Here is a 40,948-nt window from a genome sequence, read left to right on the forward strand (position 1 = left end):
CAGTAAACCTAAGATAAATCTATTTCTCATCTTTTCTATGTTTTAGCAAATAAATTTTCCAGGTTTTATTGGTTGTGTACGATGGATCGGTTTAATCCACCTGCCTGCGCCACCATCCCATTAAATTTTTGGAGTTGAAGCGGCCGACTGAATATTTGCACCGGTCTTGACAATGATGCTTTGTTTTTTTATAGCCACTTGCTCTGGCAATGAATGCAATCCAAATGGGAGATATCCATGATTCAAGTCGAAAACCTTACCAAGTATTATCACACGCTTTGCGCTGTGGATCAGATTAATTTCGAGATTCAAAAAGGTGAAATCCTTGGGTTATTGGGCCCTAATGGGGCAGGGAAAACCACCACACTGCGAATGCTCACCGGATACTTGCACCCCAGCTCGGGAGATATCCATGTCAAAGGATACCGTATTGATAAACACACTTTAGAAATAAAAAAAATATTGGGCTATCTGCCGGAATCTGCCCCGTTATATCATGATATGTTGGTCTTCGATTATCTGAATTACGTGGCAGCGATCCGGCAAATTGATGGTTCCAAAAAATCTGAGCGCATCCGTCACTTGGCGGACCTGTGCGGTATCAATGAGGTTATGCACCAGCCGATCGGTGAGCTTTCCAAAGGATACAAACAACGCGTGGGGTTGGCTCATGCCATGATGAATGACCCGGAAGTTTTGGTCCTGGATGAACCGACCTCAGGCCTTGATCCCAACCAGATTGTTGAAATTCGAAAAATCATCAAGGCAATCGGCAAAGAAAAAACGATCATCCTGTCAACACACATTCTCAGTGAGGCAGAAGCTACCTGCGACCGTATTGTCATCATCAGCCAGGGCAAAATTGTAGCAGATGGCAGTGCTGAAAACCTGAAACAATCCACACGAGGCAAAAACATTATGAATCTGAGTGTTCAAAACACAGATTTCAAAACCGTGCAGCAAAAACTTGCAAGTATCAAAGGGCTGGATGAGATCACGTGGTTATCTGAAACCGACGGCATCCTGAACGTCAGCCTCAGTTACCCCTCCACAAAGGATTTGCGGCCACAGGTCTATGGCCGGATAAAAGAAACCGATTGGATTCTCTTGGCGTTTCATCAGGAAACCCAGTCATTGGAAAACATTTTTCGCGAACTCACCAAGGAGAACTAACATGCATCAGGTGGTTCATATTTTTCGCAGGGAGTTTAACGCTTATTTTATCTCCCCGATTGCCTATATCGTTATTTCAATTTTTCTGCTGGTAACCGGTTGGTTCTTTTTTGCGACCTTTTTCCTGTTCAACCAGGCGAATTTAAGAACATTTTATGCGCTATTACCGGTTATTTTTGCTTTTGTCATTCCGGCCATTACCATGCGCCTCATATCTGAAGAATTAAATGTGGGATCTGATGAAATTTTATTGACGATGCCGGTGACCGCTCGGGATGTCATCCTCGGCAAATTCTTTGCCAGTGTAGCGATGATCATTGCGATGTTGGTGCCCACCTTTGCCTATCCGCTGACCGTCTCTTTGATGGGCCCGTTGGACTGGGGACCTGTGATCGGTGGATATATGGGTGCTATTTTATTGGGCGCTGCATTCTCAGCCGTCGGGTTGTTTGCATCGGCACTGACGCGCAATCAGATCATTGCCTTCATTATTGGTTTGGCCATCTGCTTTGCATTGACGTTGATTGACAAATTACTCCACTTCATTCCCCAGTCATTATTAGGTTTTTTTGCCTATCTGGGGGCTGATTTCCATTTTCAAAATATCGCCAAAGGCATCATCGATAGCCGTGACATTCTCTATTTTGTTAGCGTTTGCTTTATCGGCCTATATGCGGCCTATCTGGCTTTACGTGCAAAGCAGTAAGGAGATCATTATGCCGTTAAAAAAAGGTTCGGAAACATACATTAAGTTTTTAATCTATTTGATTGTCATCGTATTGGTTAACATCGCCGGTACTACCCTATTTTTCAGACTCGACCTGAGTGCCAATAAAATGTACTCGATCTCCGATGCCAGCAAGAAGGTGGTATCAACTCTGAGCGAACCGCTGACCGTAAAAGTCTTTTTTACAAAAAACCTGCCTGCTCCGCATAACAATACCGAACGCTATTTGCACGATCTGCTCGAAGAATATGCCATTAATGCCAATCACTACTTTAACTACAGCTTTCATGACGTCAGCGCCGAGGAAGGTGAATTGTCCGAGGAAAGCCAGGAAAACCAGAAGCTGGCAAACAATTATGGCATTCATCCTGTTCAGATTCAGGCCATTGAAAAAGATGAGGTTAAATTTCAACGCGCCTATATGGGGCTAGTGGTCATCCACGGCGATCTCATTGAGCGCATTCCGACAATAGCGACAACAGAAGGTCTCGAATACAATCTGACAACCGCCATCCAAAAGTTGAATAATAAGATCAGTGCGCTGTTGAGGATAGAAGACAATATTCAGATTAAACTGTTTTTATCTTCCTCGCTGAATCAAATCGCATCTTATATCGGCCTGAAAAACCTTGCGAAGTTTCCTGAAGATATCAAGGAGATGGTCGCCCAGTTAAATCAAAAAAACTACAATAAACTTGATTTCGAATTTTTCGATCCCAGCGCTGATGAAAGCCTAGCCGCAGCAGTTAAACAACACAATATCATGACCGTTAAATGGCCAGCTCTGGACGACGGGCGCATTCTGCCCGGCAACGGCGCCATCGGTATGGTAATGGATTATATTGGACGGACCACAGTGGTGCCCTTACTGCAAGTGATCAAAATTCCCATTATCGGCACCCAATATAAACTCATGACCATCGCGGAAGTCGAAGAGCTCATTGGCCGCAATATCGAAGCCCTGATTGATATCAATCAGGACCTGGGGTTTGTCGCCGGCAATGGGACACTGGACATTGGTGGTGTATCACCACTGGGCCCCAACATCCGTCAGAATCCGGATGCCGTCCTGAATTTTCGAACCCTGATCTCCCAAAATTACACTTTAAAGCCAGTTAATGTAGAAACAGAATCCATACCCGACGATCTCCATTCGATTGTTATCGCGCGCCCGACAGAGCCTTTTTCAGATTATGGCCTGTTTCAAATTGACCAATTTTTAATGAAGGGTAAGAATTTGATCCTGTTCCTGGATCGCTTCCAGGAAGTTCAGCCTGGCAATCAACAGGCCAGAAGTCTGGGAGGGCAGCAGACGGTCTTTGTTCCATTGGACACCGGGCTTGAGAAACTCCTGAGCCATTACGGGATTCGCGTTAAACAGTCTTATGTTCTGGACGAAAATTGCTTTCATCAGGAAGTGCCGGCCCAACTTGGCGGTGGGGAACGGGCCATATATTATGCGCCGATCATTAAAAACCGGTTCATCAATAAAGAACTGAGCTTTATGAAAAACATCAAAGGGATGGTGACCTTAAAAATCTCTCCTCTGGAGATTGATACAGAGCGTCTGACAGCCAGTAACATCGAAGCCACCCGTCTGATATCCTCCTCAGAAAAATCTTGGGAAATGAGTGGTCGGATTACCTTGAACCCGATGTTTCTGCAGCCACCCAAATCCGATGAGGAAATGCAGAGCAAAGCGCTGGCGTATTTTCTGTCCGGAGAATTTCCGAGTTACTTTGCCGACAAACCCATACCGGAAAAGAATATGGATGAGCAGCAGGAAAATAATCAGACATCCGATCAGGCGTCTGCGATTGATCTTTCCAAAATCACCGCCGAGGGTCAATTTTTGGCCAAAGGCAAACCCGGAAAAATCTTTCTGATGGCTTCAAGTGATATGCTCAGAGACAATATACTGGATGCCGGCGGCAGGGGGCCGAATGCAACTTATATCCTGAATGTCATCGATTATTTGAACGGCCGCGAGGACATCGCCGTTATGCGCGGCAAACAGCAGCGGTTTAATCCCCTGGATGATGCAGCGGCCTCAACCCGAACATTCGTTAAAACGTTGAATATTGTCGGTCTGCCAGCGCTCGTTGTGGTTTTTGGCATCGCGGTATGGTTTCGCCGGCATGCCCGTAAGAAGAATATTCAGGTGATGTTCCAAAAGTCATAAGTTCCGCCTGAGGCGGTTCAGGTGTCAGGTGTCAGGTTTCAGATATTTCAATTTCACTGACACCCGAAACCTGACACTTTGGTAATAGAATCCAAAATGATGAAACTTAGAGTACAGAAAGCTAAAATATGAAAGTCAAGAAAGAGTATATCATTCTTATCCTGATCATCATCGCATTATGCGTCTATCTTTTTACGCGCAGCGGCGATCGCACCCATTATCAGCTACCGACACTCGCTAAACTCGACCCCGGCAATATTACCAAAATTGAAATATCAAAAGAAAACGATACGATTATTTTAAAAAAGAAAGACAATCAATGGCACCTTGAGCCTAAAGGATATTTGGCTGACATCAACAAGGTCAATAGCATTTTAGCAGTTTTTGAAACCCTTTCCCTGGCTGCCTTGGTGTCGGAATCAAAGGATTACCAGCGCTATGACTTGAATCCGGAAAGACGCCTCATTGCTAAAGCCTGGCAGGACGATGCGCTTGTACGAAATTTGGATATCGGCAAAGCCGCCCCTTCATTTCGGCATACCTTTGTCAAACTCGCTGATGACACTCGCGTTTTTCATGCCAACGACAATTTTCGCAGCAAATTTGATCAGACACTGGACAACCTGCGCGACCGCAGTGTTTTGTCTTTTAAACCCACTGATATTCAGCTGGTTCACATTACAAAAGAGCAGACAGCGGTCGAATTGGTTCGCAATGAGGTGCCGGTGCAACCGGCGGCATCCCAGCTCGAAAAAACAGACGCATCCTCACCGGTTGCCGTCAAATTTGAATGGCAGGACCGCAACGGAAAAAGCATCAACGAGCAGAACCTCAGTCGCCTGCTAACCACACTGAGCAGCCTTAATTGCACCGGGTATATCGATGATCGCAAAAAGGATTCATTTTCAGAGCCAATCTATATGGTGAGGCTAAATGGAATACAGGAACACCAGCTGGATATTTTTGCCAAGCTTGAAAATGATGCTGATAACTATCCGGCAGTCTCTTCCGGCAGCGACTACCCGTTTCTGCTTTCCGACAGTCAGATAAAGCAAATTATGAAAGACCCTGCAGAGATGCTCAAAAAGGCAGAAGAGGATAAGAAAACATCAGAATAAGCAAAACGACCTTAGTCGCCGTCACCTTGTAGCCTGAATGCAACCTTTAGAGGATTGTGATCCGAGGAAGTGACTTCGACCACCACCGCCTCTTCAAGCGTCAATCCACGATAGTATATACGATCCACCGTGTAGCCGAATACCTTACGGGCCGCATCGGTTTTGAAGTTTGCAGGCACAAGCGCCAGACGTCCGGCTTCTGTTTCAATAATCGATATGCGTTCTTCACTCCAGGTGTTAAAATCACCCGCTACAATCATGGGGCCCTCATGATCGCTCAAAACTTCTGTCATCTGGCGCACCTGTTTACGAAATGCGGTAAGATCCGGCGCAAAATTGATCATATGAACATTGGCGATCATCAGAGAGTGATGGCTATGTGCCAGCGGATAGCGCGTGATCAATATGGTTTTAGGAAAACGGATCAGAGGCTCCGCCGCCCTTTGGGGGCAGATAAAATCAGGTTCACTGTTCGCAGCCGTCAAGACCCCTGTCTTTATATCATGGTATTCAAAGGCCGTCACCAAATGCCAATAATAGGGCTTGCGATTCAACCAGGTTTTGAGTTCATCAGTTAGATGAGCCTCTTGAATTAAGAGGATATCTGCATTTTGCGAAAGGCGCTCAAGATCCTTTTCCCAGCCTGCTCGGTTTTCTTTTTGGATATTCCAGCTCAACAAACGGAAAATAGAGGCCTTGGTGCCCATGCTCCTTACCGGCGTTGACAGCTGAGGAAAGTAGGCAGATTCAGGCTGACACAGGTCTTCAGCGGGTATCAGATCGAATTTGTGCGGCTGGTTTTCCACCGTCAGGTTATCCGGTATACTCACGCAGCCGGAAACGGATAGGTAAAGAGCAAAAAAAAGAACAACCAAGTGTTTCATTCACTAGCATTCCACTTAAGATTTTTGGGTCGGATCAATGATTTTCATGCAAAAACCAGGTAGACGCAAATTTTGCACGAGTCGGAAACTTTCATATGCAAGGCATTTAAGGACGAGGCTAGCCGCCTCAGGCGGATGCCTCGTCCTTAATAATCCGCCTGAGGCGGACCGATGGAAGCCTGCGACGCGCCCACCGGGTGAAAATAGATGAGAAATAAAAAAGATACCAATCAATTTTAGCATAATGAAAAATTCTCATCTATTTTCATGCAAATCCCAGGTTATAGCTGGTCATCAAGATCAAATAACCCAAAAAACCAGGCCTGAATACGCTGCCAAGAATTACGTGCCGGCTCCCTGCGAAGGATCGTGTCCCCCGCTTTCCAGTACAGACGGCCTTTCTCATCGAGCAGAACCTGCCAGGAATTTTCCGGCTTCAATTCTTCTTCGAATTCCAAAGCAATGGCTTCGGCCAGCTTTGTGCTATCGATGATAATACCCATTTCGGTATTAATATAAATGGAACGCGGGTCCAGATTCAGTGACCCCACAAAAGAGACCTGGCGATCGATGACCATGTATTTGGCATGCAGACCGAATGCTCTTGATTTCACCGGAGGCGTGTCAAACTTTCCTCTGGCAGAGGCATCATGCCGCATTTCAAAAAGCTCAACGCCCATTTCGATCACATTTTTGCGGTGTTTTTTGTACCCGCTGTGAACGATGGGATGATTGGTCGAACCCAGTGAATTGGTGAGCACTACAACGCGAACACCTTTTGATATCAAAATCGGCACATCATTATAAAAATCTTCATGGGGAATAAAATAAGGCGTTGAGATCAACAACTCATGTTTGGCGTTGACCGTCAGCTCTCCTAAGGTTTCGATCAACTGCATCGGTGGTATTTTTTCACCGACCAATGGTTCGTCATATATAACGCTGGCCGTGCCGCCTTTCATTCTCTGTTCCAGCCTGGCCAGCAGCGTTTTTGTGTCAGGATTATTTTGCTGAAATTCAACCAGCTTCCACTCCTTTTTATCCAGCTCCTCCTGCAATTCTTCGCGCAGTTGCGGTAAAAGTTCTCGGTTCTTATAATTCTGTAGCAGAGCCTCACCCGGATAGGCCCACTGGTTGTTCCAGTAAATATCGAAAGAGTGGGATACTTTTTGGGCAACCGCTCCAAAGGCCACAACATCGAAATCCGTAAAATTTTGTTTTGGGTTTAGACCAAAATATTCGTTGCCAATATTGCGGCCGCCCACTAAGGCAAAGCGATTGTCGGCCACAATCAGTTTGTTGTGCATGCGATGATTCAGTTGCTGGATATTTCCCAGGTATTCCAACACAAACAGCAGCATTGAGGAGGTGCGCTGTTGCATTGGATTAAAAAGGCGGATTTCAATATTGGGATGTTGACTGAGCGCGGCCACAGACTTGTCGGCGCCGATGATATAAATATCGTCCACCAGTATGCGCACCCGCACGCCGCGGTCTGCCGCTTTGACCACCCGATCCAGAAGCAGGTCGCCGCTGGCATCGGCTTTCCAGATAAAATACTGCATATCCAGGGTTTCTTCGGCCATATCCGCCAACAACAATCGCCAGTGCATGGCATCATCATTGCGGAACAATTTAAAAAATCCCGAGCGACCCTGATCCACATCCTCTACCCATTCACGGGTCATAACCGCCAGACGATTATCGGGAGGCGGGTCATACGCGTATGAGGGTGTTTTGCCTTCAGGTGTTGGCAAAGTAGCACAGGCCGCCAAGATCAATAGGGTCAGAACCAGCCAGATAGGTTTAAAAGACTTAACGAAGCCTACCATTATTCGATGACCTGCTAAATCATATGCGGTTAAATAAGATTTAGATCTAACCATTTAAAATGATCTCCTAATGCAGTTTAGGATTGTTTAGCCGAATCGGTCAGTGGAATGAAATGAAAAGGTAACTGGCTTATAAACACTCAGATGTTGTCTGAGGGCTTCCGCAAATTGCGGGATGTCGCATCTCATCCTATTACACTAAGGTGCTCAAAAGGCCGACGAAAAAACACCACAATTATAATAAAAAGTAAACTGAGTTCGAAATTCTCAGCTTTTGTTCGAGACCAAGGCGCAAGCCGGCTCAAAAGTGGAGCGTACACGATAGTACGTGAGCATTTTGAGCCGGCTTGTAACACAGGTATCGGGCAAAAGATGGGGATTTGGGACTCAGTTTTAGCCGCCGAGATAGGCCTTTTTTACCTCCGGATCCTCCAGCAACTGCTCTGAAGAGCCCTCCAAAACCAGATTGCCGTTTTCCAGCACGTAGCCGCGCTGCGCAAATTGCAGGGCCAGACGAGCATTTTGCTCGACCAGCAATATGGTGGTGCCCTCCTTATTAATCTCCTTGAGGGCATCAAACATGCTCATCATCAACAGCGGTGCCAAACCCATGGAGGGCTCATCCAGCAGCATGACCTTGCGACCGCTCATATAGGCTCGACCGACCGCCAGCATTTGCTGCTCACCACCACTAAGCGTGCCGGCTTTTTGTACCTGCCGTTCATCCAGACGCGGAAAAATGGAAAAGACCCGCTCAATGTCTTTGTTGATCTGGTCATTGTCTCTGCGGGCAAAGCAGGCCAGTTTTAAATTTTCCATCACCGTTAAATTATCGAACAGACGCCGCCCCTCGGGGACATGCGAAATACCCAGTTGGCTGACCACTTTATCGGCAGCGTAATCAAGCAAGTCCTTTCCCTGAAAGGTCATACGGGAACCCTCATCAGCAGGAACCATGCGCGAAATGGCTTTAAGTGTGGTGCTTTTACCGGCACCATTGGCGCCAATAATACAAACAATTTCGCCTTCTTCAATTTCAAAATTCAGCCCGTGCAGGGCTTTAATATTGCCATAGGAAACGCGCAACCCTTCAATGGATAACAACATTACTCTACGATCTCCTTGCCCAGATAAGCTTCGATAACCTTGGGATTGTTTTGAATTTCCTCCGGTGTGCCCTCCGCTATCACTTCCCCAAAAACCAGGGTCTGGATCCGTTCACACAGTTCCATAACCACCTTCATGCGATGTTCAATCAGAAAAATGGCTGGTTTGAATTTTTCTTTGATCTGGCGAATGATGTCCATCATTTGAACCAGTTCTTCCGGGTTCATACCGGCGGTGGGCTCATCCAGAAACAGCACTTTGGGCTCCGTGGCCATTGCCCGGGCCATCTCGACCCGCCGCTGCGCACCATAGGGCAGATTCGGTACCCACTGGTCGGCAAATTGATCGACACCAAACAGCTTTAAGAGGCTATAGGCCTTTTCTTCGCTTTCGGCTTCTTCACGGTTGCGACGGGGCGTTCCGAAAAATGCGCCGATGAGACCGTAGCTAAGTTTGGAATAGCGGGCCATTTTGACATGCTCTAAAACGGTCATATGCCGCCATAGCAGCATGTTTTGAAAGGTGCGGCCGATGCCCAGCGCTGCAATGTCGTGAGGCGTGCGACCGTTTAATTTGTGATCTTCCAGAAAAACATTGCCTTCAGTGGGATTGTAGATACCGGTAATCAGGTTGAAAATCGTTGTTTTACCCGCTCCGTTAGGTCCAATGAGCCCCCGAACCTCACCAGGTTTGATCTCCAAATCATAATTGTGTACTGCCCGCAGGCCACCGAAAAAATGGGTCATATTTTCAACCCTTAACATAGACATGCGCTACCTCTTCTTTTCCCCATTGGTTAAAACCCAATGGGGAGTTATTCGTTATTTGTTATTCGTTAATCGTCTGTGAGGAATAAAACCAAAAATCCATTCCATCAATATCAAGACCCAATAACAAATAACCAATGACAAATAACGCCTGATTGAGTGTTTGGCTCAATTAGGATTTTCTGTCTTTTGGTTGTACCAACTTGCGGGCATCGAATTCCTTGAAGGCAATCAGTCCCGTCGGTCGGAAGATCATCACCAGTATCAGCAGCAAGGGGATAATGATCCATTTGAAAATTTCCAGCGGCCGCAGGGCCTCGCCCAATAAGCTGATGCTGGTGGCGCCCACAATGGCACCGTATACCGAGTTTAAACCCCCAAAATAAACCATGGCCAATACTTCGGCCAGCTTTTGAATACCAAACGTGCTGGGATTGACATAGCGCAGCACATGCGCAAACAAGCCGCCGGCAACACCCGCCCAGAAAGCGGCAAATAAAAAAGCGACAAATTTGGTGCGCCGCGTATTTACTGTCATGGCATCAGCCGCCATCTCGTTATCGCGTACGGCGTTAAGCGCTTTTCCCAGCGTAGAGCGCACAAAGTTATTGATCACCCAGATGCAAATCACGGTGGTCAAAAATACCACTGGCAAATTGGCCCAGTCCGGCTGACTGCCCAAACCGCGGGGCCCGCCAACCACCTCCAGGTTTTCAATCAAGCTCTTTACGATAAACAAAAAGGCCAGTGAAATAATCGCCAGATAATCACCCCGGGTACGAAATGACGGTATGGCCACAACCATAGCACCAATAGATGCCGCCACCCCGCCCAAAAACAGCGCAACCGGGAAAAAGAAAGGTCCGATGGCTGCCGGCAGCACAGCTGCGCCGAAGATTTTATCATTTACAAAAAGTGAGACAGTAAAAACGGAAGTTGCATAGGCGCCCAGGGCCATAAATCCGGGATGCGAGCAGGAAAATTCGCCCATGTAGCCGTTAATCACATTCAGACTCAAGGTAACCATGACCGCAATGAGGGTCAGTTTGACCACCAGGACGCGATAATCACTCATTCCCGACCACAGGTGCAGTATCAGATAAAGTAACGCCAGGTGGACTAAAATGGAAAAAACGGTCGAAAAATCCGCCAGAATAGCGCTCAGCCGGTTCACGGCGGCTGCGCCAAAGCGTACGATCAGGCCGATGGGTAAGAGATAAATCAGCGAAAGGTACAAGGCCGCTCCGGGAATCAACAGCGGTTTTTTGAGCATGATAACAAAGCCGAACAAAACCGGTGCCTTGGGCAGCCCCAGCCCCCTGGCCAAAGGTGTGCCGATCGCCATTTCCAGGCCAACTGCAATCAGAGCCCCGATCAGCCAACCCAGCAGCGGGACCTGCGACACCCAGGCGCGTATATTCAGCTTTGACCATAACGATGGCAATGACAATTTTGCGCTCGTTCCTTCCATATCAAATCCTTGTTTCTTATGACATTTAACTGATGAAACTGCTGCGGCAAAGCTCGGGCCGAGCTATTACAGCCTCAGCCGTGCACTGTAAGCTTCCCCAAAAAATCCATGGGGCCTGAAAACCAGGATCAGTAAAACAATCGAATAGGCAATCAGATCGCGAAAGGTTGAGGGTACAAATGGTATCATGGGTACAAAAATTTCAATAAAGCCGAGCAAAAACCCGGCCAGAGTGGCCCCAATAATCGATCCCCTGCCCCCCAGAATTGCCGCGACAAACGCTTTCCAACCGATCAGGATCCCCATATACGGATCCAGTACCGGATAGGCCACACCGAAAAGAATACCGGCGGCTGCGGCCAGAGCTGACCCAATGGCAAAGGTCATGGCCGCAATCTTGTTTATTGACACACCCATTAGCGGCACGACCACATAATCAAACGCCATAGCGCGCATGGCCATCCCGTACCGTGTGTGACGGATGAACTGGTGCAGCGCGGTGGCCAATGCCAGAGAGACCACCACGATCATGATCTTTTTATTGGTGACAAAAACACCGCCCAGATCATAAGTGACGGTGTTTATCAGGGACGGAAAACTGACGCGTTGGGCACCCAGCAGAATCAGGTTGCCGGTCTCCAGGATGATGCCGATCATCAATCCGGTGATAGCTGCCGATGCCCGCGGCGCATCGCGCAAAGGGCGATAGCCGATGCGTTCAACGATCATACCCACAAACGAGGTTAAGAACATGGAGAAAAGAATGGTTAATACCAGGATCAGCCAGCTGGGCAGCGCAAAGGCCCCCATGGCGGTGAGGGCAAGCATGGCTGAAGCCACCCCGAACCCGATATAGGCGCCGACCATAAAAATATCGCCATGGGCGAAGTTAAACAGCATCAGAATACTGTACACCATCGAATAGCCCAGGGCGATCAGCGCATAAAAGCTTCCCCACTGCAATGCATTGATCAGGTTTTGCAACAGTACCATCTACCACTCCTCGTTCTTCTAAAAAGGCGGGCTCAGGGCGCAAGGCCCTGGCCCGTCTTTTGTTACTACAGGTTCCCAGGTTCAAAGTTCACCGTTCAGGGTTAACTCCCTTTGGGATGCTTTTGGTATACATAACCCTCAGGTCTTTTTAAACTCTGAACCTTTGAATCCCTGAACCTTGAACGTTTATCTATATTTTATGGGCACACCGATTTGTAGAACTCGAATTCACCGGCATCGCTGATGCGAACGACCACGGCACATTTAACCGGATCGCCTTCTTCGGTGAATGTCATCTGGCCGGTAATGCCGTCAAAATCTTTAATTTTGGCCAGTTGTTCGCGAACCGCCGCACGGTCTTTTTTGATGTCGCCGGTCAACCCACCGGTATTTTGAATCGCCTGTTGCAGTAGACGGATGCTGTCCCAGGTCAACGCACCGACATCATCGGGCACGTAACCATGTTTTTTATTGTATCGATCGATAAATTCTTTGGTGGCACCCGTGGCACCGGCAGCCGCATAGTGAGTGCTGAAAAACAGTCCGTAGCAGTCTTTGCCGCAAAGCTTGACGGTCTCGGCCGAACCCCAGCTGTCACTACCGACAATGGGCTTATCCCAGCCCAGTTGATGGGCCTGTTGAACGATCAGAGCGACTTCGTTGTAGTACTGGGGCGTAAACAGCACTTCTGCGTCCGAATTGATGATCTTGGTCAGCTGTGAACTGAAGTCGGTGTCCTTGGTTGTAAAGCTTTCGAAGGCCACCACCGATCCAGGACCGTTATTTTTCTCCCAGGCTTCTTTGAAAAATTCAGCCAACCCTTTGGGGTAGTCGCTGGCGACATCATAGAGCACTGCCGCCTTTTTAAACCCGAATTCGTCGCGGATAAAATTGGCTGCCACCGGTCCCTGAAACGGATCCAGAAAACAGCCGCGAAATACGTACGGACGTTCTTTGGTCGTATCGGGGTTGGTCGACCACGGGCTGATCATCGGCGTGCCGAGTTCATTGGCTTTGCCGCCGGCCGGTACGGCCTGTTTGGATGATTGCGGTCCGACTATTGCCAGGACTTCATCTTCCGTGATCAGCTTGGTGGCAACTTTAACAGCTGACTCCGCTTTGGATTCATTGTCTTCTATGACCAGTTCCACTTTGTATTTTTTATCGCCGACTTGAAGTCCCCCGGCAGCGTTGACGTCTTCCAGCCACATTTCGGCCGCAAACTTGCTTCCCTCGCCCACTTTGGGAATGTCACCGGTAATAGGGGCATTGACACCGATCTTGATGGTTTCCGGTCCTTTCGGTCCGCAGGCATAAAATGTCACAGCCACTGCGATACAGAAAATAATCCCGGCTAATAGAAATCCTTTTTTCATTGCAAACCTCCTTTTCACTTCGGTTATTAATGGGGTTAACAGTTGATTAAGAAAGCAATCGGAATGGTCTTAAAAATGATTGGGTCCATATCATATGGTGTTATTTTTTTCAACTTTATTCCCTTGATAACATGTCCTGTTTTAGACCCAGGCGGTGAAAGTGCACAGCGGTTATTTATCGCCGCCTATTGTATAGTAAGCACCGTGCGCGCTGTGGTCATCCATAAAATTCAACATATCAGCAATCCCAAGACACCATCTAGGGAATAAAAAAAATTCGATGTTATATTGAAGATATCGTGAATAAATTAAAAAATAATTGACAGAATCAGCAATTTTTTTTAATTATTTTATGTTTCGGTGTTACCTTCGCATAACAGGAGGCCCATGAACATCGACAAAACCAACCTGGCCATCATTAAACAACTGCGCAACGGCCGCAAATCTTACCAAAAGATTGCCCTCGATCTAGCTGTATCTGAAAACACGGTTCGGACCCGTGTTCAAAAATTAACCGAAGAAGGCGTATTGGACATCAATGGTGTCATTAATCCGGAAACAATCGAGGGACATCGCGTCGTTATCGTGGGGGTAAAACTTCAAAGCATGGATCTGGTAAACAAGGGCGAGGAATTCAGCAAGTTAAAGGGGGTGGTCTCGGTCAGCGTGGTCACCGGTCGTTTCGATCTCATTCTGATAGTTCTGCTAAAATCGGGATTCGGTTTACTGGAATTTTATACTGAGGAGGTGTCCCGTATTAAAGACGTCCAATCTGTGGAAACCTTTGTGGTATACAAGAGCTATAATTTAAAGGTACCCTATGTGCTAGAATAGGTTTACCGGTGATACCAAATTGGTTTTGAGGTCAGAATAAATACACATATGGTGAAAATGCATCAGCAAAACGAACCCGGATCAGGGTGAAACTAAGCGAGGAGGAACATTATGAAAGAAATTAATGAACTTAATTTTCCTGATGATGTGCGTTATGCCGAATCTCACGAGTGGGCCCGGCTCGAAGGTGATACGATCAAGGTCGGTATATCGGATTATGCCCAGGACCAACTCGGTGATATTGTTTTCGTGGAAATGCCGGAGGTCGGAGACACATTTGGCAAGGCTGAAGAATTTGGCACAGTGGAGTCCGTCAAGGCCGTTTCCGAGCTGTATATGCCGGTTGCAGGTGAGGTGGTGGCCATTAATGACACGTTGGAAGATGCCCCTGAAAAGGTAAACAATTCGCCATATGGCGACGGATGGATGCTTGAGGTTAAAGCGGAGAATCCATCTGAACTGGATGACCTTATGGACAATAATGCTTATCTTGGAACGCTGAAAGGATAATACCCATGCGTTACTTACCCCATACACCTGAAGATATCGCCAGCATGCTCAAGGCGGTGAAGATTGACAGCCTTGAAGGCCTTTTTGCCCATATCCCTGAAGATTGCCGACGCAAAGAAGCGCTCAATGTCCCCGAGGCGTTAACCGAGTGGGAGTTAAATGATCATATGGACACGCTGGCGCAAACTGTGGCCGTTACACCTGAATACAAGTTGTTTTTAGGTGCCGGCAGCTACGCGCATTATGTCCCGGCGGCGGCATCCTTTTTGGCAGCGCGTTCAGAATTTGTCACCGCCTATACCCCTTACCAGCCCGAGGTCAGTCAGGGCACCTTGCAGGCCATTTTTGAGTACCAGACATTGACCGCCCGACTCCTGGGCATGGAGGTTGCCAATGCATCGCAATATGATGGCGCATCGGCATTGGCCGAAGCGATGTTGATGGCCATTCGCGTGTCACGCAAAAAGACGGTGGCGGTTTCGCGCGCGGTGCACCCGATGTATCGACGGGTGCTGGCAACATATTTTGAGCCTACCGGATTTAACATCACAGAACTGCCCTATCTCGAAGACGGCTCAACGGATATAACATCCCTGAAAGATATGGACGATCTGGCAGGGGTAGCCATTCAATCACCCAATTTTTTCGGTTGCATGGAAGACCTGGAAGCCATCCAGCAATCACTGCCAGACAAGAAAACGCTTCTGGTTGCATGTTTTAGCGAGCCCCTGGCTTATGGCCTGTACAAAAGCCCGGGTGATTGCGGCGCCGATATTGCTTGTGGCGAGGGGCAGAGTTTGGGTATCCCGCACACATTCGGCGGTCCCGGACTGGGGATGTTTGCCGCCAAAATGAAATACGTCCGCAACATGCCGGGACGTTTGGTGGGCCAGACAGTTGATCAAGATGGCAAAAGGGGTCATGTGCTAACGCTCTCTACCCGTGAGCAGCATATTCGGCGCGAGAAGGCCACTTCCAATATTTGTACCAATCACAGCTTATGCGCTCTGGCAGCAGTCATATACATGGCCTCACTGGGTGGTACAGGCTTTAAGGAATTGGCCCGTCTCAATTATGACAAAGCGGAATATTTCAAAGAAGCGCTGCGCAAGGCTGGTTTTAAATTGCCGTTTTCCCGGCCGACGTTTAATGAGTTTGTGGTCGCATTTCCAGACGGCTTTGAGAAAACCTATCAAAAGTTACTGCAGAAAAAAATCATCGCCGGCTTGCCGCTGGTCGAATATTATCCAGAGCTTAAGAGCCATTATCTGCTGTGCGCAACTGAGACAACCACCCGGGATGATATGGATGCCCTGATCAAGGAGATTAAATCATGAAAAATACTGTAGGCACTACTGGATTAATTTTCAACGAGCCTTTGTTGTGGGAAAAAGGGAAAAAAGGTCGATGCGGTTTTTCACTTCCGCGGCGTGATGTAGAAGCGCATCCGGTCGACAAGCAACTGGAAGGCCGCGGTCCGGATTTTCCAGATCTGAGCGAAGTTGATGTGGTGCGTCACTACATCCGACTGTCGCAGTGGAACTTTTCCGTCGATTCGGGCATGTACCCTTTGGGCTCGTGTACGATGAAATATAATCCCAAGACCAATGAAAACCAATCTGGCCGGCCGGGGCTTGCACAGGCGCATCCGTTGCTGCCGCAGCATCTGTCACAGGGCGTACTTCAGCTGATGTATGAGCTTGAACAATACCTGACTGAAATCACCGGAATGGATGCCACATCCCTGCAGCCGGCTGCCGGCGCCCATGGCGAGCTCGCCGGTATGCTGTTGTTCTATGCTTACCATAAGAGCAAAGGGACGCCGCGTTCAAAAATCATTGTGCCGGATACCGCTCACGGCACCAACCCAGCCAGTGCATCATTGTGCGGATACCGCTCGGTTCCGGTCAAGTCAAATGAAAGAGGTGTTCTTTCACCCAAAGCGGTTGAGGATATTATGGATACGGACACCGCCGGAATAATGGTTACCAATCCCAATACGCTGGGCCTTTTCGAAGAAAACATCAAAGCCGTGGCCGATATTGTCCATGCCAAAGGCGGGCTGGTTTACGGCGACGGTGCCAATATGAATGCCATCATGGGCATTGTCAACATGGGCGAACTCGGTATTGATGTGCTGCATCTTAATCTGCATAAAACCTTTTCCAGTCCGCATGGGGGTGGCGGTCCAGGATCAGGTCCTGTCTGTGTCCGCAAGCATCTGGAGCCGTTTCTACCGGTTCCTCGTGTAGTCAAGCAAAAAAAACGCTATGTCTTATCCGAGGATTTCCCAGAGAGCTTCGGAAAGATCCACGCGTTCTATGGCAATGTGGGCGTCATGATCCGGTCCTACAGTTACATTCTGAGTATGGGGCCTGAGAATCTTAAAAAAGCCAGCCAGCTAGCTGTTTTAAATGCAGCCTACATCAAAAATCAACTCAGGGGGACCTTTCATCTGCCCTACGACCGGCCGTGTATGCACGAGTGTGTCTTTTCAGACAAACTCCAGGAACCATATAAAGTCACGACTCTGGATATGGTCAAACGCCTGATGGACTATGGTTTTCACCCGCCGACCATCTATTTTCCGCTGGTGGTGCCCGGAGCTATCATGATCGAACCCACCGAGACGGAATCCAAGGAAGACATCGACCTGTTTATTGAATCAATGAAAACCATTGCCAAAGAAGCAAAAGAAAATCCCGAGTTGCTACACGCCGCCCCGCGCAAAACCAAGCGCAAAAGGCTGGATGAAACCTTGGCTGCGCGCAAACCATGTCTGACCGGATAGGTTAGTGGTCAGTAGTCAATTGTCCGTCGTCAGTAGTCCATTGTACGTGGCAATTCGATCAATTAGAATAATGACAACAAACAAACAAATAGAAAGCTCTGTTTCCAACCGTCACCCGCTGCCAACAAAAAACAGTATGATAACGGACAACGGGCTACAAACAACGGACTCAAGGAGATGGCTGAACATTGATTTTGAGCGCGTGGATTACCGTCAAGCCTGGGCTTTGCAAGAAAAACTCATTCTGGCTCGCAGAGACGGCACATTACAAAACGATATCGTGCTGATCTTGGAGCATGACCCTGTTTTCACCTTAGGTCGCAGAGGGGGGCGTGATTGCATGTTGGTGTCGGATGCATTTCTTGCAAAAGCCGGCATTCCCATCATCCAGGTGGAGCGGGGCGGCAATATCACCTATCACGGACCGGGTCAATTGATCGCCTACCCGATTGTGGATTTGCAAACTGCGAAAATAAAAGTCGTCGACTTTGTCAGCGCCTTGGAAGAAGTAATGTTGCGAACCGCTGAAAATTGGGGTATCGCCGCCGAGCGCAATGATGCCAACCGAGGTATCTGGGTGGGCCCGAAGAAAATGGGCAGCATCGGAATTGCCGTGCGCAGGGGCATCAGTTTTCACGGTCTGGCTTTAAACGTTCAAACGGATTTAACGCCGTTTTCCTGGATACAGCCCTGTGGGCTGCAGGATGTGGGCATGACCAACATGCAGCAGGAATGCACCCATACATTTTCAATGCATCAAGTGCGTAAGATTCTAAAAGAACAGTTTGAGGTGGTATTTGGTATAACATTTAATCAGAAAACACCGGCGGATCTGGAACCCATATTTGAAAAGTTGGCTTTCAATAGCAGTGTTTAGTGTTTTGTGTTCGGTTTTTGGTTTTTGAACCGAAGGTCAGTTATCCCCACTAAATACCAAACACCAAATTCTAAATACCAAAAACGAACCGAATAATGACCCAACAACCCCAAAAGAAGCCGCGCTGGCTTAAAAAAAGACTACCCACTGGCCCGACATTTGAAAATGTCAAGAATCTGATTGGCAAAGACCATTTGCACACCGTCTGCCAAGAGGCTCGCTGCCCGAACATCTGGGAGTGTTTCTCACAACAAACGGCGACGTTTTTGATCATGGGATCGCGCTGTACCCGTGATTGCCGGTTTTGCTCGGTTGTGCAGGGCCCTACCGGCCCACCTGATCCGCATGAGCCTGCCCGCGTTGCCGCTGCTGCCCGGCAAATGGCGCTCAAGTATATTGTTATCACCTCAGTTACCCGTGACGATCTATCCGATGGCGGCGCAAGCTTTTTTGCCAATACCATTGGCGAAGTCCGCCGGCAGATTCCCGGTGCGGTTATCGAAGTGTTGATACCCGATTTTCAGGGTGACGCGGATGCGCTGGAAACCGTCCTCAAGGCACACCCGGATGTGCTCAACCATAATATGGAGACCGTACCCCGACTGTATCCGATCGTCCGGCCGCAAGCACGCTATGGGCGTTCATTGCAGTTACTCGAACGGGCGCATAACTTTAATCCGCATATACCGACCAAATCGGGGTTGATGCTGGGTCTGGGCGAATCTTCGACCGAAATACGTTCGACCTTAAAAGACCTGCTAAAAGTCGGCTGCGGCATTCTGACGCTGGGTCAATATTTACAACCTTCAAAAAAACACCTACCAGTCAAACGTTTCATTCCACCAGAGGAATTTGAGCAATGGCGGCAAATAGCCAACGAGATGGGATTTGCAGAGGTCGCCAGCGGACCGTTTGTACGCAGCTCATATCACGCCAAAGAGCTATACCAGGCTGTCGGACCACTGGTTATAAAACGACATCAACATGAAATGACCGTCCCAGTCACAGACCCACCTGAAGAGGCGGGTTAAATGCCACAGCGAGGTGCCCATTTGACGACATCACCGGTTTGGGCTGAAATTAATTTGAAGGCCATCGCCCACAACGTCAGCGAGTTACGCCGCGCCACACACCCCGACGCTCGCCTGATGGCAGTGGTCAAGGCCAACGGCTATGGCCATGGTGCTGTTGAAGTCAGTCGGTGTGCACTAAAAAATGGTGCCTCCGTTCTCGGTGTCGCTCGCATCGAAGAAGGCATTCAACTGCGAGACGCCGGTATCAAGGCACCCATTCTGGTTTTCGGCTATACCCTCCCCCGACTGGCGGACGATTTGCTGCAATACGATCTTACCCAGAGTGTCGCCACTTCGGCAGCAGCGCGGGAATTATCACAAGCGGCATCATCCTTGGCAAAACCGTTAAGAATCCATTTGAAAGTGGACACGGGTATGGGCCGGCTGGGTATGTTGCCAGCACATGATCCATCCGGCAATGCGGTTAAAATCAATCCAGATACGGTCGCAGAAGCCCTGGCCATAGCCGCTCTGGAAGGACTCGAACTTGAAGGCGTTTTCACGCATTTTGCTGCGGCTGACAGTGCCGATAAGGCCTATGCCAATAACCAGCTTCATCTATTCTTAAACTTTCTTCAAAGCCTGCAGAAAGCCGGTTTGAACCCTGCGCTGAAACACGCCGCCAACAGCGGAGCGCTGATTGATATGCCCCAATCCCATCTTGACCTGGTCCGACCGGGCATCTCAATCTATGGGCTGTATCCTTCCGATGAGGTCGACCGACAACGGGTACTACTACAGCCCGCCATGGCACTAAAGACACAAATTATTCAGCTTAAAGAAGTCCCCGCTGGTTTCAGCGTTAGTTACGGCATGACCTATACAACCGCGCACCCCACTACCATTGCCACCATCCCGCTAGGGTACGCCGATGGTTTAAACCGCCGGCTGTCCTCGAGCGGTCAGATGCTGGTTGGCGGGCAGCGTGTTCCCATCATTGGTCGTGTATGCATGGACCTGACCATGCTGGATGTTGGCAGCATCAGAAATGTTCAGAAGGGAGATGAAGTTGTGGTATTCGGACGACAAGGCAATGACACCCTGACGGTTGATGAAATGGCGGCCACATTGGATACCATCAATTACGAAATTGTCACCGGCATCGCCCCTCGCGTCCCGAGAATCTACATAAAGTAAAGTACCAAACTTTTGCTAAGTAACAGTTTAAACTTATCATTATCTTCTCAAATAAAATTTCAGGTTTTTTAAACCCAAACCCTTAGATTTTTTTCGAGAGCCCCGCCTGCGGCGGGATTTCACATCCTGATTTGAGAAATGATGTGTTCGACAAGCGCCGATTCGACGAAAAAGCGGAGCGTACACGATAGTACGTGAGCATTTTAAGTTGAATCGCAATCCGCCTGCGGCGGACTATCGGACAAAATATGAGGGTTTTAAGCAAACCTTTAAGGAGACCCCTTTGCCTTATTTTACCACCCCTGACAACTGCAAACTTTACTACACCAGCCGTCATTTAAAGGCCAATCGACCAGCGGTGGTTTTTCTCAATGGCACAAGCCAGACCACCATTTACTGGGAGCCACACGCAGCCGCTTTTGCAAAACAATTCAGCGTGCTGTGCTATGATGCCCGAGCTCAAGGTAAAAGCGATATCGGCACTCGTCCGATTTCAGCGAAAGCGCATATCAAAGATTTAATTAATCTGCTCGAGCATTTGAGGGTTCCCAGGGCCCATCTGGTCGGCACCAGCCATGGCGCCTATGTCGCTTCAATGCTGGCGGCAACAACACCTGAATGGGTCGACCGGCTTGTGCTGTGCAGCATTGGCAGCGATTCACAGGCTTATATTAAACACATCGTTCAAGCATGGCTTCAGATTCTGCAACGCACAGACCTTGAAACCATGGCATGGGCTATGTTGCCTCTGGTATTCGGAAAACGGTTTTTGAACCAGAATCGCAATATTGTCGATAAAATCGTTGCGGCCATTGCTACCCGCAATGACAAGCAGGCTTTAATGGCCCATTTCAGTGCAATATCCGCTTATCCCTCTGTGAGTGCCTTTGCGTCATCCATTCAACGCCCCACCCTGCTTATTTCCGGCGTCGATGATCCGATAGTCAGCCCAACTGAGGTCCGGCAACTGGCCAAGCAATGTAATGGGCGCCACGAGATTATACCAGAGGCCGGTCACAGTGTTCCCGCTGAAACGCCTGTCTTGTTCCAGCAGGTCGCAATGGATTTTTTGAACCCACCCTAAATTGCCGAACCACTGCTTTTCATTTGAGTGACAATCCGGTTAAATAGAAAAGACAAGGATTGCGTGTTTGCGGTTGCAAGAGACGCAGGGTTGTGTTTATAGTACGCGTTTTCTGACACAATACATCAATATCATTTTGGTTTTCAGGGAACATCCTAATGAGAGAAATCATACTGATCAACGTGACCGGTAAAGATAAACCCGGGCTAACCGCCAGTCTAACGCGCATATTGGCCAGGTACCATGTGGTGATTTTGGATATCGGACAGGCGGTCATCCACGATTACTTATCGCTGGGCATCTTGGTTGAGATCCCGGCCGAGTTTAAATCTTCATCCATCTTAAAAGATCTGTTGTTTGAGGCCCACAAACTGGGAATTCAGATCCACTTTTCACCGATAGAGGAAAACCGCTATGAAAGCTGGGTGGCGCATCGGGGTAAAGAGCGCCGTATAATTACCCTTCTGGGCCGGCAATTGACGGCCAAACAGCTTTCCAAGGTGGCCGCCGTTATTGCCAAATTCAAACTGAATATTGACGTCATCAACCGCCTATCTGGACGCATGTCAGTCAATAATGCCGGTGAACAGAAAAAAGCCTGTGTTCAGATTACAGTGTCCGGTGAAATTAAAAACCCGGGTGTTTTGCGGGGCGAGTTGCTCAACATCCATGCTGAAACCGGTATCGATATTTCCTTTTATGTCGATGATATTTATCGCCATGCTCGCCGTCTGGTGGTTTTCGATATGGATTCAACCCTCATTCAGGGCGAGGCCATTGACGAGCTGGCTGCCTTGGCCGGTGTTGGTGATCAGGTCGCCCAGATTACCACTGCCGGAATGCAGGGGGAAATGGATTTTAAAGAAAGTCTGGGCAAGCGCGTGGCCTTATTAAAAGGGCTCAACGAAAAGGCACTTGCAACGGCGGCTGATAAGCTGACGCTGACCGAAGGGGCCGAACGCGTCATAGACAAGCTAAAACAGCTGGGTTTCAAAATCGGTATTATCTCCGGTGGATTCGAATATTTTGGAAAGGATCTGCAGCAAAAACTGGGTCTGGATTACGTTTTTGCCAATCAGCTGCAAATTGCGGATGGCAAATTTACCGGCAACATCAATGGGGATATTATCGACGGACAGAAGAAAGCTGAAATTTTAAAAACCATCGCCCAGGTCGAAAACATCAGTCTCAAACAAACCATCGCGGTTGGCGATGGCGCCAACGATTTGCCAATGATCAGCATTGCCGGCCTGGGCGTAGCATTCCATGCCAAACCCATTGTCAGAGAAAATGCCCAGCGCAGCATCTCCAGTGTGGGACTGGACAGCTTACTGTACCTGATGGGGATCAGCGAAAGGGAAATCCGGCAGCGATAAAAACAATCCCGCCCCTTATTCCACCAGAAACGCCATTAAATGCGAGTTGAACGTATCGGCCTGTTCAATGTTGGAAAGATGCGCAGCCTGCGGAATAACCACCAGTTTGGAACCTTTAATTTGCGCATGCATGGCTTCTGAAGCAGCCACCGGTGTGCCCGGATCATCAGCACCCACCATAATTAGGGTTTTCGTTTCCACTGCGTCCAGTTGATCCAGATAATTCAGACGGCGAATCGCCTCACTGCAACCGACGTATCCTGCCAGCGGTGTAGCCAAAATCTGCTGCCGGATGCGATCAATTCCAGGGCGATTTTGCTGCAGATAATCCGGTGTAAACCAGCGTTCGAGTGTTGATTCGGCCACTGCCTGCATGCCGCCGGTGATGGCCGCATCAATGCGCTCCTGCCAAACCGGCTGGGCTTCAGCAGGAATCACGGCTGCGGTATCTGCCAAGACCAGTGTGTTGAGACGGCTTTGATCACGCAGCGCCAGACCTTGACCGATCATGCCGCCCATCGACAAACCCACCCAATACACCCGATCAAGCTTGAGCGCGTCCAGTAGGCCAATGGCGTCATCAACCAGCTGCTCTAACGTATAGGGCCCCTGAGGCGCCTGGCTCTGGCCGTGACCGCGGGTATCAAATCGCAAAACGCGGAAGTGGCTTTCCAGCAGCTCAATCTGCGGCCACCACATCACCTGACTGCAGGCCAATGAGTGGCTGAGCACCACCACCGGCGCCTTTTCTTTGCCTGACAATTCATAATGAATATTGATCCCATTGGCTTCAATGTTCATCATTTCACCTCTTGTTCATTATTCGTCATGAAGACAACATACAATATCAATTCAAAAAAGATAATCAATCGAGGACGAATGCCAAAATGGGTATCATGATGTCACGCATCGTACTCATCGCCGCTTCGTCCTCAAAATTTAACGTGAAATAGTCATGCTGCGGCGGATTTGGCAATTTACTATTCCGTATCCGGCTTCTTCAAGTAAAATGACAGCACCATCCCCACTAAAGAGATAACGCCGGCAACCATAAGCGGCAGTGTAAAGGAGCCACTCATATCTGCCAGATAGCCGCCAAGCGCTGGGCCCAAAGCCTGTCCAATACCAAAAAATAGGGTGACGAAGCCAAGACCTGCAGGTGCCAGACGCGGTCCGACAAAATCCCCGGCTGCGGCAGCCATGATCGTAGGAATGCTCCAGGCGGTGAGACCGAATAAAATAGCCGACAGAAAAAAACCAATATCGACCTTGATCAGCGCATAGATAATATATGAAAGCCCGAGCACCAAATATGCCAGAGCAGCGCCACGGCTTCTTCCCAGCACATCCGATATTTTGCCCCAAATAACACCACAAAAAATACTCAGACCGCCCACCAGTGCAAATAAATTGCCGGCCCATACCGATGAGAGACCTATCTCTCCGGTTAAATATTCCTTAAAGAAAGTTAGATATATAACGTAGGAAAAGCCATAAAAAAAATAGACGACTCCTAAATACCAGATTGCTCCCATTTTGATGACACCGGTCCATTGTAGGGAGGAAATTTTACCTGTGGATGCTGATTCAGAGGCCGAATCAGATGTTGTATCTTGGCCCACCTGCTGGAGTCCCTTTTCCTCTGGTCGGCTCCGAACAAACTTAAAGACAACACCTGCAATTAAAATCACAGCTCCGCCCAAAAAATACCAAGAAATGCGCCAGCCATTGGGACCCAGAAGCGCTAATATTCTGGTAACCCCGAGGCTAGCAATCATCATACCCAATCCGATTCCAGCGGATACAATCCCGGTGGCAAAACCTCTTCGCCTCATGGCAAACCAGGCCGAACCCAGAGCCATTGCAGGCACAAAAGAAGCGCCGTTGCCTAATCCAGTCAACAAACGCATGGCAAATGCAAAGCCAAACGATTGCGCCAGACCGGTTAGTATCATTGTGATGCCCATGAGGATTAGGGCCGCCGTAATAACCACCCGTGCCCCAAATCGCGCTGCCAGAAATCCGCCGATAAGCGCCATCGCCAGGTATCCAATAAAATTGCCTGTACTCAATAGCCCCATATAATAGTTTGAAAAACCAAGGTCATTTTTCATAGCCGGTAGAATAACGGTATAGGACATTCGCCCAAAACCGTGGGCGGCAATGGTCGTCAGCATTCCCATAAAGACGACCACCCAGCCATAATGCAGTTTGCCTTCTTTCATGCTGCGCTCCCTCCAGGGCAATAATGGTTATATTGCGCAAAGTTGTATTGCATTATCGGATAAGAAGTCAAAAGAAATCAGATATGATCATGCGGTCATGAGGACAGCTGCAGCAATTACTTGGTATGACCATTCAGGTGAAGAACCATTAGAGCCGCCAATGGGTTAAGCTTCTGTGATCTTATCTTTTTTTTGACAATTTAAGTCATTTTATTTTATGCTTAAGAGTTATGTTGAAAATTAATCACAATAAACGCTTTTCCACGTATTTGATGACGGCATTTGTTATCCTGGTCAGCGTTTCCGTTGTGATTATTTTGGGAACCTTATACCGCTATTTTGGCAAGAAAGTAGAGGCTGAATTTTACGAGAAGTTAAGGGCGCAAAGGGGCCAAGTTGAAATTATTTTAAACAACCGCATGGCCAGCGTTAAAAGTATGCTAAACGAGCTGCGATCCGACAACATCATTCGGGTCACAGTCATGCTCGACGACACCTCAAAGCTTGAGGATCGTATCACCCAGTCTTACCCACCGGCTAACGGGGTGTACCATTTTGTAAAAAAGGTCGGTGAAAAGCAGATCGTGCCGTCAACATATTCAGCGTTGCCTGAGCGCATCGTTAAATTTGCCATGACAAAATATCCCATGGGTGAAATCGTGCAGAATCGGGGAAAAAAACGTCTATTATGGATGTTTTCGGCTCCGGTTATGCATGAAACCGGTCGCATGGGTACGGCCTATGCGCTGTATGACATGATTCAAGACCAAAAACTCATCGAAATGATTGAGCAAACTGGCGGAATTAGCCTGGCAGTGATCCAGTCCGATCAAGCTTTTAACCTGATATCCCATCAAGCCGTATATGTTGATGACCAACTCCGCAAGAAAATAGCCGGCCATACGGGATTCTACCCTTTTGGCCAAAATCTGGTTCTTTCGAAAATCAGTGGATTTAATCATATATATTTTCAGTCTTCACTGGAAAGCCTTATTCAAGAAAAAAGCAAAGTCACCCTGTGGATGAGCGTGTTTGCTGTTGTCGTTCTGGCGGTTTCAACTTTGATGGCTGTATTTTTAGCCCGCAAAATGGTAGCGCCCTTGCGCAAAATGACTGCCAAGGCCATCCAGATCTCAGAAGGTCAGAAAGATCTTCTTTTTGATACGAATCGAAAAGACTATTGGGAATTCAATCAGTTGTCGGAAGCCTTCAATTTTATGCTCGCAAACATAAAGGACGCTGAAGAGCAAACGCGTTACAAAGAGCTTCTGGAAAAAGTGGATGACGCAGTTTACATCACGGATTTGGCAGGCAATATATTGGAAGCAAATGAAGCCGCCTATTCTCAGCTGGGTTATACGCTCGAAGAGTTTTTCAAGCTTAACTTAAACCAAATTATCCCCGAAAATGATGTCAATTTAATTCTATATGAGCTAGTCGAAAAGGCTCAGGAACAATCGCTGCCTAAATTAAACCTTGAAACCGAGCATTTCACCAATAATCAAGCGTGTATTCCGGTCGAAATACACTCACGCGCTATTACCTACCGGGGCAAAAAAGTCATTCTAAATGTCGCCCGAGATGTCAGCAAGCGCACCGAGGCCCAAAAAGCGCTGCGTGAAAGTGAAGAGCGTTATCGCTCTGTGGTTGAGAATTCAAGAGATGGAATTGTTATCCTCGGCAAAAACCTGAATATTCTGTTTGCCAATGAGGTTTTCAGTGAGATTATCGGATGCCCCCGGGCAGAGATTGAAGGACAGTCGCTGAAAACCTACTTAGAACCAACCGAACACACCGATATCGAAACCTATTTTCAAAAGATACAAAAAGGACTGACAGTTAATTCGGGGCCGGTCTGCAAAATCATGCGCAACAATGGAGAGGAACGATCGGTTAAAATAACAGCCAACCGTTTTCAGGACTCGTCTGAAAAGGAAAAAGTAGTCAGCCAGGTATCGGATATCACCGACCAACTCCAGGCTGAAAAGGAAAAGCAACATCTCGAAGCTCAACTGATGCATGCCCAGAAGATGGAGGCGATTGGCACCCTGGCAGGCGGCATTGCCCACGATTTCAATAATATTCTGATGGGCATCCAGGGGTATTTATCATTGATGCGCCTGGGCAACGAAGCGGACAGTTTTGAGGACCACCCGGACACCAAATATATCCAGGGAATAGAGGAAAATGTTATGAGCGCGGCAAACCTGACCGATCAACTGCTGGGGTTTGCCCGCAAAGGGAAATACACACTGCGGCCGACCTGTCTCAATGAAATCGTGGAAAAAAGCACCCGCATGTTCATGCGCACCAAAAAAGAAATTACCTTGCATAAACGATGCAATCAGGAAATCTGGAATGTAGAGGTGGATCAGGGGCAAATTGAACAGGTTCTCATCAATTTGTATTTAAATGCCTGGCATGCGATGCCCGACGGAGGAGACCTTTATATCCAGACCGAAAATGTGGTTCTGAGCGATGCTTATTGCGAGCCATTTGAAGTCAAAGGCGGCAATTATGTCAAGCTTTCTGTGACCGACAGCGGTATCGGAATGGATAAAGAAACCATCGAACGAATTTTCGAGCCCTTTTTTACAACCAAAGAAATCGGCAAGGGAACGGGTTTAGGGCTGGCTTCCGCGTACGGCATTGTCAAAAACCACCACGGTATTATCCGCGTTTACAGCGAACAGGGTTATGGCACCACTTTTGTGATCTATCTCCCGTCTTCACAAGTTGTAGAAGCAGATGATTCGCAAACAGATTTTACCCTGGTAAAAGGCAGTGAGTGTATTCTGCTGGTAGACGATGAAGAAGGGCCGATAGAAGTTGAAAAATTAATGCTTAAAGAATTGGGATACTCCGTTATTACAGCCGAAAACGGCATGGAAGCCATCGACATTTATGCTGAAAATTCGGATAAAGTGGATCTGGTTGCGCTGGATATGATTATGCCGGAGATGAGCGGCAAAGCGACTTATGAGGAGTTGAAAAAAATCAACCCGGCTGTCAGGGTTTTACTGGTGAGCGGTTACAGTACCAACAAACAAACCGAAGAATTATTCGAGATGGGGTGCAGCGGATTTATCCAAAAGCCCTTCGACATTATCGAACTGTCACAGAAACTCAGACAGGTACTGGATAACTAAACACCATTAATCGTCTTGATGCACAGCGCCGGTAAGCATGGCGATACGAGATTGGCGCAGGTGGGTTAAACGACCATCCATTACTGATATCATGGGCCACCATTTGACGGGCTCAGAATGATTTCAATCCGGCGGTTTTGGTGCCGCCCACCAAAGGTTTTGTTAGAAGCCACCGGTTTATAGTAACTGTACCCCCGAGCTGACAGCCTCTGCGGTTGCAGCTGCCCCTCCTCCTGAAGAAATCGTGCCACCGCTGCAGCCCGCGCAACCGATAGCTCCCAGTTGCTGGGAAATCTCACCTTTAAGGAAGGCCCCAGAGGCATGTTATCCGTATGGCCTTCAACCAGGACATATTGATCATCTTGCTGCCGGATGGATTCAGCAAACGCCAGCAACAAGGCTTTGCCTTTTGCATTAATCTCAACACTGCCTGAATCGAACAGAATCCTATCAATGAAGATGACCTTGAGCGTATCCTCCAGCTCAACAAGCTCTATTTGCTGGGCGGCGATCTCATCCTTTAAACTCGTGGCGATGGTCTTTTTGGTGTCATCTAACAACCCGATAACCTTATTTTGCAGTTTGATTACCGATTTCTTTTTCGCCAGATCGCTGTTCAAGCGCTCGACATTTTGGTTAAGCTTTAAATTAATCTTTTGCAGCGAGGCGTTGGTGACTTTCAGGTCCGCCAGATTTTGATTGCATTTGGCTTCCGCCTGCTGTAAGCGCTTTAATTCTGAATCCTGGCTTTTTATGCGCTGATCAGCCTCATAGAGTTGTAGCTGAAAATGCTTGAGCTCGTCTTGCAAAAGTGCGTTTTGACTCTGCAGTTTTTGGTCGGCGACACATGCCTGCAGCCCAAACACCATCAAGAATAAGACCCCGATCGAGAACCGACTTCCCATACCCATCATTCCTGTAAGCCGTGTAGTAGATAAGTTGTTGATTCGTTATTATATTTTTATATCAAAAATCTATGGGTTTTCATAATCTTATTTTCACTTTTTTTAAATTTACGCCCGATAAGTCTATAATGACCAGTAAAGCGGGCAGGAATTACCGTTTTTTTCTTGATGTTTGACAGCAGATGCTTAAATTGCACTCATAATAATCATAAACGGACATTGAACCCCATATGTGAAAGGAACAGTATTCAAATGAAGGTCAAAAAATATGTCTTCGATGCGTTTGAACATGATGAGAATTTCAAATTTATCATGAAGCGTCTGCTAGAAGCATCGATGGAGGAGTCGTTTAATTCGATTGTGATCACCGAAGCCGGCAAGGGCTATCCGATTGTATATGTGAACGCCGCATTTTGCGAACTGACCGGTTATGGGCCCCATGAGGTCATGGGTAAATCGCCATCGATGCTGCAGGGCCCGAATACGGATAAAAAGGTAATAGAACAGCTGAATGCCGACATCAAGGCCGGCAATCTGTTCCATGGCAAAGCCATTAATTACCGCCGCGATGGTTCCGAATTTATGATGGAATGGAAAATCGTTCCGATTCGGGATGATAAGGATCAGATTACGCACTATTTGGCCATTCAGCGAGATGTAACCGATCAGTCGAATGCGTCTAACTAAAGCGGGACAAACCGATGGCAATGCCAAATCCAAAAATTTCAATGGTGTTAATGATTGTTTCCGTGATCGCAGCCTGTACCAGTGGGCCGCCAATTCATACGGTGGAGTCGGTCGATATTGAGCGGTTCATGGGGGACTGGTACGTCATTGCCAGCATCCCGACCGCCATTGAAAAACAGGCGTATAATGCCCTTGAATCCTATCGTCTCGCTGAAGATGGCACGATTGAAACGACGTTTTCTTTCAACAAGGGAGCACTAGATGGTCCGCTCAAGGTCTACCGTCCACGGGGATTCATCCGGGATAAGCAATCCAATGCCGTCTGGGGTATGCAGTTTTTTTGGCCGTTTAAAGCCGAGTACCGCATCATCTATTTAGCCGAGGATTATTCTCAAACGGTCATCGGCCGCACCAAAAGAGATTATGTCTGGATTATGGCCCGCAAACCAACAATGCCCGAAGATGATTATAATCGCATCTTAGATTTTCTCACAGCGCAGGGCTACGACCTCAGCAAGCTGCGCAAAGTCCCGCATAAATCAAATTAAATGCATTGACCCTTAATCAAATTTAGCTTGGCGCGATGTGCCGCCAAAATACACCTTAATTCTAACTGTTTGAAGCTTACAAAGGACCCATTCAATGATCCGCAAACGATTGATACCTGTTATGTTACTGGTTTTATCGGTCTTGACGTTTTTTAGCCAACCGCAAACTCAAGCCGCAGAGGTCGAGGGGATTCAATTTGATGATCGCTTTACCGTGGAGGACACTTCTCTTGAACTCAGGGGTAGCGGACTGCTAAGGGTGATGGTATTTGCCAAAGTGTACGTCGCCGCTTTATATCTGCCGCCAGATCATCCTTCTAAGTTAGCGCTCGCAGATGTGCCCAAGCGATTGGAAGTCGAATATCTTCGATCGATTGCCGGTGAGGACTTTGGCCCGGCGACCAATAAGAAAATATCAGAAAACGTCGATCCCCAGACCTATGAACGGCTGCAACCCCGTCTAACATACCACAACTCACTGTATCAGGATGTTCAGCCAGGTGATCGTTATGCCTTGACCTATATACCCGGCAAGGGCACTGAGCTAACGTTGAACGGCGTACCCAGGGGTACAGTTGATGGCGCTGATTTCGCAGCTGCCCTGTTCTCAATTTGGTTGGGCCCCAGGCCCATCAGCGAATCCCTGAAAAAAGAACTCCTGGATCTATAGTGAAAAAACGACATCCCGAACATATTGCATTGCGACAAAAACTGGCGTATTCGGCCCCGGCCTTTGCTTTAGCAGTGGTGGGTATACCGGTATATGTCTATATTCCCAAATTTTATACCGATGTTGTTGGTATCCATATAGCGGCCTTGGGCACCATCTTGTTCAGTGTGCGCATATTCGATGCAGTTACCGATCCTGCCATCGGCTATCTATCGGATCGGACCCAAACCCGATTTGGCAGACGCCGACCCTATATTGCCATCGGCGCACTATGGGTGGTGTTGAGCATGGTTCTGTTGTTTAACCCTCCGCAGGCGTCTGCAATTTTTGAAACATGGTGGTTTGGCATCTGTATTTATACCTTGTTTTTATTTTGGACGGCTGTCACTGTTCCATATGAAGCGTTGGGGCCGGAAATCACTTTTGACTATCACGAGCGCACGTCACTATTTGGAATGCGCGATGGATTTCTGATTGCCGGCACCCTGATGGCCGCCAGCTCACCGGCGCTGGTGCAATGGATCTTTGGGCTGACAACAGACGCAGACGGTGAACGCGCCAAATTTTTCTGGATTGCGGTTTTGTATGCACCGCTGTTGATCGGCTCATGCTGGTGGTGTGTTACAGCCATCAAAGAAAAACCGTCCACCACCGTGGTAAAGCCAAGCGGCATTTGGTCGGGTTTGCGCACCGTGGCTCGCAACCGGCCGTTTATCATTTTGATTGTATCGTATACCATTGCGGCCATTGGCAGCAATTTGCCGGCAACGTTGATTTTGTATTACGTCGAATATGTGCTGCAGTCACAGCTGGCCGATGCTTTCCTGCTACTGTATTTTGTGACCGGTATTCTGTTTTTACCCGGATGGATCTTGCTGTCGCGTCGCATCGGCAAAAAAGCGGCCTGGCTGACCTCTATGGCTATCAATACCGGTGCGTTTATCGGTGTCTTTTTTCTGGGCCCTGGTGATGCGCATATTTACGGGATACTCGTTTTTGCATCCGGCATCGGTTTTGGCGCCACTCTAGCGCTGCCCTCTGCTATCCAGGCGGATGTGATCGACTATGACGAGCTGCTTTGCGGCCAAAGACGGGAGGGGCAATACATCGGCTTGTGGTCGATTGCCAAAAAATTTGCGGCCGCTGTCGGTGTGGGCGCGGGATTATCAATTCTCGGATGGGCGGGCTATACACCCAATATCGACCAGACCGAACAAGTACAGCTGACGCTGCGCACTTTGTATGCGCTGGTACCTTCGGTGTGCAATATGGTGGCCTTTATCATCGTGCTGGCATATCCGATCAGCAGTCAGGCGCACAAACAAATTCGCGCTGCGATTGCTGAGCGCAAGGCCGGTCGATCGGTCGCCGATCCGCTACAACCGGATCGAATGATTGCATGACATCGACCTCTAAGAGGGAGTCATCGTATGGATCAATTGATAACGGTCCTGTGCTGGAATCTAGCGGCTGTGACCGGTATGATGTTTGTCGGCTGGCTGCTGAGCCTGGTCTACAAAAATGTGACCGTGGTCGACAGTCTCTGGGGCCTGGGATTTGTCCTGATTGCCTGGATTAGCTTTGGTCTTACTGAGGGGTACGTGGGGCGCAAGATCCTAATTGGGGTCATCACCACTGCCTGGGGATTGCGGTTGAGCGTCCATCTGACCTGGCGCAATTGGGGCAAGGGAGAGGATCCCCGCTACGGCAGCTGGCGCCAGGCCAGTGGAGAGCGCTTTTGGATCATCAGTCTGTTTAAGGTGTTTTTGCTGCAGGCCCTATTTTTATGTGTCATTGCGCTGGCCGTCCAGTACGGCCAGATACCGGCTCAGCCGGCGCATTTTACCGGGTTTGATATTGCGGGACTCATCATTTGGCTGATCGGGTTTGGTTTTGAGTCTGTCAGTGACTGGCAATTGGCACGCTTTAAAACCGATGTCGCCAACAAAGGCAAGGTCATGGATCGCGGGTTGTGGGCCTATTCGCGGCACCCCAATTACTTTGGGGAATGCTTAATCTGGTGGGGAATATTTTTCATTGCTTTATCGACCCCCAACAGCGGATGGACGATCATCAGCCCGCTGGTCATCACCGCAGTTTTGCTGAAGATGACCGGTATCCCCCTGATGGAAAAAACGATTGTGGACACCCGGCCGGCCTATCGCGATTACATCCGACGCACCCCAGCGTTTATCCCCTGGTTTCCCAAAAAGGATAATCTATGAGCATATGGGTAGATATGGCTGAGCGTGGATGGCTGCCGGATGCTGTTATTCGTTTAGGCATTCGAATGCTCGACAAAAAGCGTCTGCAAATGGAAGACAAAGGCAATGTCGAAGCCCAGCAGGCTGCCCTGTTTCAGGTTATTGCCGATATGCGGCGCAGCCCCATCGCTGTTCAAATTGAAAAACCAAAAGAACAACACTATGAAGTCCCACCGGTCTTCTTTCAACTGGTGCTCGGTCGGCATTTAAAATACAGCAGTTGTTTCTGGGATGCGAATACGCAAACGCTGGATGAAGCTGAAGCGCGCATGCTGGCCATCACTGCCGAACGTGCACAGTTGGCCAACGGGATGCGCATTCTGGAACTGGGTTGCGGCTGGGGATCACTTTCATTGTGGATGGCTGAACACTATCCCGCCAGCCAGATAGTCACGGTTTCGAATTCCCAACCGCAGACGAAATTTATCCGCGCTTTATGCCGGCAAAGGGGACTGGGCAATTTAGAGGTTATCTGCGCTGATATGAATAATTTTGATACGGATTTAAGATTCGATCGTGTGGTTTCGGTGGAAATGTTTGAGCACATGCGCAACTGGCCCAAACTTCTTGGACGCATTAGCACCTGGTTGCGTCCGGAGGGCAAATGTTTCATCCATATTTTTACCCATCGTCAATTTGTCTACACCTTTGAGGAAAACAGGAATAGCTGGATGGGAGAACATTTTTTTACCGCTGGTATGATGGCCTCAGACGATTTGCTGCTGTATTTACAGGATCATCTGGCAGTGGAAGCCCATTGGCGGGTTAACGGCAAGCATTACCAAAAAACTGCCGAGGCATGGCTGGCCAATATGGATGAGCGCCGGGAAAAAATTCTACCCATAATAAAAAAGACCTACGGGAATGAAAAAGCGAAGCGCTGGTTGCAGCGTTGGCGCATATTTTTCATGGCCTGCGCCGAATTGTGGGGTTTTCGAAACGGGCAGGAATGGATTGTTTCTCATTATCTTCTGAAAAATAGAAGCAGCGGTACAAGCAACTAATTCATAATTTCAAAACTGCTGTTGTCTGCGCAAAGAAGAAAAAGATACGATCAATGGTTTAAGTGTCAAATAAAGTATTACGATGATAATTGGGCAGATGACCGTCCATGTGATGACGGCATAAAGCGTCAGATCCCAAAGACCGGCCATGCTGCCCCAAAAGTCGTTTTTCATCAGATTTATCAGGTTTTCACCCGGTGCTAGCCATCTATCCGGTTTGAACATCCAGCTGCCGATGCTGTAAAACGGCGCCAGCAATGCAAGCTGAACCGGGTAAACCAGATAGTTAACCAATTGTATGGCGGGTAGGTTCAACCGAAAAACAAGAGCTGCTAGCGTGCACAGCAAAGTGCTGATTCCCAACACCGGAAATACACCCAGAGTAGCCCCAAGTGCTAAGCACAATGCAATCTTGTGAACGCTCATTCCCTCTTTTAACATTGAACGAATCATTTTAATGCTTTTCGATTTCAGCCGTCCAACCATTATATACCCTAACACTGTAAAATAGTCTCTCAGATAATAATTAATTAGATAATGCGGATTGTATGCGCATGTACTCACCAAGGTTATCCATTGTCAACAAGCCCACCAACCGATTGTTACGCGTCACCGGCAACGTATGGCAGTTGCAGTCGTTGAGTTTGGTGAATGCAGTTTCAAGCATGTCGTAGGAGTCAACCGTTACAAAATGCTTTTGCATCGCTTCAGACACCAGGGCATGCGGCCCGTGTTTTGATAGCGCAGCAATTAAATCAGATTGCGTTAGAACGCCAATCACATCACCTCTATCAGTCACAGGAAAATCCTTTTGCGTACCATTTATCGTTAACTCAACAGCACGCTCGAGTGTTTGATGTCGATCCAGTGATCTAAAATTGGTCAACATAGCATTGGTCACGGGAACTCCGCTAAAAGCAGATTTCATTTGCGTTATTTTTGTCTCTTGAGCAGCTCCAATCCACACGAATAAAGCAATAAACAGCAGAAGTGGGTTGAAAAAGAGGCCAAATATACCAAATAGAACAGCTATGCCCTGACCTAAAGTTGCAGCGTACTGTGTAGCTTTTGCATATGGCAATCGCATGGCAAGTACAGATCTTAAGACGCGACCGCCGTCCATTGGAAATGCCGGGATCATATTGAAAATGACTAAAAAGATATTAACCGCCATGATGCGCTCAGCAAACGAAGCGGACGCACCTGCCAATTGACTCAGAGGCGTGAAACCTTCTGTAAAGTACAAAAAAACGCCAAGTGCGGCAGCAATGACAATATTCACTGCAGGCCCTGCCAAAGCCACATAGAGCTCCTGTCGAGGCTCATCAGGCATCTTTTCAAGCCGCGCTACACCTCCTATCGGAAGCAGAATGATATCACGGGTTTGGATACCAAACTTTCTGGCTGTTAATGCATGCCCCAACTCATGTAAAACAACGCAGCCAAATATGACCAGGATGAAAAAAATGCCTGCTACAGCTGCGTTTACGGAGCCGCTTTGATTGTAATACACGAATGCAATCCATGCCAGTAACAAAAAAAATGTAAAATGAATGAAGACATCAATTCCAGCCAGCTTGCCAATTTTTATTGACCATCTCATTTTTCAGACCTTTCATCGAAGTAATAAATTTTCAACGCCAGCATCGCTGTTACTGTATGCAGCATAATCAGGAAGCGATTGTTTGAACGAATCTTTAAGTTTGGCAATGATGCCTTTTTGAATTTGGCGAACGCGCTCTCTTGAGATGCCAAATTGTTTTCCTATTTCTGAAAGCGTTTTGGGATCCTCTGCAAAAATTCGTTGGTTGAAAATATGCAGCTCACGCGGATCCATCTGTTTTCTGAATTTGGCAATGTGTTTCTTCAGAATGATCTGCATCTCTTTCTGTGACATTTTGTCCTCCATTGAATCTGAGGGCGTTTTCAGAAATTCGATGCGCGCTGTATCCGTGTCATCTGTCAATGGTGCATCTAATGAAACATCCCAGCCATTGATCCGCTGTTCCATTTCAACGACGTCCTTCTTAGGAACACCCAGCCTTTGTGAAATCAAGTCGGCACTTGGCTCATAGCCGTCATCTTCCAATTTTTGTTTTTCGCTTTTAAGTTTAAAAAATAACTTACGCTGTGCCTGTGTAGTTCCGATTTTAACCAGGCGCCAGTTATCCATAAGATGCTTTATAATATATGCCTTTATCCAAAACGCAGCGTAATAGGAAAATTTAACATTTTTTTCGGGTTTGAACTTCTCAACCGCCCTGATCAACCCTAAGTTTCCCTCTTGGATAAGATCCAGCAGATTTTGCATCCACAGATTGCTGTAGTCCATCGCAATCTTTACAACTAATCGAAGATTAGACGTCACCAATTGTTGAGCGGCGGATTTGTCTTCAGAACTGTGAAGTTTCCGAAAAAGGGCACGTTCCTCATCACGTGTTAAGAGCTTATATTTACTTATCCCCACAAGATATCGCTGAAAGGCATCTGTTGCCACGGATGTGCCCGAATTTTTAGGAGTGGACAGATGAGGTGGTGCCGACCCGTTTTTTTTGTCATTATGATGCAGCATACTATCGCTATATTGCTGATCATCGTCATTCGTTGAGTTTAATGAGGCGATTTTGTTATTCATGTTACCCTCCTTAAGTACAAGTCATGTCACGTTCTGCATTTCGCTGATTGAATGTCAATCTGGTATTAAAGCAAATTCTTCATTTTGCCCGTCTAAGTGCGGGCAAAATGATTAATTTGCAATGAATTACTTATTTTGGAAATTGGTTAACTTTGCTTGTCAGAACCGTAGCCTTTTCCAACGCCATGCATTTTAAGAAACTGATTCCATTCATTTTCGCTGATGGCGCCATCATTGTCTAAATCTATAGCATCAAAGCTCCAGCGAAGTTGCTCAGAATGGAAAGCGTCGTATTCGTCAAAAGACACCACTCCGTCTTCATTGCTATCCATCTCATTAAGGTTAGCCTTAAACATTGAGTGATCATGGTGTCCTGCCTGAACAGTCACAACAGAGCCAATAAATAATGCAATAGCTGAAAAAATGGCCATAGCAGGTATTATTAGGTAACTTTTCATTTTTTTCTCCTCTATTTGTAATTTTAAAGAATTGTTTAAGTTTTGTCTAAATTATGTAGAAGGTAAGCACCACCCATCAGCTGTCAATACACGCTTGCAAAATAATGACTTTTTTTTAGCTGGGGATGTTACAGGTCGCAAGCAGCTTCTGCCGGGGTAAGTGGATGTCCAGCAATTGGTTGGTAGCTGCTGGGTTTAACGGTTAGCAGGGATATATTTGAGTTGCACATAATCCGCTCAGCGGTATTTCCGACTATCAATCCATCAAGACCGGATCGCCCAACAGAGCCCATAATAACCAAATTGATTCGATAATCCTCTGCGATGCTGGCTATGTGCTTTTCAGGATCCCCCTGCCGCAGGTGAATGCGGTAGCGAAGCTGTTGCCGGCTGGTCTTCCTAAGGAAATCGACCAGGCATTTTCTCTGTTGATCCCGTGCTGCGATAAGCACACGACGCACCTGTTCATCATTTAAATGTTCATTTTTCCGCAATCGCTCACCCATTGGATGCCGCCAGCAGTTGAGAACATGAACCTTTTGACCCGCGTGAAGAGCAACATCGTTAACCAGTGTCATAATCTGTGTATTCAGGGCATTGCCAGTGACGCCAAATGCCCCTGAACAGAGCATTGGATCAACTGCTGCCAGCATTCTATTGGATCTAATTTCGGGATCGGGTCTGGAGATCAGAATCGGGGTAGTACATCTGCGCATCAGATGCATGGCTGTGCTGATTATTGCATGGTGAAGCAGCACATTTTTTTGTTTCGCGTCAAAGACGATAAGATCATGATGGTCGCGCTCGACTTCTCGTTCGACGGCCTCAGGAGGATCTCCCTGCAGAAATTTGGAATGTACACGGTGATTACGTAGTTGTAGTTTGGGATTTGCCTTACCACCCTGCTGCGCCTGAAGATCTGTTAACCACCCGTTCTGCAGAACTGGGTAACCCTTTAAGACGGCATTCGAGCGATCATGGTGCGGATCGACGATTTGAAGTATTTTAAGGTCAGAACCGCTGTTAGCTCCCAATGCAAGGGTTTGCCTCAATACGTCGATATTGGGCTTTGAAGCGGATACAATGACAATGTTTTTAAAAAGTGACATGAGCCTGTTTGACCCCTTTTTAGACATTTTGGTATTTATTGCACGCTTTACGAATAAATAATTGGCATGTTAATTTGATTGTCAATGTTTTGTCTATATTTTGTAAAGGAAAGTAGAAATTGCATTTCACCTGGCAGTGTCGACAGCAGCGATAACTGAACAATACGGCGTTTTCTGAAGCGCGATATACGAAAAAGACGACATATAGCTGAGCACACAACTTTTTAAGCAATGCGCTATGACAGGATTTCGGCAGTCGCATCAGCGGCTGCTTGATTTTGCTGAGGCGGTAGTTAGAATATATTAGCCTGTTTCATGTCACATTAATTGTTGGTAAATAAAGATGCTGTCAAATCGTTTCTTGAAAAAAATGGCGCTGTTCGCTCTGAGCTTGGGCGCTGTTTACATGCTTGCTTGCACCTATTTATGGGCGCGACAGGGTCATTTTATATTTACGCCCAGGCGCGAAATAAAAAAGACACCTGCAAATGTGCAGTTGGTGTATGAGGATGTTTATGTGGCCGTTAAAAGTGCTAACGGCCAAACGGAGCGGCTTCATGGTTGGTGGGTTCCGGGTCAAGATCCTACCGGAAAAGTGTTGCTCTATCTTCACGGCAGTGCCCTCAATATGGGGGCCAATGTTAACGCCTTGCGTCGTCTGCACAATTTAGGGTTTGCTGTCTTTATTGTTTCCTATCGCGGATACGGGTTAAGTGATGGTGAATTTCCATCAGAGGCGCTTTTGTATGCCGATGCCGAAGCATCCTGGAACTTTCTGGTGGTAAACAAGGGGATTAATCCAAAGAAAATATACATTTACGGTCATTCAATCGGAGGTGCAGTCGCCATTGACTTAGCCGTACGTTATCCGAGTGCGGCCGGGCTGATTGTAGAATCGACATTTACCTCGATTATTGATGTGGCGCGTCAAAAAACCAGATATCGCTTTTTTCCGTTGGATTTGATCGTTGATCAGCGTTTTGAATCGCTCACTAAAGTCCCTCGCCTGCGCATACCGACCCTATACATACATGGCACCGATGACCACTTGGTTCCGTTTGAAATGAGCCGCCTGCTGTATGAACACACGCCACATCCTAAATTTTTGACATTAATTCCGGGCGGAGGTCATAACAACAGTGCCACCGTCGGCGGCAATGCCTACTTGGTGGCCGTATCGGAATTCGTTGCAGCTACACGTCATTTGAATCCGCAGGAAAACCCTAAACAAACATCATCTTAGATGCAGCCGATATCCATCATCGCTTGATTTTCAATCGAATCGGGCCCTTAAACAGGGCCGGATCAACAGGCGCACCGGCCTGAAGAATATCAATTTTATCCCTATGCGCCAAGCGCCGAGCCGCCCGGCGCGTAGCTTCCAGCAATGGACGCCATTTATTCTCATCCATATCCCCCGCGTATTGCTGAGCCGCCTCACTAGGGCATATACTGGAAGATGCAGACCGAGAGTGCAGAAGCGTGATGATCGTTTTCTCAAGCGCCCTATCGATGTCGCTCAGGCCATTTTTTTGACAGCCACGTGAACAGTATTTGACCTGCCGCCAGGTACGGCGCCATTTTTTGCGCCACTGGATCTCACGTCCACAGACGACACATATTTTGCGAGTGGGTTTCATAATTTACCCGCCCTGAGGGATCTGCGGTATACCAGCATTTAAGCTGAGTATTTTCCCGGCCATTGCCATCCCACTCAATACAGCGCCTTCGATCCGGGACATCTGGCACCAATCGCCGCACGTGCCGATCTTTAATTGCGCATCCCACAAACAGCCAACGTTGAGCGGATTGGCCGCCGCAGCGCTCTCCCAAAAACAAGATCGCTGATAGATCGGGCCTATTGGCCTTTGGCCAATGCTTTTAAAAAATGCGTCGACTGCTAAAGATATTCGTTGTTCATTGTCTGTGTGGGCGTTGTCTTTGGACCACTGGGTGTCGGCATGCAGCGTCCAGCATTCGGT

38 protein-coding genes are annotated in these 40,948 nt (G+C 47.8%); 21 read left to right on the plus strand and 17 right to left on the minus strand.

Translation table 11 applies throughout. The annotated features are described in order from the left end of the window. Positions 1–237: 237 nt before the first annotated feature. From QNJ26_04425 to QNJ26_04440, 4 genes are all read left to right on the plus strand, one after another. Complete coding sequence (locus tag QNJ26_04425) at positions 238–1,173, plus strand: ATP-binding cassette domain-containing protein (GenBank protein MDJ0984766.1); 936 nt, start codon at positions 238–240, stop codon at positions 1,171–1,173. A gap of 1 nt (position 1,174) precedes the next feature. Further along, positions 1,175–1,879, plus strand: a complete 705-nt coding sequence (locus QNJ26_04430; GenBank protein MDJ0984767.1) for an ABC transporter permease subunit — start codon at positions 1,175–1,177, stop codon at positions 1,877–1,879. 10 nt (positions 1,880–1,889) lie between these two features. Further along, positions 1,890–4,082, plus strand: a complete 2,193-nt coding sequence (locus QNJ26_04435) for a Gldg family protein (protein ID MDJ0984768.1) — start codon at positions 1,890–1,892, stop codon at positions 4,080–4,082. A 128-nt stretch (positions 4,083–4,210) separates the two neighbouring features. Next, a complete protein-coding gene (locus QNJ26_04440; GenBank protein ID MDJ0984769.1) occupies positions 4,211–5,200 on the plus strand; it encodes a DUF4340 domain-containing protein in 990 nt (329 codons plus the stop codon). A gap of 11 nt (positions 5,201–5,211) precedes the next feature. On the opposite strand, the gene QNJ26_04445 is transcribed toward QNJ26_04440, so the two are convergent. The 7 genes from QNJ26_04445 to QNJ26_04475 all read right to left on the minus strand — a co-directional run bounded on the left by QNJ26_04445 (position 5,212) and on the right by QNJ26_04475 (position 13,630). After that, positions 5,212–6,084 carry an endonuclease/exonuclease/phosphatase family protein gene (locus QNJ26_04445; GenBank protein ID MDJ0984770.1) on the minus strand — a complete coding sequence of 291 codons (873 nt, stop codon included), beginning with the start codon at positions 6,082–6,084 and terminating at the stop codon, positions 5,212–5,214. A gap of 281 nt (positions 6,085–6,365) precedes the next feature. Continuing rightward, complete coding sequence (locus tag QNJ26_04450) at positions 6,366–7,970, minus strand: phospholipase D family protein (GenBank protein ID MDJ0984771.1); 1,605 nt, start codon at positions 7,968–7,970, stop codon at positions 6,366–6,368. 339 nt (positions 7,971–8,309) lie between these two features. Beyond that, positions 8,310–9,023, minus strand: a complete 714-nt coding sequence (locus QNJ26_04455) for an ABC transporter ATP-binding protein (GenBank protein MDJ0984772.1) — start codon at positions 9,021–9,023, stop codon at positions 8,310–8,312. Further along, positions 9,023–9,793: an ABC transporter ATP-binding protein gene (locus QNJ26_04460; protein MDJ0984773.1), complete on the minus strand. Its 771-nt coding sequence runs from the start codon at positions 9,791–9,793 to the stop codon at positions 9,023–9,025. The genes QNJ26_04455 and QNJ26_04460 overlap by 1 nt, the downstream gene beginning before the upstream one ends. Before the next feature lie 169 nt (positions 9,794–9,962). Next, positions 9,963–11,261, minus strand: a complete 1,299-nt coding sequence (locus tag QNJ26_04465) for a branched-chain amino acid ABC transporter permease (protein MDJ0984774.1) — start codon at positions 11,259–11,261, stop codon at positions 9,963–9,965. A gap of 66 nt (positions 11,262–11,327) precedes the next feature. After that, positions 11,328–12,254, minus strand: a complete 927-nt coding sequence (locus tag QNJ26_04470) for a branched-chain amino acid ABC transporter permease (GenBank protein MDJ0984775.1) — start codon at positions 12,252–12,254, stop codon at positions 11,328–11,330. 197 nt (positions 12,255–12,451) lie between these two features. Next, complete coding sequence (locus tag QNJ26_04475; GenBank protein ID MDJ0984776.1) at positions 12,452–13,630, minus strand: ABC transporter substrate-binding protein; 1,179 nt, start codon at positions 13,628–13,630, stop codon at positions 12,452–12,454. A 387-nt stretch (positions 13,631–14,017) separates the two neighbouring features. On the opposite strand from QNJ26_04475, the gene QNJ26_04480 reads away from it, so the two are divergent. From QNJ26_04480 to serB, 9 genes are all read left to right on the plus strand, one after another. Beyond that, the gene (locus tag QNJ26_04480) at positions 14,018–14,464 is read left to right on the plus strand and encodes an Lrp/AsnC family transcriptional regulator (protein ID MDJ0984777.1); all 447 of its coding nucleotides are present in this window, start codon (positions 14,018–14,020) and stop codon (positions 14,462–14,464) included. Positions 14,465–14,575: 111 nt separating this feature from the next. Next, entirely contained in the window at positions 14,576–14,974 is a 399-nt protein-coding gene (gcvH, locus tag QNJ26_04485) for a glycine cleavage system protein GcvH (protein MDJ0984778.1), read from the plus strand. 5 nt (positions 14,975–14,979) lie between these two features. After that, positions 14,980–16,311: an aminomethyl-transferring glycine dehydrogenase subunit GcvPA gene (gene gcvPA / locus QNJ26_04490; protein ID MDJ0984779.1), complete on the plus strand. Its 1,332-nt coding sequence runs from the start codon at positions 14,980–14,982 to the stop codon at positions 16,309–16,311. Then, positions 16,308–17,765, plus strand: a complete 1,458-nt coding sequence (gcvPB, locus tag QNJ26_04495; protein MDJ0984780.1) for an aminomethyl-transferring glycine dehydrogenase subunit GcvPB — start codon at positions 16,308–16,310, stop codon at positions 17,763–17,765. The genes gcvPA and gcvPB overlap by 4 nt, the downstream gene beginning before the upstream one ends. A gap of 70 nt (positions 17,766–17,835) precedes the next feature. Then, on the plus strand, positions 17,836–18,642 hold the full coding sequence (gene lipB / locus QNJ26_04500) for a lipoyl(octanoyl) transferase LipB (protein ID MDJ0984781.1): 807 nt from the start codon (positions 17,836–17,838) through the stop codon (positions 18,640–18,642). Between the two features lie 95 nt (positions 18,643–18,737). Then, positions 18,738–19,673 (plus strand): lipoyl synthase, encoded by a 936-nt coding sequence (gene lipA / locus QNJ26_04505; protein MDJ0984782.1) that lies wholly within the window; start codon positions 18,738–18,740, stop codon positions 19,671–19,673. Further along, positions 19,674–20,852 (plus strand): alanine racemase, encoded by a 1,179-nt coding sequence (gene alr / locus QNJ26_04510; GenBank protein MDJ0984783.1) that lies wholly within the window; start codon positions 19,674–19,676, stop codon positions 20,850–20,852. Between the two features lie 283 nt (positions 20,853–21,135). Then, complete coding sequence (locus QNJ26_04515; GenBank protein ID MDJ0984784.1) at positions 21,136–21,936, plus strand: alpha/beta hydrolase; 801 nt, start codon at positions 21,136–21,138, stop codon at positions 21,934–21,936. A 158-nt stretch (positions 21,937–22,094) separates the two neighbouring features. Further along, positions 22,095–23,312, plus strand: a complete 1,218-nt coding sequence (gene serB, locus QNJ26_04520; GenBank protein MDJ0984785.1) for a phosphoserine phosphatase SerB — start codon at positions 22,095–22,097, stop codon at positions 23,310–23,312. Positions 23,313–23,327: 15 nt separating this feature from the next. On the opposite strand, the gene pcaD is transcribed toward serB, so the two are convergent. Together pcaD and QNJ26_04530 are read right to left on the minus strand one after the other, a co-directional pair. Then, positions 23,328–24,116, minus strand: coding sequence for a 3-oxoadipate enol-lactonase (pcaD, locus tag QNJ26_04525; protein ID MDJ0984786.1), 789 nt, complete (start codon positions 24,114–24,116; stop codon positions 23,328–23,330). Positions 24,117–24,292: 176 nt separating this feature from the next. Continuing rightward, the gene (locus tag QNJ26_04530) at positions 24,293–25,537 is read right to left on the minus strand and encodes an MFS transporter (GenBank protein MDJ0984787.1); all 1,245 of its coding nucleotides are present in this window, start codon (positions 25,535–25,537) and stop codon (positions 24,293–24,295) included. A 230-nt stretch (positions 25,538–25,767) separates the two neighbouring features. On the opposite strand from QNJ26_04530, the gene QNJ26_04535 reads away from it, so the two are divergent. Next, complete coding sequence (locus tag QNJ26_04535; protein ID MDJ0984788.1) at positions 25,768–28,686, plus strand: PAS domain S-box protein; 2,919 nt, start codon at positions 25,768–25,770, stop codon at positions 28,684–28,686. Positions 28,687–28,775: 89 nt separating this feature from the next. Here the strand turns inward: QNJ26_04535 and QNJ26_04540 are convergent, their stop codons facing one another. After that, positions 28,776–29,591 (minus strand): OmpA family protein, encoded by an 816-nt coding sequence (locus QNJ26_04540; protein MDJ0984789.1) that lies wholly within the window; start codon positions 29,589–29,591, stop codon positions 28,776–28,778. Between the two features lie 252 nt (positions 29,592–29,843). Between QNJ26_04540 and QNJ26_04545 the strand changes: the two genes are divergently transcribed. The 6 genes from QNJ26_04545 to QNJ26_04570 all read left to right on the plus strand — a co-directional run bounded on the left by QNJ26_04545 (position 29,844) and on the right by QNJ26_04570 (position 34,764). Then, positions 29,844–30,278 (plus strand): PAS domain-containing protein, encoded by a 435-nt coding sequence (locus QNJ26_04545; protein MDJ0984790.1) that lies wholly within the window; start codon positions 29,844–29,846, stop codon positions 30,276–30,278. 20 nt (positions 30,279–30,298) lie between these two features. Then, positions 30,299–30,826: a lipocalin family protein gene (locus QNJ26_04550; GenBank protein MDJ0984791.1), complete on the plus strand. Its 528-nt coding sequence runs from the start codon at positions 30,299–30,301 to the stop codon at positions 30,824–30,826. A 94-nt stretch (positions 30,827–30,920) separates the two neighbouring features. Then, on the plus strand, positions 30,921–31,496 hold the full coding sequence (locus QNJ26_04555) for a chalcone isomerase family protein (protein ID MDJ0984792.1): 576 nt from the start codon (positions 30,921–30,923) through the stop codon (positions 31,494–31,496). After that, entirely contained in the window at positions 31,496–32,899 is a 1,404-nt protein-coding gene (locus QNJ26_04560) for an MFS transporter (GenBank protein MDJ0984793.1), read from the plus strand. The genes QNJ26_04555 and QNJ26_04560 overlap by 1 nt, the downstream gene beginning before the upstream one ends. 27 nt (positions 32,900–32,926) lie before the next feature. Further along, on the plus strand, positions 32,927–33,721 hold the full coding sequence (locus QNJ26_04565) for a DUF1295 domain-containing protein (protein MDJ0984794.1): 795 nt from the start codon (positions 32,927–32,929) through the stop codon (positions 33,719–33,721). Continuing rightward, the gene (locus QNJ26_04570; protein MDJ0984795.1) at positions 33,718–34,764 is read left to right on the plus strand and encodes a cyclopropane-fatty-acyl-phospholipid synthase family protein; all 1,047 of its coding nucleotides are present in this window, start codon (positions 33,718–33,720) and stop codon (positions 34,762–34,764) included. The genes QNJ26_04565 and QNJ26_04570 overlap by 4 nt, the downstream gene beginning before the upstream one ends. A 9-nt stretch (positions 34,765–34,773) precedes the next feature. Here the strand turns inward: QNJ26_04570 and QNJ26_04575 are convergent, their stop codons facing one another. From QNJ26_04575 to QNJ26_04595, 5 genes are all read right to left on the minus strand, one after another. After that, positions 34,774–35,205 (minus strand): DUF2062 domain-containing protein, encoded by a 432-nt coding sequence (locus tag QNJ26_04575; protein MDJ0984796.1) that lies wholly within the window; start codon positions 35,203–35,205, stop codon positions 34,774–34,776. Positions 35,206–35,290: 85 nt separating this feature from the next. Then, positions 35,291–36,367 carry a site-2 protease family protein gene (locus tag QNJ26_04580; GenBank protein ID MDJ0984797.1) on the minus strand — a complete coding sequence of 359 codons (1,077 nt, stop codon included), beginning with the start codon at positions 36,365–36,367 and terminating at the stop codon, positions 35,291–35,293. A 12-nt stretch (positions 36,368–36,379) separates the two neighbouring features. Further along, positions 36,380–37,399 carry an RNA polymerase factor sigma-32 gene (locus tag QNJ26_04585; protein MDJ0984798.1) on the minus strand — a complete coding sequence of 340 codons (1,020 nt, stop codon included), beginning with the start codon at positions 37,397–37,399 and terminating at the stop codon, positions 36,380–36,382. A 146-nt stretch (positions 37,400–37,545) separates the two neighbouring features. After that, the gene (locus tag QNJ26_04590) at positions 37,546–37,857 is read right to left on the minus strand and encodes an EF-hand domain-containing protein (protein MDJ0984799.1); all 312 of its coding nucleotides are present in this window, start codon (positions 37,855–37,857) and stop codon (positions 37,546–37,548) included. Positions 37,858–37,985: 128 nt separating this feature from the next. Further along, entirely contained in the window at positions 37,986–38,966 is a 981-nt protein-coding gene (locus tag QNJ26_04595) for a universal stress protein (GenBank protein ID MDJ0984800.1), read from the minus strand. Between the two features lie 370 nt (positions 38,967–39,336). Between QNJ26_04595 and QNJ26_04600 the strand changes: the two genes are divergently transcribed. Beyond that, complete coding sequence (locus QNJ26_04600; GenBank protein ID MDJ0984801.1) at positions 39,337–40,209, plus strand: alpha/beta fold hydrolase; 873 nt, start codon at positions 39,337–39,339, stop codon at positions 40,207–40,209. A gap of 16 nt (positions 40,210–40,225) precedes the next feature. On the opposite strand, the gene QNJ26_04605 is transcribed toward QNJ26_04600, so the two are convergent. Together QNJ26_04605 and QNJ26_04610 are read right to left on the minus strand one after the other, a co-directional pair. Next, complete coding sequence (locus QNJ26_04605) at positions 40,226–40,606, minus strand: DUF3253 domain-containing protein (protein MDJ0984802.1); 381 nt, start codon at positions 40,604–40,606, stop codon at positions 40,226–40,228. Positions 40,607–40,609: 3 nt separating this feature from the next. Then, positions 40,610–40,948 (minus strand): hypothetical protein (locus tag QNJ26_04610; protein ID MDJ0984803.1); only part of this gene is annotated, 339 nt, incomplete at its 5' end.

The sequence above is a fragment of the Desulfobacterales bacterium genome, from assembly GCA_030066985.1.
Taxonomy (GTDB): domain Bacteria; phylum Desulfobacterota; class Desulfobacteria; order Desulfobacterales; family JAHEIW01; genus JAHEIW01.

Excerpts from the sequence above, each read along its gene's own strand:
- QNJ26_04425 (MDJ0984766.1), top strand. The coding sequence starts at position 238 with ATGATTCAAGTCGAAAACCTTACCAAGTATTATCACACGCTTTGCGCT.
- QNJ26_04430 (MDJ0984767.1), top strand. The coding sequence starts at position 1,175 with ATGCATCAGGTGGTTCATATTTTTCGCAGGGAGTTTAACGCTTATTTT.
- QNJ26_04435 (MDJ0984768.1), top strand. The coding sequence starts at position 1,890 with ATGCCGTTAAAAAAAGGTTCGGAAACATACATTAAGTTTTTAATCTAT.
- QNJ26_04440 (MDJ0984769.1), top strand. The coding sequence starts at position 4,211 with ATGAAAGTCAAGAAAGAGTATATCATTCTTATCCTGATCATCATCGCA.
- QNJ26_04445 (MDJ0984770.1), bottom strand. The coding sequence starts at position 6,084 with ATGAAACACTTGGTTGTTCTTTTTTTTGCTCTTTACCTATCCGTTTCC.
- QNJ26_04450 (MDJ0984771.1), bottom strand. The coding sequence starts at position 7,970 with ATGGTTAGATCTAAATCTTATTTAACCGCATATGATTTAGCAGGTCAT.
- QNJ26_04455 (MDJ0984772.1), bottom strand. The coding sequence starts at position 9,023 with ATGTTGTTATCCATTGAAGGGTTGCGCGTTTCCTATGGCAATATTAAA.
- QNJ26_04460 (MDJ0984773.1), bottom strand. The coding sequence starts at position 9,793 with ATGTCTATGTTAAGGGTTGAAAATATGACCCATTTTTTCGGTGGCCTG.
- QNJ26_04465 (MDJ0984774.1), bottom strand. The coding sequence starts at position 11,261 with ATGGAAGGAACGAGCGCAAAATTGTCATTGCCATCGTTATGGTCAAAG.
- QNJ26_04470 (MDJ0984775.1), bottom strand. The coding sequence starts at position 12,254 with ATGGTACTGTTGCAAAACCTGATCAATGCATTGCAGTGGGGAAGCTTT.
- QNJ26_04475 (MDJ0984776.1), bottom strand. The coding sequence starts at position 13,630 with ATGAAAAAAGGATTTCTATTAGCCGGGATTATTTTCTGTATCGCAGTG.
- QNJ26_04480 (MDJ0984777.1), top strand. The coding sequence starts at position 14,018 with ATGAACATCGACAAAACCAACCTGGCCATCATTAAACAACTGCGCAAC.
- gcvH (MDJ0984778.1), top strand. The coding sequence starts at position 14,576 with ATGAAAGAAATTAATGAACTTAATTTTCCTGATGATGTGCGTTATGCC.
- gcvPA (MDJ0984779.1), top strand. The coding sequence starts at position 14,980 with ATGCGTTACTTACCCCATACACCTGAAGATATCGCCAGCATGCTCAAG.
- gcvPB (MDJ0984780.1), top strand. The coding sequence starts at position 16,308 with ATGAAAAATACTGTAGGCACTACTGGATTAATTTTCAACGAGCCTTTG.
- lipB (MDJ0984781.1), top strand. The coding sequence starts at position 17,836 with ATGACAACAAACAAACAAATAGAAAGCTCTGTTTCCAACCGTCACCCG.
- lipA (MDJ0984782.1), top strand. The coding sequence starts at position 18,738 with ATGACCCAACAACCCCAAAAGAAGCCGCGCTGGCTTAAAAAAAGACTA.
- alr (MDJ0984783.1), top strand. The coding sequence starts at position 19,674 with ATGCCACAGCGAGGTGCCCATTTGACGACATCACCGGTTTGGGCTGAA.
- serB (MDJ0984785.1), top strand. The coding sequence starts at position 22,095 with ATGAGAGAAATCATACTGATCAACGTGACCGGTAAAGATAAACCCGGG.
- pcaD (MDJ0984786.1), bottom strand. The coding sequence starts at position 24,116 with ATGATGAACATTGAAGCCAATGGGATCAATATTCATTATGAATTGTCA.
- QNJ26_04530 (MDJ0984787.1), bottom strand. The coding sequence starts at position 25,537 with ATGAAAGAAGGCAAACTGCATTATGGCTGGGTGGTCGTCTTTATGGGA.
- QNJ26_04535 (MDJ0984788.1), top strand. The coding sequence starts at position 25,768 with ATGTTGAAAATTAATCACAATAAACGCTTTTCCACGTATTTGATGACG.
- QNJ26_04540 (MDJ0984789.1), bottom strand. The coding sequence starts at position 29,591 with ATGGGAAGTCGGTTCTCGATCGGGGTCTTATTCTTGATGGTGTTTGGG.
- QNJ26_04545 (MDJ0984790.1), top strand. The coding sequence starts at position 29,844 with ATGAAGGTCAAAAAATATGTCTTCGATGCGTTTGAACATGATGAGAAT.
- QNJ26_04550 (MDJ0984791.1), top strand. The coding sequence starts at position 30,299 with ATGCCAAATCCAAAAATTTCAATGGTGTTAATGATTGTTTCCGTGATC.
- QNJ26_04555 (MDJ0984792.1), top strand. The coding sequence starts at position 30,921 with ATGATCCGCAAACGATTGATACCTGTTATGTTACTGGTTTTATCGGTC.
- QNJ26_04565 (MDJ0984794.1), top strand. The coding sequence starts at position 32,927 with ATGGATCAATTGATAACGGTCCTGTGCTGGAATCTAGCGGCTGTGACC.
- QNJ26_04570 (MDJ0984795.1), top strand. The coding sequence starts at position 33,718 with ATGAGCATATGGGTAGATATGGCTGAGCGTGGATGGCTGCCGGATGCT.
- QNJ26_04575 (MDJ0984796.1), bottom strand. The coding sequence starts at position 35,205 with ATGTTAAAAGAGGGAATGAGCGTTCACAAGATTGCATTGTGCTTAGCA.
- QNJ26_04580 (MDJ0984797.1), bottom strand. The coding sequence starts at position 36,367 with ATGAGATGGTCAATAAAAATTGGCAAGCTGGCTGGAATTGATGTCTTC.
- QNJ26_04585 (MDJ0984798.1), bottom strand. The coding sequence starts at position 37,399 with ATGAATAACAAAATCGCCTCATTAAACTCAACGAATGACGATGATCAG.
- QNJ26_04590 (MDJ0984799.1), bottom strand. The coding sequence starts at position 37,857 with ATGAAAAGTTACCTAATAATACCTGCTATGGCCATTTTTTCAGCTATT.
- QNJ26_04595 (MDJ0984800.1), bottom strand. The coding sequence starts at position 38,966 with ATGTCACTTTTTAAAAACATTGTCATTGTATCCGCTTCAAAGCCCAAT.
- QNJ26_04600 (MDJ0984801.1), top strand. The coding sequence starts at position 39,337 with ATGGCGCTGTTCGCTCTGAGCTTGGGCGCTGTTTACATGCTTGCTTGC.
- QNJ26_04605 (MDJ0984802.1), bottom strand. The coding sequence starts at position 40,606 with ATGAAACCCACTCGCAAAATATGTGTCGTCTGTGGACGTGAGATCCAG.